General features: G+C 71.6%; 62 protein-coding genes, 1 tRNA gene and 2 rRNA genes (2 of these 65 cut by a window edge). 16 read left to right on the top strand and 49 right to left on the bottom strand.

Annotation, left to right across the window (positions count from 1 at the left end; genetic code table 11):
* The 4 genes from RVR_RS27225 to RVR_RS27240 all read left to right on the top strand — a co-directional run.
* Positions 1–1879: ribosomal RNA gene (locus RVR_RS27225) — 23S ribosomal RNA — on the top strand; it begins 1247 nt to the left of the window's first position.
* 105 nt (positions 1880–1984) lie between these two features.
* A 5S ribosomal RNA gene (rrf, locus tag RVR_RS27230) occupies positions 1985–2101 on the top strand.
* 175 nt (positions 2102–2276) lie between these two features.
* Entirely contained in the window at positions 2277–2963 is a 687-nt protein-coding gene (locus RVR_RS27235) for a DegT/DnrJ/EryC1/StrS family aminotransferase (protein WP_202236525.1), read from the top strand.
* A gap of 51 nt (positions 2964–3014) precedes the next feature.
* Positions 3015–3087 (top strand) — tRNA-Thr (locus RVR_RS27240).
* Positions 3088–3226: 139 nt separating this feature from the next.
* Here the strand turns inward: RVR_RS27240 and RVR_RS27245 are convergent.
* Positions 3227–5854, bottom strand: coding sequence for a SpoIIE family protein phosphatase (locus RVR_RS27245; protein WP_430393187.1), 2628 nt, complete (start codon positions 5852–5854; stop codon positions 3227–3229).
* A gap of 329 nt (positions 5855–6183) precedes the next feature.
* Here RVR_RS27245 and RVR_RS27250 point away from each other — a divergent pair, with 329 nt between their 5' ends.
* From RVR_RS27250 to RVR_RS27290, 9 genes are all read left to right on the top strand, one after another.
* Positions 6184–11682, top strand: coding sequence for a HAMP domain-containing protein (locus tag RVR_RS27250; RefSeq protein ID WP_202236527.1), 5499 nt, complete (start codon positions 6184–6186; stop codon positions 11680–11682).
* A gap of 324 nt (positions 11683–12006) precedes the next feature.
* On the top strand, positions 12007–12720 hold the full coding sequence (locus tag RVR_RS27255; protein ID WP_202236528.1) for a response regulator: 714 nt from the start codon (positions 12007–12009) through the stop codon (positions 12718–12720).
* Positions 12721–12899: 179 nt separating this feature from the next.
* Positions 12900–15680: a DNA translocase FtsK gene (locus tag RVR_RS27260; RefSeq protein ID WP_202236529.1), complete on the top strand. Its 2781-nt coding sequence runs from the start codon at positions 12900–12902 to the stop codon at positions 15678–15680.
* 364 nt (positions 15681–16044) lie between these two features.
* On the top strand, positions 16045–16866 hold the full coding sequence (locus RVR_RS27265) for a helix-turn-helix domain-containing protein (protein WP_202236530.1): 822 nt from the start codon (positions 16045–16047) through the stop codon (positions 16864–16866).
* A gap of 135 nt (positions 16867–17001) precedes the next feature.
* Complete coding sequence (gene rimO, locus RVR_RS27270) at positions 17002–18708, top strand: 30S ribosomal protein S12 methylthiotransferase RimO (RefSeq protein ID WP_202236531.1); 1707 nt, start codon at positions 17002–17004, stop codon at positions 18706–18708.
* Positions 18709–18827: 119 nt separating this feature from the next.
* Positions 18828–19748 carry a CDP-diacylglycerol--glycerol-3-phosphate 3-phosphatidyltransferase gene (gene pgsA, locus RVR_RS27275; protein ID WP_430393248.1) on the top strand — a complete coding sequence of 307 codons (921 nt, stop codon included), beginning with the start codon at positions 18828–18830 and terminating at the stop codon, positions 19746–19748.
* 98 nt (positions 19749–19846) lie between these two features.
* Complete coding sequence (locus RVR_RS27280) at positions 19847–20404, top strand: CinA family protein (RefSeq protein WP_202239259.1); 558 nt, start codon at positions 19847–19849, stop codon at positions 20402–20404.
* Between the two features lie 131 nt (positions 20405–20535).
* Positions 20536–20937: a helix-turn-helix domain-containing protein gene (locus RVR_RS27285; RefSeq protein ID WP_202236532.1), complete on the top strand. Its 402-nt coding sequence runs from the start codon at positions 20536–20538 to the stop codon at positions 20935–20937.
* A 224-nt stretch (positions 20938–21161) separates the two neighbouring features.
* Positions 21162–21632, top strand: coding sequence for a Dps family protein (locus RVR_RS27290; RefSeq protein ID WP_202236533.1), 471 nt, complete (start codon positions 21162–21164; stop codon positions 21630–21632).
* Between the two features lie 313 nt (positions 21633–21945).
* On the opposite strand, the gene RVR_RS27295 is transcribed toward RVR_RS27290, so the two are convergent.
* From RVR_RS27295 to RVR_RS27310, 4 genes are all read right to left on the bottom strand, one after another.
* Positions 21946–23073, bottom strand: coding sequence for a methyltransferase domain-containing protein (locus tag RVR_RS27295; RefSeq protein ID WP_202236534.1), 1128 nt, complete (start codon positions 23071–23073; stop codon positions 21946–21948).
* On the bottom strand, positions 23070–24023 hold the full coding sequence (gene tgmB / locus RVR_RS27300) for an ATP-grasp ribosomal peptide maturase (RefSeq protein ID WP_202236535.1): 954 nt from the start codon (positions 24021–24023) through the stop codon (positions 23070–23072). Before tgmB ends, RVR_RS27295 begins: the two co-directional genes overlap by 4 nt.
* A 30-nt stretch (positions 24024–24053) precedes the next feature.
* Positions 24054–24290: a putative ATP-grasp-modified RiPP gene (tgmA, locus tag RVR_RS27305; protein ID WP_202236536.1), complete on the bottom strand. Its 237-nt coding sequence runs from the start codon at positions 24288–24290 to the stop codon at positions 24054–24056.
* A gap of 87 nt (positions 24291–24377) precedes the next feature.
* Positions 24378–24587 (bottom strand): hypothetical protein, encoded by a 210-nt coding sequence (locus tag RVR_RS27310; protein WP_202236537.1) that lies wholly within the window; start codon positions 24585–24587, stop codon positions 24378–24380.
* Positions 24588–24930: 343 nt separating this feature from the next.
* Here RVR_RS27310 and RVR_RS27315 point away from each other — a divergent pair, with 343 nt between their 5' ends.
* Positions 24931–25383 (top strand): DNA-processing protein DprA, encoded by a 453-nt coding sequence (locus RVR_RS27315; RefSeq protein WP_237404993.1) that lies wholly within the window; start codon positions 24931–24933, stop codon positions 25381–25383.
* A 26-nt stretch (positions 25384–25409) separates the two neighbouring features.
* Positions 25410–26747, top strand: a complete 1338-nt coding sequence (locus RVR_RS27320; RefSeq protein WP_202236538.1) for an NsdA family TPR-like regulatory protein — start codon at positions 25410–25412, stop codon at positions 26745–26747.
* Positions 26748–26856: 109 nt separating this feature from the next.
* Here the strand turns inward: RVR_RS27320 and RVR_RS27325 are convergent, their stop codons facing one another.
* The 44 genes from RVR_RS27325 to RVR_RS27535 form a co-directional block, all read right to left on the bottom strand.
* On the bottom strand, positions 26857–27165 hold the full coding sequence (locus RVR_RS27325; protein ID WP_202236539.1) for a hypothetical protein: 309 nt from the start codon (positions 27163–27165) through the stop codon (positions 26857–26859).
* Complete coding sequence (locus RVR_RS27330; RefSeq protein WP_202236540.1) at positions 27158–27616, bottom strand: hypothetical protein; 459 nt, start codon at positions 27614–27616, stop codon at positions 27158–27160. The genes RVR_RS27325 and RVR_RS27330 overlap by 8 nt, the downstream gene beginning before the upstream one ends.
* 11 nt (positions 27617–27627) lie before the next feature.
* Entirely contained in the window at positions 27628–27915 is a 288-nt protein-coding gene (locus tag RVR_RS27335) for a hypothetical protein (protein ID WP_202236541.1), read from the bottom strand.
* 29 nt (positions 27916–27944) lie between these two features.
* Positions 27945–28766 (bottom strand): GH25 family lysozyme, encoded by an 822-nt coding sequence (locus RVR_RS27340; protein WP_202236542.1) that lies wholly within the window; start codon positions 28764–28766, stop codon positions 27945–27947.
* Between the two features lie 9 nt (positions 28767–28775).
* Positions 28776–29249 (bottom strand): hypothetical protein, encoded by a 474-nt coding sequence (locus RVR_RS27345; RefSeq protein WP_202236543.1) that lies wholly within the window; start codon positions 29247–29249, stop codon positions 28776–28778.
* A gap of 90 nt (positions 29250–29339) precedes the next feature.
* A complete protein-coding gene (locus RVR_RS27350; RefSeq protein ID WP_202236544.1) occupies positions 29340–32162 on the bottom strand; it encodes a hypothetical protein in 2823 nt (940 codons plus the stop codon).
* A 12-nt stretch (positions 32163–32174) separates the two neighbouring features.
* Positions 32175–34766 (bottom strand): phage tail tape measure protein, encoded by a 2592-nt coding sequence (locus tag RVR_RS27355; RefSeq protein ID WP_202236545.1) that lies wholly within the window; start codon positions 34764–34766, stop codon positions 32175–32177.
* Positions 34767–34799: 33 nt separating this feature from the next.
* Positions 34800–35273: a hypothetical protein gene (locus tag RVR_RS27360; RefSeq protein WP_202236546.1), complete on the bottom strand. Its 474-nt coding sequence runs from the start codon at positions 35271–35273 to the stop codon at positions 34800–34802.
* The gene (locus tag RVR_RS38705) at positions 35266–35388 is read right to left on the bottom strand and encodes a hypothetical protein (RefSeq protein WP_272933113.1); all 123 of its coding nucleotides are present in this window, start codon (positions 35386–35388) and stop codon (positions 35266–35268) included. The genes RVR_RS27360 and RVR_RS38705 overlap by 8 nt, the downstream gene beginning before the upstream one ends.
* 83 nt (positions 35389–35471) lie before the next feature.
* Positions 35472–35930 (bottom strand): hypothetical protein, encoded by a 459-nt coding sequence (locus RVR_RS27370; protein ID WP_202236547.1) that lies wholly within the window; start codon positions 35928–35930, stop codon positions 35472–35474.
* Positions 35931–35943: 13 nt separating this feature from the next.
* Positions 35944–36909 carry a phage tail tube protein gene (locus RVR_RS27375; protein WP_202236548.1) on the bottom strand — a complete coding sequence of 322 codons (966 nt, stop codon included), beginning with the start codon at positions 36907–36909 and terminating at the stop codon, positions 35944–35946.
* A gap of 3 nt (positions 36910–36912) precedes the next feature.
* Positions 36913–37212 (bottom strand): hypothetical protein, encoded by a 300-nt coding sequence (locus tag RVR_RS27380; protein ID WP_202236549.1) that lies wholly within the window; start codon positions 37210–37212, stop codon positions 36913–36915.
* Between the two features lie 18 nt (positions 37213–37230).
* Positions 37231–37704 (bottom strand): hypothetical protein, encoded by a 474-nt coding sequence (locus RVR_RS27385; RefSeq protein ID WP_202236550.1) that lies wholly within the window; start codon positions 37702–37704, stop codon positions 37231–37233.
* Positions 37701–38597: a hypothetical protein gene (locus RVR_RS27390; RefSeq protein WP_237404994.1), complete on the bottom strand. Its 897-nt coding sequence runs from the start codon at positions 38595–38597 to the stop codon at positions 37701–37703. The genes RVR_RS27385 and RVR_RS27390 overlap by 4 nt, the downstream gene beginning before the upstream one ends.
* A gap of 10 nt (positions 38598–38607) precedes the next feature.
* Complete coding sequence (locus tag RVR_RS27395; protein ID WP_202236551.1) at positions 38608–39072, bottom strand: hypothetical protein; 465 nt, start codon at positions 39070–39072, stop codon at positions 38608–38610.
* A gap of 71 nt (positions 39073–39143) precedes the next feature.
* Positions 39144–40607, bottom strand: coding sequence for a phage major capsid protein (locus tag RVR_RS27400; RefSeq protein ID WP_237404996.1), 1464 nt, complete (start codon positions 40605–40607; stop codon positions 39144–39146).
* Between the two features lie 129 nt (positions 40608–40736).
* The gene (locus tag RVR_RS27405; protein ID WP_202236552.1) at positions 40737–41447 is read right to left on the bottom strand and encodes an HK97 family phage prohead protease; all 711 of its coding nucleotides are present in this window, start codon (positions 41445–41447) and stop codon (positions 40737–40739) included.
* Positions 41440–42666, bottom strand: coding sequence for a phage portal protein (locus RVR_RS27410; RefSeq protein WP_237404997.1), 1227 nt, complete (start codon positions 42664–42666; stop codon positions 41440–41442). Before RVR_RS27410 ends, RVR_RS27405 begins: the two co-directional genes overlap by 8 nt.
* Complete coding sequence (locus RVR_RS27415; RefSeq protein ID WP_202236553.1) at positions 42663–42851, bottom strand: hypothetical protein; 189 nt, start codon at positions 42849–42851, stop codon at positions 42663–42665. Before RVR_RS27415 ends, RVR_RS27410 begins: the two co-directional genes overlap by 4 nt.
* Before the next feature lie 8 nt (positions 42852–42859).
* Entirely contained in the window at positions 42860–44443 is a 1584-nt protein-coding gene (locus tag RVR_RS27420) for a terminase large subunit domain-containing protein (RefSeq protein WP_202236554.1), read from the bottom strand.
* A 64-nt stretch (positions 44444–44507) separates the two neighbouring features.
* On the bottom strand, positions 44508–45002 hold the full coding sequence (locus RVR_RS27425) for a phage terminase small subunit P27 family (RefSeq protein ID WP_202236555.1): 495 nt from the start codon (positions 45000–45002) through the stop codon (positions 44508–44510).
* 142 nt (positions 45003–45144) lie between these two features.
* A complete protein-coding gene (locus tag RVR_RS27430; RefSeq protein WP_202236556.1) occupies positions 45145–45486 on the bottom strand; it encodes an HNH endonuclease in 342 nt (113 codons plus the stop codon).
* A gap of 170 nt (positions 45487–45656) precedes the next feature.
* Positions 45657–46121, bottom strand: a complete 465-nt coding sequence (locus RVR_RS27435; RefSeq protein WP_237404998.1) for a DUF4429 domain-containing protein — start codon at positions 46119–46121, stop codon at positions 45657–45659.
* A gap of 22 nt (positions 46122–46143) precedes the next feature.
* The gene (locus RVR_RS38955; RefSeq protein ID WP_346731480.1) at positions 46144–46473 is read right to left on the bottom strand and encodes a MerR family transcriptional regulator; all 330 of its coding nucleotides are present in this window, start codon (positions 46471–46473) and stop codon (positions 46144–46146) included.
* 260 nt (positions 46474–46733) lie between these two features.
* Entirely contained in the window at positions 46734–47036 is a 303-nt protein-coding gene (locus RVR_RS27440) for a hypothetical protein (protein WP_202236557.1), read from the bottom strand.
* 69 nt (positions 47037–47105) lie between these two features.
* The gene (locus RVR_RS27445; protein ID WP_202236558.1) at positions 47106–47699 is read right to left on the bottom strand and encodes a hypothetical protein; all 594 of its coding nucleotides are present in this window, start codon (positions 47697–47699) and stop codon (positions 47106–47108) included.
* A gap of 69 nt (positions 47700–47768) precedes the next feature.
* Positions 47769–48035: a hypothetical protein gene (locus RVR_RS27450; RefSeq protein WP_202236559.1), complete on the bottom strand. Its 267-nt coding sequence runs from the start codon at positions 48033–48035 to the stop codon at positions 47769–47771.
* Complete coding sequence (locus RVR_RS27455; RefSeq protein ID WP_202236560.1) at positions 48032–48280, bottom strand: hypothetical protein; 249 nt, start codon at positions 48278–48280, stop codon at positions 48032–48034. Before RVR_RS27455 ends, RVR_RS27450 begins: the two co-directional genes overlap by 4 nt.
* Positions 48281–48291: 11 nt before the next feature.
* Positions 48292–49041: a hypothetical protein gene (locus RVR_RS27460; protein ID WP_202236561.1), complete on the bottom strand. Its 750-nt coding sequence runs from the start codon at positions 49039–49041 to the stop codon at positions 48292–48294.
* 3 nt (positions 49042–49044) lie between these two features.
* Entirely contained in the window at positions 49045–49395 is a 351-nt protein-coding gene (locus RVR_RS27465; protein ID WP_202236562.1) for a phosphoenolpyruvate-utilizing N-terminal domain-containing protein, read from the bottom strand.
* Positions 49392–49592 (bottom strand): hypothetical protein, encoded by a 201-nt coding sequence (locus RVR_RS27470; RefSeq protein WP_202236568.1) that lies wholly within the window; start codon positions 49590–49592, stop codon positions 49392–49394. Before RVR_RS27470 ends, RVR_RS27465 begins: the two co-directional genes overlap by 4 nt.
* Entirely contained in the window at positions 49583–50401 is an 819-nt protein-coding gene (locus RVR_RS27475) for a hypothetical protein (RefSeq protein WP_202236570.1), read from the bottom strand. The genes RVR_RS27470 and RVR_RS27475 overlap by 10 nt, the downstream gene beginning before the upstream one ends.
* Entirely contained in the window at positions 50398–50646 is a 249-nt protein-coding gene (locus RVR_RS27480; protein WP_202236572.1) for a hypothetical protein, read from the bottom strand. Before RVR_RS27480 ends, RVR_RS27475 begins: the two co-directional genes overlap by 4 nt.
* Positions 50647–50658: 12 nt before the next feature.
* Positions 50659–50979 (bottom strand): hypothetical protein, encoded by a 321-nt coding sequence (locus RVR_RS27485; protein ID WP_202236574.1) that lies wholly within the window; start codon positions 50977–50979, stop codon positions 50659–50661.
* The gene (locus RVR_RS27490) at positions 50976–51164 is read right to left on the bottom strand and encodes a hypothetical protein (RefSeq protein WP_202236576.1); all 189 of its coding nucleotides are present in this window, start codon (positions 51162–51164) and stop codon (positions 50976–50978) included. Before RVR_RS27490 ends, RVR_RS27485 begins: the two co-directional genes overlap by 4 nt.
* A complete protein-coding gene (locus RVR_RS27495) occupies positions 51161–51370 on the bottom strand; it encodes a hypothetical protein (protein ID WP_202236578.1) in 210 nt (69 codons plus the stop codon). Before RVR_RS27495 ends, RVR_RS27490 begins: the two co-directional genes overlap by 4 nt.
* The gene (locus RVR_RS27500; RefSeq protein ID WP_202236580.1) at positions 51367–51666 is read right to left on the bottom strand and encodes a hypothetical protein; all 300 of its coding nucleotides are present in this window, start codon (positions 51664–51666) and stop codon (positions 51367–51369) included. The genes RVR_RS27495 and RVR_RS27500 overlap by 4 nt, the downstream gene beginning before the upstream one ends.
* A gap of 11 nt (positions 51667–51677) precedes the next feature.
* Positions 51678–52694: a helix-turn-helix domain-containing protein gene (locus RVR_RS27505; protein WP_202236582.1), complete on the bottom strand. Its 1017-nt coding sequence runs from the start codon at positions 52692–52694 to the stop codon at positions 51678–51680.
* Between the two features lie 78 nt (positions 52695–52772).
* The gene (locus RVR_RS27510) at positions 52773–53177 is read right to left on the bottom strand and encodes a hypothetical protein (RefSeq protein ID WP_202236583.1); all 405 of its coding nucleotides are present in this window, start codon (positions 53175–53177) and stop codon (positions 52773–52775) included.
* Positions 53177–53773, bottom strand: a complete 597-nt coding sequence (locus RVR_RS27515; protein ID WP_202236584.1) for a hypothetical protein — start codon at positions 53771–53773, stop codon at positions 53177–53179. Before RVR_RS27515 ends, RVR_RS27510 begins: the two co-directional genes overlap by 1 nt.
* Positions 53774–53943: 170 nt before the next feature.
* The gene (locus RVR_RS27520) at positions 53944–54090 is read right to left on the bottom strand and encodes a hypothetical protein (RefSeq protein ID WP_202236585.1); all 147 of its coding nucleotides are present in this window, start codon (positions 54088–54090) and stop codon (positions 53944–53946) included.
* Positions 54087–54914: a hypothetical protein gene (locus tag RVR_RS27525; RefSeq protein ID WP_202236586.1), complete on the bottom strand. Its 828-nt coding sequence runs from the start codon at positions 54912–54914 to the stop codon at positions 54087–54089. Before RVR_RS27525 ends, RVR_RS27520 begins: the two co-directional genes overlap by 4 nt.
* A 79-nt stretch (positions 54915–54993) precedes the next feature.
* Complete coding sequence (locus RVR_RS27530) at positions 54994–55212, bottom strand: hypothetical protein (RefSeq protein ID WP_202236587.1); 219 nt, start codon at positions 55210–55212, stop codon at positions 54994–54996.
* Positions 55213–55235: 23 nt separating this feature from the next.
* A complete protein-coding gene (locus tag RVR_RS27535) occupies positions 55236–55451 on the bottom strand; it encodes a helix-turn-helix transcriptional regulator (protein ID WP_202236588.1) in 216 nt (71 codons plus the stop codon).
* Positions 55452–55576: 125 nt separating this feature from the next.
* Here RVR_RS27535 and RVR_RS27540 point away from each other — a divergent pair, with 125 nt between their 5' ends.
* Positions 55577–55668, top strand: partial view of a helix-turn-helix domain-containing protein gene (locus tag RVR_RS27540; protein ID WP_202236589.1) — the 5' end (the start) only. The gene runs 358 nt beyond the window's last position; the window shows 92 of its 450 coding nt (coding positions 1–92); it begins with the start codon at positions 55577–55579; its stop codon lies off the right edge, out of view.

Genomic DNA, 55668 nt, shown 5'->3' on the forward strand with positions numbered 1-55668 from the left:
AAGCGTACCGCCGAAGTCGTGTCATTCGTACATGAGGGCCAACGCCCGTACGGATGGGTAGGGGAGCGTCGTGTGCCGGGTGAAGCCGCCGTGTAAGCGAGTGGTGGATGGTTCACGAGTGAGAATGCAGGCATGAGTAGCGATACAAGAGTGGGAAACTCTTGCGCCGATTGACTAAGGGTTCCTGGGTCAAGTTGATCTGCCCAGGGTAAGTCGGGACCTAAGGCGAGGCCGACAGGCGTAGTCGATGGACAACCGGTTGATATTCCGGTACCCGCTTTGAAGCGCCCAGTACTGAACCGAGCGATGCTAAGGCCGTGAAGCCGCCTCTGATCTCTTCGGAGTGAGGGGGAGTGGTGGAGCCGCTGAACCGGACTTGTAGTAGGTAAGTGATGGGGTGACGCAGGAAGGTAGTCCAGCCCGGGCGGTGGTTGTCCCGGGGTAAGGGTGTAGGACGTTGTCCAGGTAAATCCGGGCAGCTTTGAGTCTGAGACCTGATGCCGAGCCGATTGTGGTGAAGTGGATGATCCTATGCTGTCGAGAAAAGCCTCTAGCGAGTTTCAAGGCGGCCCGTACCCTAAACCGACTCAGGTGGTCTGGTAGAGAATACCGAGGCGTTCGGGTGAACTATGGTTAAGGAACTCGGCAAAATGCCCCCGTAACTTCGGGAGAAGGGGGGCCACTTCTGGTGATCATCTTTACGGTGTGAGCTGGGGGTGGCCGCAGAGACCAGCGAGAAGCGACTGTTTACTAAAAACACAGGTCCGTGCGAAGCCGTAAGGCGATGTATACGGACTGACGCCTGCCCGGTGCTGGAACGTTAAGGGGACCGGTTAGTCACATTTCGGTGTGGCGAAGCTGAGAACTTAAGCGCCAGTAAACGGCGGTGGTAACTATAACCATCCTAAGGTAGCGAAATTCCTTGTCGGGTAAGTTCCGACCTGCACGAATGGCGTAACGACTTCTCGACTGTCTCAACCATAGGCCCGGTGAAATTGCACTACGAGTAAAGATGCTCGTTTCGCGCAGCAGGACGGAAAGACCCCGGGACCTTTACTATAGCTTGATATTGGTGTTCGGTTCGGCTTGTGTAGGATAGGTGGGAGACTTTGATCATCGAGCGCCAGCTTGGTGGGAGTCGTCGTTGAAATACCACTCTGGTCGTGCTGGATGTCTAACCTCGGTCCGTGATCCGGATCAGGGACAGTGTCTGGTGGGTAGTTTAACTGGGGCGGTTGCCTCCTAAAGGGTAACGGAGGCGCCCAAAGGTTCCCTCAGCCTGGTTGGCAATCAGGTGTTGAGTGTAAGTGCACAAGGGAGCTTGACTGTGAGACTGACGGGTCGAGCAGGTACGAAAGTAGGGACTAGTGATCCGGCGGTGGCTTGTGGAAGCGCCGTCGCTCAACGGATAAAAGGTACCCCGGGGATAACAGGCTGATCTTCCCCAAGAGTCCATATCGACGGGATGGTTTGGCACCTCGATGTCGGCTCGTCGCATCCTGGGGCTGGAGTCGGTCCCAAGGGTTGGGCTGTTCGCCCATTAAAGCGGTACGCGAGCTGGGTTTAGAACGTCGTGAGACAGTTCGGTCCCTATCCGCTGCGCGCGTTGGAGTCTTGAGAAGGGCTGTCCCTAGTACGAGAGGACCGGGACGGACGAACCTCTGGTGTGCCAGTTGTTCTGCCAAGGGCATGGCTGGTTGGCTACGTTCGGGAGGGATAACCGCTGAAAGCATCTAAGCGGGAAGCCTGCTTCGAGATGAGGGCTCCCACCCACTTGATGGGGTAAGGCTCCCAGTAGACGACTGGGTTGATAGGCCGGATGTGGAAGCCTCGTGAGGGGTGGAGCTGACCGGTACTAATAGGCCGAGGGCTTGTCCATGTGTGCTCGCGTCCACTGTGTGGTTCTGAAACAACCAGCTACCCACATGCCATTGCCTGGTGAGAACCGGGCGGGGTGTGTGGTGTGTGGAGAGTTTCATAGTGTTTCGGTGGTCATAGCGTTAGGGAAACGCCCGGTCACATTCCGAACCCGGAAGCTAAGCCTTTCAGCGCCGATGGTACTGCAGGGGGGACCCTGTGGGAGAGTAGGACACCGCCGAACAAATTTTGAGAAAAGGCCCCAACCCCCGAGGCTTGTCCCGGGGGTTGGGGCTTTTTTGCTGCTCGTTACCCTCATGTTCACGTCCCCACGGGAACCTGGGCTCCCCGACAGGCGGAGGTGTGGAGACGTGCAGCAGATGACGACTGCCGGACGGCGGCCCGGTATCGCTTGCGAGATGACGGCGACCGTGGTGCGGGACACCCTCAACGCGCTCGGCATCGGCCGCGGTGACGAGGTCATCGTGCCGTCGTACGGTCCCGGTGCGCCCGCCGACGGGACCCGGCTGGCCGGCGCGACCCCCGTGTTCGCCGACATCGACGCCCGGACCTACTGCGTGGACCCTGCCTCGGTGGCCGACCGTGTCACCGCGCGGACCGCTGCCCTGGTTCCGGTGAACCTCTTCGGCCACCCGGCGGCCCTGGACCGGCTGGCGGACCTCGCGCTCCGGCACGGGCTCGCCGTGGTCGAGGAGGCGCCCCATGGCGAGGACCTGGGCGCCGTCGCCCGCCGCCGGGCCCACGCGCGGTTCCTCGACTCGGCGCTCACCGGGGTCGTGGTGCCGTACACCGAGCCGGGCGCGCACCACCTCTACCAGCGGTACACCGTCCGGGTACCGGGCAACGGCCGGCCGGACCGGGACGCGTACCTGCGGGCGCTGGTCGAGCGCGGGGTACCGGCGACCGTGGCCGTCCCGGTGCCCGTGCACCGGATGCCGGCGCACCGTGCGGCCCGGCCGGCCGAGCTGCCGCAGACCGAGCGGGTGGCCGCCGACAGCCTGTCGCTGCCGCTCCACCCGGGCATGACACAGCGCGAGTTGACCCACTTGGCGACGGTCTGCAACCGGCTCGGCGGGGTCGTCTGACCGCCGTTTTCGTACAAGGGCGCTGATGGGCTAGGATCTTCCCATCGACGCGCCCCAATAGCTCAGTCGGTAGAGCGTCTCCATGGTAAGGAGAAGGTCTACGGTTCGATTCCGTATTGGGGCTCCGTGGAAAAGGCCCCCGCCGTGACGGCGGGGGCCTTTTCGCTGTTCTGGAGCTGTGCTGCGACCGTAGCCGCCGCCCCGGCGACCGGCCCCGGCGCTGCGGGACGGGGCGGGACGGCGTGGTGCGGGTACGAAGTGGTTCAGGGCGTCGGCAGTGCCGGCACCCGCATGGCGAGGATCGCCATGTCGTCGGAGGGCGCGTCGGCCGCGAAACGCTCCACGGCGCGCTGGATGCGCGCGGCGACCGCGCCGGCGGTCAGGCCCGTACACGTGGCCAGCACGTCGGCCAGTCCGTCGTCGCCGAGCATCCGACTTCCCTCGCGTCGCTCGGTCACGCCGTCGGTGACGCAGAGCAGGACGTCGCCCGGGTCGAGCGTGACGGACTGCTCGAAGAGGTCGAGGTCCTCCATGACACCGAGCAGCGGCTGCGGTTCTGCGGCCGGCTCCACGGTGCCGTCCGGACGCAGGCGCAGCGGCAGCGGGTGCCCGGCGCAGACCATGCGCAGCTCGGCGCTGCCGTCCTCCCGCGGCCACAACTCGCCGTAGAGGAGGGTGAGGAAGCGGCTGCGGGCGCCCTCGTCGAGGATGGCGGCGTTGAGCAGTTCGAGGACCGAGGGGCCGCCGAAGCCCTCGCGGGCGAGCAGCCGCAGCGCGTGCCGGGCCAGGCCGGTGACGGCGGCCGCCTCCGGGCCGGTGCCGCAGACGTCGCCGATGGCGAAGCCCCAGCAGCCCTCGCGGATCGGGAAGAGGTCGTAGAAGTCGCCGCCGACCTCGTTGCCCTCGCCGGCCGCGCGGTAGACGACCTCGACCTCGACGCCGGGGATGTCCGGCAGCTCGGGCGGCAGCAGGCTGCGCTGGAGGGCCTGGCTGATCGCGGTGCGCTCGCTGTAGAGGCGGGCGTTGTCCAGGGCAAGGGCGGCGCGGCGGGAGAGGTCCTCGGCGAGTTCGAGGATCTCCTGGCGGAAGCGCTCGTCGCTGGGCTTGCCGAGGGTGAGCATGCCGATGACGCGGTTGCGGGCGACCAGCGGCAGCACGACCGTTTCTCCACCGACCGCGGCGGCGGTGGCCAGGGCGACACCGGGGGTGCTGGCGGGGCGTGTGCCGGCCGCGGCGCCGACGCCGAGGCTGCGCAGGGAGGCGCGCAGCGCGCTGGAGTGCGCGGCGTCGGAGGGGGCGGTCCAGATCCGGGCGCCGGGGGTGGGGTCGGGCTCGGGCGGCCTGACCTGCTGGAGCAGGGCCTTGATGCCGTCGATGCGGTCCTCGTCCTCGTGCAGCACGAAGGCGAGTTCGGGTTCCGCCTGCTCGGCGATGGTGTAGACGGCGCACCAGCTCGCGAGGGTGGGCACGGTCATCTGGGCCATGAGGGCCAGGGTCTGGTCGCGTTCGAGGGTACCGGCGAGCAGGTCGGAGGCTTCGACGAGGAAGGAGAGCGAGCCGCGGCGGAGGCGCTCGAGTTCGGTGAGGCGGGCGCTCTCGACGGCCAGGGCGATCCGGTCGGCGGCGAACTGGAGGCGCAGGGCCTCCTGGTTGTTGTAGCGGCCGGGCGCTTCGGCGGCGACGCCGAGGGACCCGGTCAGGCGGCCCTCGACCTTGAGCGGGACGGTGACGACGGAGCGCATGCCGGTGCCGGACAGCAGCGGTACGGCACCGGGCACGGCGGTGAGGTCCTCGTGGACGGCGGGCATGCGGGCGCTGCCGTAGCGGCCGGTGCCGGCCTCGACGGGGACGCGGGCGAAGCGCTGGCGGGCGGAGGGCAGGCCGGTGGAGGCGCGGACCTCCAGCTCGGTCTCGTCGTCGGTGGCGAGCAGCAGGTAGGCGGCGTCGCCGTCGAGCATGTCGCGGGCGCGTTCCACGGTGCGCTGGAGGAGGCCGTCGAGGTCGTCGGGGGCGGGGGAGCCGATGAAGACCTCGAACGCGTCGGTGGCCTTGCCGCGCTGGGAGGCGTGGGGGTCGGTGCCGTTGGTGCCGCGGTGGGGCGACTGGAGGACCGCGCGTTCCTCGGCGCGCACCAGCAGGCAGACGGTGGACGGTTCGCCCGCGGTGTCGCGGACCCGCAGGTGGGAGCCGTAGACGGGCAGGACCCTGCCGCCGGAGTCGCGCAGGCCGTAGGTGCCCTCCCAGCGGGAGTGCTGGAGGGCGTCGGCGAGGCCGATGCCGGTGCCGGGGGTCTGCGGCCAGGCGGCGAGGTCGGCGAGGGACTTGCCGACGACGTCGGCGGCGGTGTGGCCGAAGAGGTCGGTGGCGTCGTCGTTCCACCGGGTGATGACGCCGGCGCTGTCGACCTGGACGACGGCGACGCGCACGCTCTCGTCGGCGACCGGCAGGTCCGCGGTGGGCAGGACCGGGCCGACGGAGCGGGTGCCGGTGGGGCGCTGGGGCAGTTCGAGCTGGAACCAGACGTACTTTCCTGCCGCGGAGTACTCCACGCCCCAGCGGCTGGCCAGGGCGGAGCAGAGCAGCAGGCCGCGGCCGCCCTCGTTGTCGGCCTCGCGGAACTGGCGGCCCCGGGTCTGCATCGGGACTTCGCGCTCGGGGTAGTGGTCGGCGACCTCGACGCGGACCGCGGTGTCGTACCGCAGGCACTGCACGTCGGCGGCGGTGCCGGCGTGCACCACCGCGTTGGTGACCAGCTCGCTGGTCAGGACGACGGCGTCGTCCACCACGTCCGCGAAGCCCCAGCCGTGCAGGGTGTCGCGGACGAAGGCGCGGGCGATCGCGACCGACCGTCCCACCGGTTCGAAGGTGGCCGCTGCCCGCGCCGTGATCACCGATCTCCTCATGGTTCGTGTCCGCGCGGGCGCGCCGCCCGCTGCTGCCGGTGCGTCGCCGTGCTGCTGGAACGTCACTCGGCGGCTCCCCTGCGTGTGCGCCCGTCGGGAGGGGGGACCTCCCGGCTACGGCGGCACCGTTCACGTTACCTACCCACACCGACCGTGTGTGCGCCGGTTACCCGTGTTTCCACCCCGATCGTGGTCGCAGTTCCCCGGATGCTGCCGAACTGTTATGGGTGGGGTGGGCCGTAGTGAAACACTGGGCATGTTCTGAAGGTTGCAAGCTTGCTCATCTGCGGGTCGGTCGACCCTCCGGGAGGAACACGGTGGAGTCTGGCGCATCGGCGCGGGGCACGGTCACGCGTACGAAGAACGGGCGATCCCGTGGCAGCGGGACCGTCGAGGTCGACACGGCCGCGCTCACCAAGCTGCTCGGGGCGTTGTCCGCGATGCGGGACGGGAACTTCCGCAAGCGGTTGCCGGTGTCGGGCGACGGGCCGCTGGCGGAGATCGCGGTCGTCTTCAACGAGGTCGCCGACCGTAACCAGCACCTCACCGGGGAGCTGGCCCGGGTGCGCCGGGTGGTCGGCCGGGACGGCAAGCTGACCGAGCGGTTGGAGTCGGGCCCGTCGGAGGGTTCGTGGGCGGCGGCGATCGAGGCGTCGAACGCGCTGGTGGACGACCTGGTGCGGCCGGTGTCGGAGGTCGGCCGGGTGCTGTCGGCGGTCGCCGAGGGCGATCTCGAACAGCGGATGGACCTGCGGGCTCAGAACGCGGACGGGTCGGCGCACCCGCTGCGCGGCGAGTTCCTGAAGGTGGGACGCACGGTCAACGGGCTGGTGGACCAGTTGTCGGCGTTCACCGACGAGGTGACGCGGGTCGCCAGCGAGGTGGGCACCGAGGGCAAGCTCGGCGGGCAGGCGAAGGTCCGGGGGGTGTCCGGGTCCTGGAAGGACCTGACGGACTCGGTCAACACCATGGCGTACCGGCTGACGGCGCAGGTGCGGGACATCGCGCTGGTGACGACGGCGGTGGCGAAGGGGGACCTGTCCCGCAAGGTGACGGTCCACGTCGCGGGGGAGATGCTGGAGCTGAAGAACACCGTCAACACGATGGTGGACCAGCTCAGCTCGTTCTCCTCCGAGGTGACCCGGGTGGCCCGGGAGGTGGGCACCGAGGGCGAGCTGGGCGGCCAGGCGCAGGTGCCGGGCGTGGCGGGGGTGTGGAAGGACCTCACGGACTCCGTCAACCTGATGGCGGGGAACCTGACGGCGCAGGTGCGGGACATCGCCCAGGTGACGATGGCCGTGGCGAACGGCGACCTGACGCAGAAGATCACCATCGGCGCGCGCGGCGAGGTCGCGCAGCTCGCGGAGACGATCAACGCGATGACGGAGACGCTGCGCACGTTCGCCGACGAGGTGACGCGGGTCGCGGGGGAGATCGGCGCGGAGGGCCAGCTCGGCGGGCAGGCGCAGGTGCCGGGCGTGGCGGGGACCTGGAAGGACCTGACGGACTCGGTCAACACGGCGTTCCGGAACCTGACGGCGCAGGTGCGGGACATCGCGCAGGTGACCACGGCGGTGGCCGGCGGTGACCTGTCGCAGAAGGTGACCGTGGACGTCTCCGGCGAGATGCTGGAGCTGAAGAACACCGTGAACACCATGGTGGACCAGCTTTCGGCGTTCGGCGACGAGGTGACGCGGGTCGCGCGCGAGGTCGGCGTCGAGGGCCAGCTCGGCGGGCAGGCGCAGGTCTCCGGCGCGGCGGGGACCTGGAAGGACCTGACGGACTCCGTCAACAACGCGTTCCGGAACCTGACCGCCCAGGTCCGCAACATCGCCCAGGTGACGACCGCCGTCGCCAACGGTGACCTGTCGCAGAAGGTCACGGTGGACGTCTCCGGCGAGATGCTGGAGCTGAAGAACACCGTGAACACCATGGTGGACCAGCTCAGCTCGTTCTCGCAGCAGGTCACGCGGATGGCGCGGGACGTGGGCACCGAGGGCCGGCTGGGCGGCCAGGCCCGGGTGGACGGGGTGTCGGGCACGTGGAAGGACCTGACGGACTCCGTCAACTTCATGGCCGGCAACCTCACCTCGCAGGTGCGGCAGATCGCCCAGGTGACGACGGCGGTGGCGCGCGGTGACCTGTCGCAGAAGATCGACGTGGACGCGCGGGGCGAGATCCTGGAGTTGAAGAACACCATCAACACGATGGTGGACCAGCTTTCGTCGTTCGCGGAGCAGGTCACCAGGGTGGCCCGCGAGGTGGGCACGGACGGGCGGCTGGGCGGCCAGGCGCAGGTGCCGGGTGTGGCCGGCGTGTGGCGTGACCTGACGGACTCGGTGAACTTCATGGCCGGCAACCTGACCGGCCAGGTCCGCAACATCGCCCAGGTCGCCACGGCGGTGGCGCGCGGCGACCTGTCGCAGAAGATCGACGTGGACGCCAAGGGCGAGATCCTGGAGCTGAAGAGCACCCTGAACACGATGGTGGACCAGCTTTCGTCGTTCGCGGAGCAGGTCACCAGGGTGGCCCGCGAGGTGGGCACGGAGGGCATCCTCGGCGGCCAGGCGGAGGTCAAGGGCGTCAGCGGTACGTGGAAGGACCTCACGCAGTCCGTCAACTTCATGGCGAACAACCTCACCTCCCAGGTGCGCAACATCGCCGACGTGACGTCGGCGGTGGCGGCGGGCGACCTGTCGCGCAAGATCACCGTGGACGCGAAGGGCGAGATCCTCGCGCTGGTGACGACCGTGAACACGATGGTGGACACGCTGTCGGCGTTCGGTGACGAGGTCACCCGGGTGGCGCGGGAGGTGGGCACGGAGGGCCAGCTCGGCGGTCAGGCGCGGGTGCGCGACGCGTCGGGCATCTGGAAGGACCTCACCGACTCGGTGAACGGCATGGCGTCGAACCTCACCTCGCAGGTGCGGTCGATCTCCTCGGTGGCCACCGCCGTCGCCAACGGCGACCTGACGAAGAAGATCGACGTGGACGCCCGGGGCGAGATCCTGGAGCTGAAGAACACCATCAACACGATGGTGGACACGCTGTCGGCGTTCGGTGACGAGGTCACCCGGGTGGCGCGGGAGGTGGGCACCGAGGGCATCCTCGGCGGCCAGGCGCGGGTGCCGGGGGTGGCCGGCACCTGGAAGGACCTGACCGAGTCCGTCAACGGCATGGCGTCCAACCTGACCGGCCAGGTGCGGCAGATCGCGCAGGTGACGACGGCGGTCGCGCGCGGCGACCTGTCCAAGAAGATCGACGTGGACGCGCGCGGCGAGATCCTGGAGCTGAAGACCACGATCAACACCATGGTCGGGCAGCTTTCGGCGTTCGGTGACGAGGTGACGCGGGTCGCCCGCGAGGTGGGTACCGAGGGACGGCTGGGCGGCCAGGCGCGGGTGCCGGGCGTGTCGGGGATCTGGAAGGACCTCACCGAGTCGGTGAACCTGATGGCCAACAACCTGACGTCCCAGGTGCGCAACATCGCGCAGGTCGCCACCGCGGTGACCCGCGGCGACCTGAACCTGCGGATCGACGTGGACGCGGCCGGGGAGATCCTGGAGCTGCAGGACTACATCAACACGATGATCGTCCGGCTGCGCGAGACGACGCTCGCGAACAAGGAGCAGGACTGGCTCAAGGGCAACCTGGCCCGGATCTCCGGTCTGATGCAGGGCCGGCGCGACCTGCGGGACGTGGCCGCGCTCATCATGAGCGAGCTGACCCCGGTGGTGTCCGCGCAGCACGGCGCGTTCTTCCTCGCCCAGGACACCGCGGAGTCCGGCGAGGAGTACGAACTCGCGCTCGTCGGCAGCTACGGCTTCTCGCGGCGCACCATGTCGTCGGTGTTCCTGCCGGGGGAGGGGCTGATCGGGCAGGCGGCGGTGGAGAAGCGCTCGATCCTGATCGAGCAGGCGCCGCCGGGCTACCTGAAGATCGTGTCGGGGCTGGGCGAGGCCCCGCCGGCCCACGTGATCGTGCTGCCGGTGCTCTTCGAGGGCCGGGTGCTCGGCGTGATCGAGCTGGCGGCGTTCCAGCCGTTCACGCAGATCCAGAAGGACTTCCTGGACCAGATCACCGACATCATCGCGATCAGCGTCAACACCATCTCGGTGAACACCAAGACCGAGGGGCTGCTCAAGCAGTCCCAGGAGCTGACCGAGCAACTCCAGGAGCGCTCGGACGAGTTGGAGAACCGGCAGCGCGCCCTCCAGATGTCCAACGCGGAGCTGGAGGAGAAGGCCGAGCTGCTGGCGCGGCAGAACCGCGACATCGAGGTGAAGAACACCGAGATCGAGGAGGCGCGGCAGGTCCTGGAGGAGAGGGCCGAGCAGCTCGCGGTGTCGATGCGCTACAAGTCCGAGTTCCTGGCGAACATGTCGCACGAGCTGCGCACGCCGCTGAACTCGCTGCTGATCCTCGCCAAGCTGCTGGCCGACAACGCCGACTCCAACCTGTCGCCGAAGCAGGTCGAGTTCGCCGAGACCATCCACGGCGCCGGTTCCGACCTGCTGGAGCTCATCAACGACATCCTGGACCTGACGAAGGTCGAGGCCGGCAAGATGGACGTCTCGCCGACCCGGATCGCGCTGGTGCAACTGGTGGACTACGTGGAGGCGACGTTCCGGCCGCTGACGGCGGAGAAGGGCCTGGACTTCTCGGTGCGGGTCTCCCCGGAGCTGCCGGCCACCCTGCACACCGACGAGCAGCGGCTGCTCCAGGTGCTGCGCAACCTGCTGTCGAACGCGGTGAAGTTCACCGACTCCGGGTCGGTGGAGCTGATGATCCGGCCGGCCGGCCCGGACGCGCCGCAGTCGATCCGGGAGCAGTTGCTGGAGGCGGGGACGCTGCGCGACCCCGACCAGCCGCTGATCGCGTTCTCGGTGTCCGACACCGGGATCGGGATCGCGGCGAGCAAGATGCTGGTGATCTTCGAGGCGTTCAAGCAGGCCGACGGCACCACCAGCCGCAAGTACGGCGGCACCGGCCTCGGGTTGTCGATCAGCCGGGAGATCGCCCGGCTGCTGGGCGGTGAGATCCACGCCGACAGCCAGCCCGGCCGCGGTTCGACCTTCACCCTGTACCTGCCGCTCAGCCTCGGTGACACGCTGCCGGTGCAGCCGCAGGTGGCGATCGAGGGGGGCGAGGACGCGGAGGCCGAGCAGCGGTCCCAGGGGCGTACCCGCGGCCCGGGCAGCAGCCTGGCGAGGCTGCGCCGCCGCTCGGCGCAGACCGCGCCCGGCCCGTCCCGGCCGGAGGCGGGCGGGAACGGGGCGGGCGGCGGCGCGGGCGCCTTCTCCGCCGCGGCGGACGACCGGGGCGGCCGAGGGGGCCAGGGTGCCCCTGCAAGGGGCTCTGAGGGCCCTGGGAGCGACTCCGGGACGGCGGGGCGGGAAACGGCGCACGGGGAGGCGTACCCGGCCTTCACCGGCGGTTTCAGCGGCGAGAAGGTCCTGATCGTCGACGACGACATCCGCAACGTCTTCGCGCTCACCAGCGTGCTGGAGCAGTACGGCCTGACCGTGCTGTACGCGGAGAACGGGCGCGAGGGCATCGACGTCCTGGAGCAGTACGACGACATCGCCGTGGTGCTGATGGACATCATGATGCCGGAGATGGACGGCTACGCCACGACCGCGGCGATCCGCAAGATGCCGCAGTTCGCGGGGCTGCCGATCATCGCGCTCACCGCGAAGGCGATGAAGGGCGACCGGGAGAAGGCGATCGACTCCGGCGCGTCGGACTACGTGACCAAGCCGGTGGACACCGATCACCTGCTGGCGCTCATGGCCGACTGGATGCACGCGCGGTGAGCGCCGCGAGGACCGCCCCGACGGCCGCCGCGATGATCGGTTCGACGGCCGAACCTGCCCGAAGATGGCCGATTATTTTGCCGACTTGAGTGTCGGGTGAGGTGTGAGCCGCTCCGGATCTGGGAACCTTACGGTCTCCGCCTGCGTTTCCGGTATGTGGTGGGTGACGTGACGGTGACAGGGTGTGGCGACCGGCAGGGTGCGGCTACCATGACCGGCACAAGGACGGGCGGCGGGACATTGCTGCCCCCGGGGGCGGCGACCGGCGCTTCCGTCGGCATTGCGAGTCGGGGAGGCCCCAAGCCGGGGCGAGGAGGGCGTGGCGTGGTGCAAAAGGCCAAGATCCTCCTGGTCGATGACCGGCCGGAGAATCTGCTGGCGCTGGAGGCGATCCTCTCGGCGCTGGACCAGACCCTGGTCCGTGCATCGTCAGGGGAGGAAGCGCTCAAGGCGCTGCTGACCGACGACTTCGCGGTGATCCTGCTCGATGTCCAGATGCCGGGCATGGACGGGTTCGAGACCGCGGCACACATCAAGCGGCGGGAGCGCACCCGGGACATCCCGATCATCTTCCTCACCGCGATCAACCACGGCCCGCACCACACCTTCCGGGGCTACGCGGCGGGCGCGGTGGACTACATCTCCAAGCCCTTCGACCCATGGGTGCTGCGCGCCAAGGTCTCGGTGTTCGTGGACCTGTACATGAAGAACTGCCAGTTGCGCGAGCAGGCGGCGCTGCTGCGGCTCCAGTTGGAGCAGGGCGCGCCGTCGGGCGCCTCGGTCGACGGCGCGGGAGCCGTCGGCGCCAAGGAGTCCGTCGGCCTGCTCGCCGAACTGTCCGCGCGCCTGGCCGCAGTGGAGGAGCAGGCCGAGGCGCTCGGCAAGCAGCTCGACGGCAGCGCGGACGCCGCGGCGGTGGCCACCGCCGCGCACCTGGAGCGCAAACTCACCGGGTTGCGGCGGGCGTTGGACGCGCTCGAACCCGGCGACGCGGGCGGCGGCGGCGAGCTGGGCAGGCAGCAGAGCGGTTCCGAGTGACCGCGGGCGGCACGCCGGGACGTCCGGCCCGCCGCCCGCGACCCGAGCGGCACGCTCCCCACCGGGGGTGCCCCCGGCCCATGACGCGGCGTCAACCCGGCGCCCCGTGCGGTCCGACACGAACGGGCGTATCCCCGAGCAGGCGTGTCCCTCGATCACAAGGGCGGTAACCTCGGCCCATGGCCCCCCGTACGTCCGGCACCGCCAAGAAAGCCGCGGCGCGGCCTCCGGCCAAGAAGGCCGCGGCGAAGAAGCCCGCGGCCAAGAGCGCTGCCGCCCGACCGCCCGCCAGGAAGGCCGCGGCGGCCCGACCCGCACCCGCGCCGTCCCCGACCGGCGGCCTGTACCGGATGGTGCGCGCGACCTGGCTGGGCATCGCCCACGGCGTCGGCGCCGTCTTCCGCGGCATAGGGCGCGGTGCGCGCGGCCTCGACCCCGCCCACCGCAAGGACGGCCTGGCGCTGCTGCTGCTCGGCGTGACCCTGGTGGTCGCCGCCGGCACCTGGTCCAACCTCGACGGTCCGGTCGGCGACCTGGTCGCGCTGCTGGTCACCGGTGCCTTCGGCCGGTTGGACCTGCTGGTGCCGTTCCTGGTCGGCGCGGTCGCGGTGCGGCTGATGCGGCACCCCGAGCAGCCCGAGGCCAACGGCCGGATCGTGATCGGCCTGTCCGCGCTCGTGCTCGGGGTGCTCGGCCTGATCGACATCGGCTGCGGCGCGCCGACCCGCGCCGACGGCGCCCAGGCGCTGCGCAACGCCGGCGGCCTGATCGGCTGGGCCGCCGGTGCGCCCCTGCACTACACGGTCGGGTCCGTGCTCGCCGCGGCGCTGCTCCTGCTGATCACCGTCTTCGGGCTGCTGGTGGTGACCGCCACCCCGGTCAACGCCATCCCGCAGCGGCTGCGGGCGGCCGGCGCCAGGGTCGGCCTGTACGCGCCCCCGCCCGACCCCGAGGCCGTCCCGCTGGAGGACTTCTTCGACGAGGACACGGACCCCGCGTCCTCGCGCTCGGCGGCGGACGGGGACGACTCCCCGGTCCGCCGGGTGTCCGCCCGCCCGGCCACGCCCCGCGTCGGCCGGGGAGCCGACCTCGACCCGTACGACATGGAGCGTGACGGCGAAGGCTCCTCGGCCATGGGCGGCACCGGTCAGGGCGAGCAGGACAAGCCGCGCCGCAGGTCCCGCAAGCGCGCCGAGCCGGCGACCGCGGCCCGGGGCGACGACCTCGGCCTCGACCCGGTGGACGTGGCGGCCGCGGCGGCCGCCGCCCTCGACGGCGCGGTCCTGCACGGCGTGCAGCCGTCCCCGCTGGTCGCGGACCTCACCAGCAAGCTGAAGAAGCCCGTGCCCGCCGCCCGGGCCGACGACACCGGGGCCCAGGACACCGCCGGCACCGGCTCCGTACCCGACCTGACGAAGCCCGCGGCCGCTTCCGGGGCCGAACCGCCGCTGCCGCCGCGCGCCGAGCAGTTGCAGCTCTCCGGCGACATCACCTACGCCCTGCCCTCCCTCGACCTGCTGGAGCGCGGCGGCCCCGGCCGCACCCGCAGCGCCGCCAACGACGCGGTCGTCGCCTCGCTGACGCAGGTGTTCAAGGAGTTCAAGGTCGACGCCGTCGTCACCGGCTTCACCCGCGGCCCGACGGTCACCCGGTACGAAGTGGAGCTGGGCGCCGCGGTGAAGGTGGAGCGGATCACCGCGCTCGCCAAGAACATCGCGTACTCCGTGGCCAGCCCCGACGTGCGGATCATCAGCCCGATCCCCGGCAAGTCCGCGGTCGGCATCGAGATCCCCAACAGCGACCGCGAGATGGTCAACGTCGGCGACCTGCTGCGCTCGGCGGACGCGGCGGGCGAGGACCACCCGATGACCGTCGCGCTCGGCAAGGACGTCGAGGGCGGCTACGTGGTGGCCAACCTCACCAAGATGCCGCACATCCTGGTCGCCGGGGCCACCGGCTCCGGCAAGTCGTCGTGCATCAACTGCCTGATCACCTCGGTGATGTGCCGCGCCACCCCGGACGAGGTGCGGATGGTGCTGGTCGACCCCAAGCGGGTCGAGCTGACCGCCTACGAGGGCATCCCGCACCTGATCACGCCGATCATCACCAACCCCAAGCGCGCCGCCGAGGCGTTGCAGTGGGTGGTCCGCGAGATGGACCTGCGCTACGACGACCTCGCCGCGTACGGTTTCCGGCACATCGACGACTTCAACGCCGCGGTGCGCTCGGGCAAGGCGAAGACCCCCGAGGGCAGCGAGCGCGAGCTGACCCCGTACCCCTACCTGCTGGTGATCGTGGACGAGCTGGCCGACCTGATGATGGTCGCGCCGCGCGACGTGGAGGACTCCATCGTCCGGATCACCCAGCTCGCCCGCGCTGCCGGCATCCACCTGGTGCTGGCCACGCAGCGCCCGAGCGTGGACGTCGTCACCGGCCTGATCAAGGCCAACGTGCCCTCCCGGCTCGCCTTCGCCACATCTTCCCTCGCCGACAGTCGGGTCATCCTCGACCAGCCCGGCGCCGAGAAGCTCATCGGCAAGGGCGACGGGCTGTTCCTGCCGATGGGCGCGAACAAGCCGATCCGCATGCAGGGCGCCTTCGTCACCGAGGACGAGATCGCCAAGGTGGTGGAGCACTGCAAGGCGCAGCTCACCCCGACCTACCGCAGCGACGTCACCGTCGGCAGCGGCCCGAAGAAGGAGATCGACGAGGAGATCGGCGACGATCTGGACCTGCTGTGCCAGGCGGCCGAGCTGGTCGTCTCCACGCAGTTCGGCTCGACCTCGATGCTCCAGCGCAAACTGCGGGTGGGCTTCGCGAAGGCCGGACGGCTGATGGACCTGATGGAGTCCCGCGGGATCGTCGGCCCGAGCGAGGGCTCCAAGGCCCGCGACGTGCTGGTCAAGGGCGACGAGCTGGACGGGGTGCTGGCGGTGATCCGCGGCGACGCGCCGTCCTGAGCGGCGGCGGCGCGCCTGCCGGTGCTCGGCTTCCCCGGCGCTGCGCGGTGTGTCGGCCCGCCGGCGGGGGAACCCGCCCCGGCTACCGGCGGATGCACCCGCACGTGCGTACCATTCGTCACACAAGTGGAGTCGTGCCACGTGTGATCCCCGTCGAGTCGGGGCACGTTCAAGGGCAACCGTTTCTCCGGCAACCGTTTCCCCGGTCCACGCGTCAGGTTGTACAGGCCGGACGACCGTCGCCCCACGGCCATCACCACGTGCCGTGGGGTCGGCCGAAACCCCCGGTCCGCTGCCCCCGGTGTTTCGTACCGCCCCTAGACTGACCTTCCAGCAGGCCGCTGCACGCTCGAAAGGCGCCCTCGTGTCCATCGGCAACCCGCCCCCCGCCGACCGTCCTTCGGTCGGCCGCGCCCTGGCCCAGGCCCGTACCGAGGCGGGGCTGACCGTTGACGAGGTCAGCACCACCACCCGGGTGCGGGTACCGATCCTCCAGGCGATCGAGCAGGACGACTTCTCCCGCTGTGGCGGCGACGTCTACGCGCGCGGCCACATCCGGGCCATCGCCCGCGCCGTGGGCCTGGACCCCGACCCGCTGGTCGAGCAGTACGCCGCCGACCACGACGCCGACGCCGCGGCCGCGCCGGTCGCGCCGCTGTACGAGGCGGAGCGGATCAAGTCCGAGCCGCGCCGGCCGAACTGGACCGCCGCCATGGTCGCCGCGATCGTGGCCGTGATCGGCTTCGTCGGCTACACCGCGGTCAGCGGCAGCGGTGGCGACGGCGGCAAGCCCACCGCCCGGTCCGGCTCCAGCGCCACGCCCTCGCCCAGCGCGTCCACGACCACGGCCTCGCCGCAGGGCAACGGCGCTCCCACCGCGCCGCAGCCGACCGACACCAGCAGTGCCATCGCCGCGGCCCCGCCCGGGAAGGTCACGGTCAAGGTCACCGCCGACGGGGGCGCGAGCTGGATCCAGGCCACCGACGGCAACGGCAAGCAGCTCTTCCAGGCGTCCTTGGAGGAGGGCCAGTCCAAGACCTGGACCGACGACAAGAAGATCAAGCTGATCGTGGGCAACGCGGGCGCGGTCCAGCTCTTCGTCAACGGCAAGGACCTCGGGCCGGCGGGCGACAAGGGCCAGGTCGTACGCCTGACGTACACGCCGGGCGACCCGACGCAGGGCTAGGGCCCGGCCGGCGGATCGTGCCGGCCCCGGCCCCCCGGCCGGGGGCCGGGGCCGCCCTGCGGGAGCCTCGGTGGACGCCCGTTCGCCCGACCGCGCGGCGAAGCCCGCGACAGGCCACCGGGTAGGCTGGTGCGCATGCCCGAACCCCGTACCGTCGCTCTTGTCACGCTCGGATGCGCCCGCAATGAGGTGGACTCGGAAGAGCTCGCCGGCCGGCTGGCGGCGGACGGCTGGCGGCTCGTCGAGGACGCCTCCGACGCCGATGTGGCCGTGGTGAACACGTGCGGCTTCGTCGACGCCGCCAAGAAGGACTCGGTCGACGCCCTGCTGGAGGCGAACGACCTCAAGGCCCAGGGCCGCACCCAGGCCGTCGTGGCGGTGGGCTGCATGGCCGAGCGGTACGGCAAGGACCTGGCCGAGGCGCTGCCGGAGGCCGACGGCGTCCTCGGCTTCGACGACTACGCCGACATCTCCGACCGGCTGCGCACCATCCTGTCCGGCGGCATCCACGCCTCGCACACCCCGCGTGACCGGCGCAAGCTGCTCCCGGTGAGCCCGGCGGAGCGGCAGGGCGCGGTGTCCGGGACGGCCGGCGGGGGCGCGCGGGCGGGGGTGGCGCTGCCCGGGCACGGGCAGGGCGCGGCCGTCGCGCCGGGTGAGTCCGCGGCCGGCAGAGGCAGCGCCGGCGCGCAGGCGACCGCCGGCGCGACCGCCGGCGCGGAAGCCGTTTCGGGGGCCGTTGCGGAGCCGGACCCGGCCTGGCAGGTACCCGACCTGCCGGAGGGCGTCGCGCCCGCGTCGGGGCCGCGCGCGCCGCTGCGCCGGCGGCTGGACTCGGGCCCGGTCGCGTCGGTGAAGCTCGCCTCCGGCTGCGACCGCCGCTGCACCTTCTGCGCGATCCCGTCCTTCCGCGGCTCGTTCATCTCCCGGCGCCCGTCCGACGTGCTCGGGGAGACCCGCTGGCTGGCCGGGCAGGGCGTCAAGGAGGTCATGCTCGTCAGCGAGAACAACACCTCCTACGGCAAGGACCTGGGCGACATCCGCCTGCTGGAGACGCTGCTGCCGGAGCTGGCCGCCGTCGACGGCGTGGAGCGGGTGCGGATCAGCTACCTCCAACCCGCCGAGATGCGGCCCGGGCTCATCGACGTGATGACCGGCACCCCGGGCGTGGTGCCGTACTTCGACCTGTCCTTCCAGCACTCCGCGCCGGGTGTGCTGCGCGCCATGCGCCGCTTCGGCGACACCGAGCGGTTCCTCGAACTGCTGCACACGATCCGGTCGAAGGCGCCCGAGGCCGGCGTCCGCTCCAACTTCATCGTCGGCTTCCCGGGCGAGAGCGAGGAGGACCTCGCGGAGCTGGAGCGCTTCCTCGGTGCGGCCCGCCTCGACGCCATCGGCGTGTTCGGCTACTCCGACGAGGAGGGCACGGAGGCCGCCACCTTCGAGGACAAGCTCGACGAGGACGTGGTCGCCGCCCGCCTCGCGCGGGTCTCCCGGCTGGCCGAGGAGCTGACCGCGCAGCGCGCGGAGGAGCGGCTCGGCGCGACGGTCCGGGTGCTGGTCGAGTCCTTCGACGAGGAGACCGGCGAGACCACCGGGCGCGCCGACCACCAGGCGCCTGAGACCGACGGCCAGGTCGTCCTGCTGCCCCCCGGCGGGAACGCCCCCGGCGCGGCGGCCGTTGGGGATTCCGGCGGGGCGTGGCGGCCCGCGCCCGGGACGTTCGTGACCGCGAAGGTGACGGGCACCGAGGGCGTGGACCTGATCGCCGAAGTGCTGCCCGAACTGGCGGGCGCGCCCGGAGGCCAGGGCGCGGAGTGTTCCGAGGGAGTGGGCAGATGAGCGGAGGCGCCGAGCCCACACCGCCGCCGCTCGGGGCGGCCGCCGCGGCGCATCCCGCCGCAGCGGCTGGCGCCGGTGGCCGCGGCGGCGGGCGGAGCGGGGTCTCCACCGGATCGCGGATCGCCGAGGTGCCGACCGGTCCGGCGGGCGGTGAGGCGGCCGGTGAGGTGGGCGCCGAGGCGGGGCGCGTCGGCGGCCAGGCCGGTCTGTGGAACATCGCCAACCTGTTGACGATGACCCGTCTCGTGCTGGTTCCCGGGTTCCTGCTGCTGCTCGTCCACGACGGCGGCGGCGACCCCGCCTGGCGCTCCTTCGCCTGGGCCGCCTTCGCGATCGCGATGATCACCGACCTCTTCGACGGCGAACTGGCCCGGCGCTACGGCCTCGTGACGGACTTCGGCAAGATCGCGGACCCGATCGCGGACAAGGCGATCATGGGCGCGGCCCTGGTCGGGCTGTCAGCCCTGGGTGACCTGCCGTGGTGGGTCACCGGCGTCATCCTTTTCCGTGAACTCGGGATCACCCTCCTGCGCTTCTGGGTGATCCGGCACGGGGTCATCCCGGCGAGCCGCGGCGGCAAGCTCAAGACGCTCACGCAGGGCGTCGCGGTCGGGATGTACGTCCTGGTGCTGACCGGGCCGCTGGCCAGCATCCGGGCCTGGATCATGGCGGTCGCCGTGGTGCTGACGGTGGCGACCGGCGTGGACTACGTGCGCCAGGCCGTCGTCCTGCGCAGGGCCGGGCTGGCGGCGGAAGCGGAAGCGGCGGCCGCGGCCCGGGAGGAGTCCGCGTCCGGCGAGGGTTCCGAAGGCGCGCCGGGCGTGGCCGCGCGGGGCGGGGCGCAGAGGGTCGTTCCCGGGACGGGTGCGGGTGCGGGTGCCGCGACCGCCGACGGCGCGGAGGCCGGGGCGGGGGAGGAGGCCGGGGCCGCGGCGGGCACGGGGTCGGTGGCCGAGGCCGGGTCCGTGGCGGAGGCCGACACGGCGCCCGCGCCCGCTCCGGCGCCGACCGCCGAGCGCGAGCGTCGGCAGGGCGTGTGAGCGCCGAGCACCCGGGCGGATCGGCGGGCGTCGGCGGCGGAACGCCGCCCGCGGGGTCGCCCGGGGCCCAGGAAGCGGCTGAGGCGGCGCGTGAGGCGCTGCGGCTGCTCGTGGGGCGCGCGGCGACGGTCGCGGTGGCGGAGTCGCTCACAGGCGGGCTGGTGGCCGCCGAGCTGGCCGCCGTACCGGGGGCCTCGCAGGCGTTCCGCGGCTCGGTCACGGCGTACGCGACCGATCTGAAGCACCGGCTCCTCGGGGTCGACGCCGCCCTGCTCGCCGAGCGCGGCGCCGTGGACGCCGACGTGGCACGGGAGATGGCCGAGGGCGTACGCGACCGGCTCCGCGCGGACTGGGGGGTCTCGACCACCGGCGTCGCGGGCCCGACCCCGCAGGACGGCCGACCGGTCGGCACCGTCTTCGTCGCCGTTGCGGGGCCGTCGGGCACCGTGGTGGCCCCGCTCCTGCTCGCCGGCGACCGTAGCGCGATCCGGCGGGCCTCGGTGGCGGCTGTCCTGGAACTGCTCACCGCCGAACTCCGGAGGAGTACGGTTGCGGGTCCGGAGTCCACCGCGGCCCCGGCCGAAGGACAGCAGGACGGTAAGGGCCGAACGGCCACACGTAACGGTCCCGGTACGACTACCGGCGGCCAAGGGTAGGGAAGAAGACGGGGGGAAGGGATGTTTGCAGCCCTGAGTGAACACGTCTTCGCTCCCCGCACGGGCGGTGCCCGAGGCGGTACGGTGGGGCGAGAAGGATGCGGATTCGCGGTCCGAGGAGGGAGCCACCGATGATCCTGCTCCGTCGCCTGCTCGGTGACGTGCTGCGTCGGCAGCGCCAGCGCCAGGGCCGCACTCTGCGTGAGGTCTCGTCATCGGCCCGGGTGTCCTTGGGCTATCTCTCCGAGGTCGAGCGGGGGCAGAAAGAGGCGTCCTCCGAGCTGCTCTCGGCGATCTGCGACGCCCTGGACGTGCCGATGTCCGAGGTGATGCGCGAGGTCAGCGACGACCTGTCGCTGGCGGAGCTGGCGCAGTCCTCGGCCGCCGAGGCCCCGGCCGCGCCGATGAGGCCCCTGCTGGGTGCTGTCACGTCGGTCACCTCCGTCACGGCCGTGCCGTCCGCACCGGACGAACGGATCACCATCAAGGCGCCCAAGAAGTCCGCGGAGGCCGTGGACGTGGTCGCCGCGTGATCTCGTGCGTCGGCGTGGCACCGCCGCGCCGCCGCAGCCTTGCCGGCCCTGCCCGGGACGACCCGTCCCGTGGCGGGGCCGTCGCGTTCTCTCGCCCCGCGCCCGCCGGCGGCTGCTGGCGTCGTCCGCTTTGCCATGTGTACGGCGTGGAGGCAGGGTAGGCGGAGGGGGTCAGTACGGGATCAACCGGACCCGAACGCGTCGATCCGCGAGGAGACCAGCGCATGACTGTCGTGAAGAGCCCCCTGGCCGAGCAGGACCGCAAGACCGTCGGTGACGCCCTCCAGGGCGCGCTGGTGGACCTGATCGACCTCTCGCTGCTGGCGAAACAGGTGCACTGGAACGTCATCGGTCCCCGCTTCCGCTCCATCCACCTCCAGCTCGACGAGGTCGTGGACGCCGCCCGCTCCGCCTCGGACACCGTCGCCGAGCGCGCTTCGGCGATCGGCGTGACGCCCGACGGGCGCGCCGGCACGGTCTCCAAGACCAGCGGCATCGACACCGTCACCGACGGGTGGGTCAAGGACGGTGAGGTCGTCGGGATCATGGTCGCCGCGCTCGACGCCTGCATCACCCGGATGCGGGAACGCATCGAGAGCACCGACGAGCCGGACCCGGTGAGCCAGGACCTTCTCATCGGCATCACCGCCGACCTGGAGAAGTTCCACTGGATGTTCCAGGCGGAGAACGTGTAACCAGGTCAGAGAGATGCACGCCTCTGACCTGCGGTGCAGTCCTTCTTCAGGAGATCATCAGGCTTACAGAGTGTTACGGGAGCTGACGTAAGACAGGCGTAATCCGTAAGCCAGGCGTAAAGCGAAGGCCCCCTCGGGTACGCCCGAGGGGGCTCATCACCGGGACTGGACCCCCGCCATCTGGACGGAGGACGCCTCCTTGCACGAAAGGCTGTCCAGCCCAGCCTGATGGCGGCCCCCAGGGGAACGGGGTGCCGTGGGGCCCGCTGGCCGCGCCGTGGAGAGTGACTGGGCGGCTCCAGAGGGGCGCGGACTACATGAGGGGCCAGGCGTGCCCGGCCGGGTCGTCGAGCCACAGGGTGTGCCCGCCCTCGGCGGTCACGGTGAGTCCGTAGCGGTGGATGCCGGGGCGCCCGGCCGTGACCCATGCGCGGAGGTAAGGCGCGCGCTCCGCCCAGAGATCGCGCGGCCCCCCGTGGATGAGTTCGGCCTCGCGGGGGTCTCGCATGGTGATGCGCGCCCACGACGTCATGTCGGGGGTGTACAGGCAGCGCACCGCCTTCCCTTCCTCGTTGGTGAGGCTGATCTGTGCGACGTCCGGGTGGACGAGGGAGGCGAGGAACTGCGGCGCCTCGGCGTCGAGGCCGACCGGTACGACGATCGCCTGGCGGTCTCCCTGCGCGGTCGCCAGGGTGCCCGCGACGTGGCGGCCCGCGGCCGTGGTGGCGTCGGGCGTGGAGCGGGCCGCCATGAACGCGGTGAGGTGCGGTAGGAACCGTCCGCACGCGCTGTGATCCTCGCCGATCGCCAGTCGGGCGATGCCGTACCCGACGGCGACGACCATCACGCCGTGCGGCCGGACCTGGGTCCGCCATGCGTCTGGCACGCGGCCGACGCCGCACGTCGCCACCAGACGGTCGTACGGCGCGTGGTCGGGGTAGCCGGCCATGCCGTTGCCGGCCGCGAGGGTCGGGGCGTAGCCCGCGATGCGGAGCCGGTCCCGTGCGGCGTCCACCAGGGCCGGGTCGACGTCTACGGACGTCACGCGGTTCCCGCCGAGCCGGTGGGAGAGGAGCGCGGCGTTGTATCCGGTGCCGGTGCCCACCTCCAGGACGCGGTTGCCGTCCTCGACGTCCAGGGCCTCCAGCATGCGGGCCATGACCGTGGGCGCGGTGCTGGAGCTGGTGGCGGTGCCGGCGTCGTTGGCCTGGGTGACGAGGGAGGCGTCCTGGTAGACCGCGGCGATCCAGGACGGGTCTGCCGGCGTGTAGCGGACCTTCCCGCCGCGGGCCCGGAGAGTGAACTCGGGCACGAACACCTCGCGCGGCACCGACGCGAACGCGTCGCGCCATGCCGGGTCGTGCAGGGTGCCGTCTGCGGCGAGGCGTTCGGTCATGAGGCGGCGCAGCTCGTCGGCGGCGGACGTGGTGGGGGTCGTCATGCGGGGTCCTCCAGGAGGTCGGCCAGGGCGTGGGTGATGGGGGTGCGCAGCGCGGGGATGTACGCCCACTGGCCGTTCGGGTTGAGGTCGACGAGCGTCCAGGTCCCGTCTGGACTAACGAGAAAGTCCATTGCGGCGTAACTGAGTTCGAACGCGTCGATCAGGCGGCGCACGCCGGCGGCGATCGGGGCCGGTGCGTCGCAGGGCGTGTAGGTGTGGGCGGCGTAGTCGGTGCGGACGTCCGCGAGTTGCGTTGGGGTGTGGATCTCGGCGGCGAACATCTTCGGGCCGACCACGGTCAGACGCACCTCGTAGGCGGTCGTGATCCACTCCTGGAACTGGTGGGCGGTCAGGGCCACGCTGTTGTCGATGTCGTCGGCGCGAACCTGGGTGGTCCACACGGCGACGGCCTCTCCACCGGTGCCGGCCGGGCCGGTGGTCCCGATGGTCTTGTACGCGGCGACTCCGCCGGGTAGGCCGGCGACGAACTCGCGGGCCGCCGCGGGGTCGTTGGTGATCAGCGTGTCGGGCACTGCCAGGCCGCACCGGGCGGCGATGGCGAGGGCGTGGGGTTTGACCCCGGCCGGCGTGTTCAGGTGCGGGTGATTCACCCACCGGGCGGTCAGGGCGGTGAGCAGCCCTCCGAGGCCCGCGCGGGCCTCGGAGGCTGTCCACTTCGCGTCCCGGTCGCTCAGGCCGGGGTGCAGGCGGTGCGGTGACGGCCGGCGGTAGTAGACCGAGCTGACCTCATCCAGGGAGACGTCCCGGTGCTGGCCACGTAACTCGCCCATCCAGCCGCTGTGCCGCGCGCCGATACGGGCCGTGACCTGTACGGACTCCGGGAAGTCCCCGGGGTCCAGTCGGACGACGGGCACCGCCCGCCGGTTGAGTTCCGCGATCACCAGGTCAGCGGTCGCGTCGGAGGGCTGGGTCAGCACCAGGACGGTCATCGGTCAGTTCCTCCCATCACCTCGTCCAGGTCAGTCCGTGTCGTTCGACTTCTCCTCGTCCAGCTGGTGGTCCTCCTGCGTCTGGGCGACCGTCTCGAACGCCGACGACATGCGCGGCTCGAACACGAACGGGACGCCGTCCTCGGTGATGCTGATCTGCCGCTCGGGGCAGAGCGTGAGTGCCGGCAGCGGGTCGGACACCGGGCGCACCGGGACGGCCTGGGTCAGACCGAAGGGGCGGACACGTTCCAGCAGTTCGGTGGGCATGCGTGATCCTCATTCCTGATGTGGATGGTGTGGGTCACCGGGCGGCACCCGTGGATGGCCCGGAGTTCATGGGGTAGGCCGCTGGACCTACTTCGGCGGCGTGCCTCGGCGCCCGCTGGCGATCCGGGGCACGAGCCCCTGCTCGCGGACGTGGGGCGGGCAGCCGTAGATCGGGATCGCACCGCCGTCGGGCATGTCCTCCCATGTCAGCAGGGTCATGTCCCGGTCCGACATGTCGTGCTGGCCCGGCGTGCACCAGGCGGTCACTGCTCCGGCTCCGCGGCGCACGTCCGGCACGCCCGGATGCAAATCCGGCGGACGGTCTGAGGAGGCGGCGCCGTGCCCGGCTCGTAGGCCACGTGCATGATGCTTTTCGTCTCGCTCCCGTCGGCGTGTGTGACGGTCACGCAGCGCGTCACGGCCGGCCACACCGGGCTCCGGAGCGGCCACGGGGTGGGCGTCGGTCGTGCCTCGGTCGGCTGATTTCTCTCGGGCGGGTGCAGTAGGGTCCCCATGTCGCGCCCCTTCCGGCGTTGGCCACACCCCGGACCGTGGCGCGGTCGCGGGGCATCTCCTGGACACGACGGTCTCGTGTGAGGAGGAGCAGCGGGATCTGACACCCTATGACGCGGAGTGGATCTTGATCAGTGCTGTGACAATCACCGGCACCCGCAGCACCAACCACCGCCCTACGGAGGACTACCACCAGCTCTTCGCTGACCACCTCCGCCCCTACGCCGGCGCCCACTTCTACATCGGCGGCGCCCGCGGCATCGACACCCTCGCCCTGCTCTGGCTCGCCGAGAACACAGCAGCGCCTCTCACTGTCGTTGTCCCCGGTCGCGTCGAGCAGCAGCCGGCGGAGGCTCGGGAGGCCGTCGCGCGCACCCGGAACCGGATTACCGAGGTCGTCGAGCTGGGCGCTGCGGAACTGCGGACCCCGGCGTTTCACGCCCGAAACCGATGGATGGTGGACCACAGCCAGTTCACCATCGGCTTCCCACTCACGGGCCCCCCGGGCACTTCCGGCACCTGGCAGACTCTCAACTACACCCACGAACAGGGGAGACCGCACCTGATCGTGCCCGTGTGACCTTGCTGCGGGTGCACCATGGGCCCATGCAGGACAGTGCCGCGGGGGCGGCGACCATGAAGGCGTTGCGGCGACGGCGCGGACTGTCCCTTGCTGGCACGGCCCGCGCTCTCACCAACGTTGCCGCCGAGCTGCGGCTGCCCGCGCTGCCCGCCGTCGCCAGCGTCCAACGATCCGTCGCCCGCTGGGAAGCCGCGCGGCCGACCCGCCCTGACGACCGGTACCAGCTGCTCCTCGGCCACCTCTACGCCCGCACCCCGGCTGGCTCCATCGCCATTGGGCCGGGCAGCGACTTCGCCGAACTCCTCACCGCGCTGCACCTGCTCGGCGAGGGCGAGCGACGCACCGCCGAACTGCGTACCGCAGTCCTACGGGCGGCAACCGACCAGGGCGCGGGCATGCTCTCCCTCCTCTCACCCGCCCTCCAGGCTCAGCTCGCCGCCGCGCTCGCCGACCCGGCCCGCACCACCGACGAAACGGTGGCCGGGCTTGCCGCGGCCGTCGCGGACGTCAACGGTCAGGTAGGCACCTTGCCCATGGTGCGCCTTCAGCTTCTCCTCGCGCCCGCCGTGGACGCCGCGCGGCGGCTCCTCGCGGCACCCGTGCCGTCGGCTCCGCTTCAGGAGTCGCTCAGGGAGGCCGCGGTTGCCGCCTACACCGTCGCAGCTCGGCTTGCCTTCGAGACTCGTGACGACGAGGCGTCTCGGGCCGCCTACACGGCGGCCACCCGGGAAGCTGCGCAGCTAGGCAGGCCGTGGCGGCAGGCCGGCGTCCACATGAGCCACGCCCTCACCACCATGTACGCCACCCACGATCTTGCCGCCGCGCGGGTGCTTGCCGACCGCGCGGTGCGGGCGGCCCAACGCGGGGAGAGCATCCTCGTTCGGGCCCGTGCGCACGCCCTCCAGGCGGAGATGCTGGCGCGGGCCGGGCAGGCACGGCAGGTGGATACAGCGCTCCGGCTGGCCTGGTACGACATGGAGGCGAACCACGCCGGTGACCCTGCCGTCACCAGCTTCTCAGCGGGCCATCTGCGCGGCTTCGAGGGCGTGTGCGAACTGCATGTCGGCGATCCAGCGACGGCACACGATCGGTTCGCCCACTCGGCCGCCGCGCTCGCCGCCCCGCGCGAGCTAGTACAGCGGGCCATCGTCACAGTTGACCAGGCGCTCGCCCGCATCCGTATGGGCGCGCCGCAGGACGCCGTCGAACTGCTGCACCAGTCCGTCGATGCCGCGGCCGCGACCGGTGGTCGCGTGCCAGCGCTCCGGCTCCGAGACGCACGTCAGGCGCTGCGACCGTGGCGGCAAGAGACCTGGGTGATGGACCTTGATGACCACCTGCTCGACGGGCTCGGAGCCTGATCCCGAGCTGACTCCAATTCGTGTCGATCTGACGACAACGCTCGAGTTCTGGACGCACGAATGCCCCCGCCGCGGCCACAGGGGGCCGGGCGGGGGCTTGGTGGTTCTGTCAGCCGGTGATGAGCTGTGCGTCGGCCGCGGCCGGGTCGGGTACCGGCAGGCCGGCGCCGCGGAGGGCGTCTTGCAGGACGGTGATGTAGCGGCCGTGCGCGGCCAGCCGGTTGCCGGCGTGCTGCTGGGCGGCCTCGATGTCGGCCAGGCGCTGGCGGACCCGGACCAGCTCGCGCGCGAGTCCTTCCACGGTGGACAGGTCCGGCTCGTCGTCGCGGGTGCGGCTGATCCTCGCGACCACGACCGCGACGACCGCGCCCAGGAGGAGGCTCACGTAGCCGTAGAGGCCGCCGTCCGTATCAGCCATGCGCTCCCTCCTGCCGTTGGGCTGCGGCGAGCCGTAGCCGGGCGACCTCCCGCGACAGATACACCACCCGTCGTGTCGCTACCGCGAGGATCGCCAGCAGGCCGGGGAAGACCGCCCAGGTCACGCCGCTGTACCAGCCCTGGGCGAGCGTGCCGAGGGCGCGGGCGGTGGTGTAGGCGACCGCCCAGACCGCGGGCATCGCGCTGGCCATGGCCCACCCCCACCAGTCCCGGCGGGACGGCAGCGGCGCCGCGGCCGCGCACAGGACCCCCGAGGCGACCCAGACCCAGCCCCACACGCACATCGGCGCGATGTGCGTCAGGGCGGTCACCCCGCGGGTGATCCCGAAGCGGGGGTCCGCGAGCAGGCCGGCGCCGTAGGTGGTCCAGCCGGCCCCGCAGATCAGCAGGGCGGCGCCGCGGTACCCCAGCCGCCGGCCTGTCCGGGACACCGCGGCCCGCATCAGGCTGCTGCCGTCGGCGGGTCGGCCGGGGCGGCCGGGGCGGCCTCGGCGGCGGTGGCCGGCTCGGCGGGCGCGGGCAGCAGGGCGCCGGTGCCGGTGGTGCCCACGCTGCCGGCGAGCGCTGCCTTGAGGACGGCGAACGCAGCCGGCAACCCCGCGGCGGCCGCGGCCTTCACCGCGCCGAGGTCGATCAGGCCGGTGGAGTTGGCCAGGAGCAGGCCGGCGACGGCCTCGACGTAGGTCGCGGCGGTGCGCTCGGCCAAGTCCAGGATGAAGCGCTTGTTCATGACGATGGTCCGTTCTGCTGGGGTGGAGTTCAGGAGGTGGGGACGTGGAGCTTGTCCCAGGTGGTCTTGCCGGGCGGCCAGGTCGCGGCCGCGCCGCTGTACCCGCACTTGCGCTGCCACGCCTGGTAGGAGGCGATGTCGCCGGAGCCGATCACGTCCTTGTTGCTGCTGGTCTGGTAGTGGTTGCAGCTGACCGCGACCAGGCGGGCGTGCATCGCGGCGACGACAGGGGACTTGCGGCCGACGGTGAACCAGGAGGCGCCGGGGAACGGCTCGTACTTCGGCACGGCGCCGGAACTCCCCTTCGCCGCCCATGCGGTGAGCGCGTCGCTGCTGGCGAAGTTGGCGACGTTGCGGTCCACGCCGCCGGAGACGCTGTACTGGTGGAGCGTCCAGGCGTGCTCCACCCGCGGGTGGCCGGCGTCCGACTCGGGGTCGGCGATCCACAGCCCGTCCCCGCAGAAGGAGGTGGTGTCGCGGTGCAGCCAGAAGTCGACGTTGCAGTAGAGCAGCACCCGGTGGGCGGGTGACTCCTTCTGGAGCGCCTTGATGAAGGCGTCCTTGTCCGCCCCCGACACCCCGGTGTCCTCCCAGTCCAGGGCGAGGACGTCGCCGGGCGCGGCCGCGGCGTGCTGGAGGAAGTACGCGACCTGGGCGGACATGCTGCCGGGCCGGGCGAAGTGGTAGTGGCCGACGGTGACGCCCGCGGCCCGGGCGTGCGCGACCTGCGCGGTGTGCTTGGGGTTGATGTAGCTGGTGCCTTCGGTGGCCTTGACCATCACGAATCCGAGGCCGGAGGTGGAGAAGGTGCTCGTCTGGTAGGACGCGACGTCAATTCCGTTGACGGTCATGTGAATTCCTTACGGTGATACCCAGAGGGCGAAAAGCGATGGGCCGCCGGTTGCGCCGGTGGAAAGGGCGAGGGCTGTTCCGGAGTTCTGCCACATCTGTACGGACAGGTAGTCGCCGGCGTTGAGCGCGACGAGCGCGGAGACGTTGCCGTACCAGGTGTTGCCGGACATGCCTGCGGTGGCGATCTGGCCGGAGGGGATCGCCGCGCCGCCGTTCACGCCGATGCGCACGGAGCGGTTTCCGGTGGCGTTGGCGGAGAAGCCTCCGGAGGCGGTGACGTGGTAGGTGCCGGGCACCATGACCACGTACCGGTCGGGGTTGGTGGTGTTGTTGTGGCCGCCGGCCGAGTCGAACAGTTCGCTATCCAGGGGGATCGAGGTGTAGCTCGTGGACGAGGCCAGGGTGCCGGCGGGGCTGCCGCCGGTGTAGGCGTTGCAGTAGCCGGAGAATCGAGGGGGCCCGGTGGTGAATGCCCACTCCATGGCCGCTGTGACGGTGGAATTCCACAGTGCCGCCGTCAGAAAATCTCCAGGCTCCGCGATTACTGGAGTTGGGGTTGTCATGCGTCCTCTTCAGTACGTGAATGCGGTGGAATCGAATGTGCTGGAGCCGTCCCATTGCTCCGGGGTGGCGGTGTCGTCCGGGAGGGCTTCGGTGACGGATTCCCCGGCTGCGTAGCTGTGCTGGAGCGGGGAGTTCAGGGTGATGACGTCGCCGACCTGGTGGAGCACGCTGACGGCCTCGCGCCCCGGGGTGCCCAGGCCCAGTTCGGGCGCGAGCCACAGCGTGTAGTGCGGGGGCAGCAGGGACGCGCAGGTCTGGCCGGGCGTGATGGTGAGGGACGTCGCGCCGGCGGCGGCCGGGAGCGCCAGGGTGGTGTGCCAGGCCGAGATGACGCCGTAGGGCGTGGTGTCGGCGGGGCTGGTCTGCAGGACGAGGACGGCCTCGCCGCGGTCGTCCATGGTCCAGTTCAGGTTCTCGACGAACTGCTCCAGGGTGATGGCCGGGGCGCCGAGCGGGCGGCGCATGACGCGGACCCGGGTGCCCTGTTCCAGGGTCAGGCAGACCGGCCACAGAGCGGGGTGGGCGGAGGGGTGGAGCCTGAGGGTGCCGATCCGCATGGCGGGGTCCTTGTAGCGGGACCGGATGTAGCTGGCGGCGTCCTGGCACTCGTTCGGGTCGGCGGCGTTGACGTCGCGGGTGATGGTGCGGGGGAAGTAGGCGGCGATCGAGGCCGGGTCGGTGGCGGTGAAGACCTGGCCGGTGCCGGTCTGGGTGACCTGCACGACGTTCCCGAGGTGGGTGGAGTCGTAGTCGGGCTGGCAGTCCTCGTAGGGGTACTCGTCGGCCTCCAGGCGCTCGCCGAACACGAACGCCGGCGTGGTGGCGTTGTATCGGGCGGAGCGGGCCCGGAAGGCGACGGTTCCGGCGCCGTCGACGTAGTGCGCGCCGCCCTCGGTGTCGACGACGCCCTGCGCGGCGGTGACGGCGTCCTGGCCGCCGAAGTCGGCCGGGCCCATCGCGGTGGTCTGGCCGGTCTGCAGGTCGCTGGGGCCGGTGTAGCCGGCGTAGCGCAGGATGCGCGCGTACCGCTCATCGGTGGACTCGCCGGTGAGGGAGTTCTTCCAGGACCGGTAGAGGTCTTCCTGCGCGGTGACGGACAGGGAGACGGGGAACTCGCACGCGAACGCGAGGTCGCCGGCGAAGTGGGCGTAGGTGTACCGGGCCTTCTCGTCGACGAACGCCCCGATGGAGTCCATGGTGAGCGACCCCGGGGTGGGAACCTGATCTGCGGTGACGTTCCACTCCCAGCTGGCGGAGTCGACGCCGACCCACATCGTGGCGGTGTCCGGGTCGTGCCCGACGAACCCCAGGTGCCAGTTGCCGTCGGCGACGTTGCCCAGCGGGGGGAACATCTGCAGGTTCTGGCCGCCGGTGCCGCCGGTGGCCGCGCCGAACTCGCCGCTGTCGTTGATGGCGAGGATGAGCAGGGCGCCGGCGAGGATGTTGTTGGCGCGGCGGTTGTCGGCCGCCATCCAGATCTCGGCGGCGCCGGCGGGCGTGCCGTAGGGGTACCGGAAGGCGACCATGCGGGTCCACGCGGCGGTGGGGTCGGCTGGTCCGGTGATGCCGGCCTGGGTGAGGGACAGGTAGGTGCAGGCGCTCCCGAAGATGGACTGGCCGGGGTTGGGGTTGGTGAAGGTGGCCACGGGGCCCGGCGCGCCGGTGAAGATGCCGTTCACGGTGTCGGCGGCGGTGATCTCGGTGCCGAACGTGATCGGGGACGGGCCGTACTTGCTGTTGGCGACGGGCACAGGCTGGCAGTTCCCGGCGGAATCGGCGACCGCGGCGGAGCCGGAGGGGTCGTCGAGCTTGTACACGAACCGCGGGGCGTGGGACTTGATCTCGGCGCTGAGCGGGTCGTCGAGGGTGACCTGCGAGAGCAGCGCCAGGGCGTCCACGCCGGTCGGGGTGACCGTGCCGTAGGTGCCGCCGTTGGTCCACTGCGCGGGCCAGTCCTCGGTGAACTGGGCCATGATCGGGTACCAGACGCCCGGCTGCACCCAGTCGGTGGCGGCGCCGGCCTCCAGTTGCCAGCCGTCGACCTGCACGGTGCACGCCGCGGCGGCGGCCGCGGCCAGCTGCACGCCGACCTGCAGGCCGGAGCTGGCCGGGTCCGCGGTCGCGGTCACCTCGATGTACGTCCAGGCCGCGGTCGCCGATCCGGTGAGCGTCGCGGTGGTGCCGGCGGCGGTGGTCGCCGCGGCGTCCTCGACGGTCAGGGTCCGGAAGCCGGCCGCGACCTGCACGGAGGTGCCCGGGCTGACGTTGCGGACGCGCAGCTGCACCGTGTACGTCTGGCCCGGGCGGACGGCGGGCTGGGCGGTGTAGCAGACCCACGCGCCGGCCGCGGCCCCGGCGGGCACGGCCATGGCGATGACGGTGCCGCCCTGCCAGGCCGTGCCGGATGCGACGAGCTGCCCGCCGACCGGGTCGGTGCCGGTGAGGATGCGCGGCCCGTCGTCGGCGGTACTGAGCGCGCCGAGCGGCTGCCCGCCGACGTCGCCGCCGGTGGCCTGCGCCTGGTTGAGGAGGTTGGGCGTGGGCGGCCACTGGGCGCGGCGCCGGACCGGCTGGAACGGCAGCACGTGGCCGGCGTAGGGCCCGGCGGCGTTGGTGGGGTCCAGGGCGCCGTCGGTGTTGGACAGGGGCAGGGTGGAGGTGCCGGCCTGGACCTGGTCCAGCTCGTACTGCCGGCCGCGCTGGGCGGTGAACTGCCCCAGGGTGCGGCCGCCGACGTCGACGTACCGGTCTGGGGGGATCTCACCGCCGGAGCACGTCCAGTACGGGCCCCAGGCGGTCTCCACCACGGGGTAGGCGGGGTTCAGGGCCACGCGGGGTGCCTCCTATCGGGCGAACGCGGGGTAGGTCTGCGGGTTGCGCGCGCCCATCTGCAGGAACCCGGCCTGGACGACGTCGACGAGCTGCTGCCCGGAGGTCAGCACGGAGCCCTGCACGGTGACGTGCACGGTCTGGGAGATGATCCGGGCCCCGCCGTAGGCGGCCGTGCCGAGCGACAGCGCGCTCACCCCGACGCCGGCGGCGCCGGCCGCGCCGGGCAGGGCCGCGGCGAGGCTGCCGACCGCGCGGTGGGCGACGGCCGCGTTGTCGGTGACGCCCTGGGCGATGCCCGCGGGAATCCACCGGCCGACCTGGTCGGCGAACTCCCTCGACGGCGAGCCGATGCCGAGGAAGCCCTTGGCGCTGGACAGCGCGCTGTTGGCGAGGTGTCCGAGCTCGCTCTTGAGGGCGCCGCCGCTGTTGACGACGCCCTTGACGATCCCGTCGACGATCGCCTTGCCGATCTGCAGGAACTTGGTCCCGATGCCGCTGACGGCGTTGTACGCGCTGGTCAGACCGCTACTGATCGCGCTCTTGATCCGGGCGACGGTGGTGGTGATGGTGTGCCAGGCGGACGTGAGCGGCCCGGTCATGCGGTCCCGGATACTCGCCCAGATGGACGACGCGGTGCCGGCGATGGCGTGCCAGGCGGCCGCCAGCCACGCCGAGACGGTGTGCCACAGCGACTGCAGGCCCTTCCAGACCGCGGTCATCGGCGCGATGATCACCGCTCGGATCACGGACCAGACCGCTCGGGCACTGGCCACGATGCCGTTCCAGACCGCGGCGAAGAACCCCGTGATGCCGTTCCACACGGTGTGCACGGTGCCGAGGATCTGGGCGTGCCAGCGGTTCCAGATCGCCAGCAGCGCGGCGACCGGAGGCAGGAAGATCACCAGCAGCAGCGGCCACCAGCGGCGGAAGAACGCCGTGATGCCGTTCCACACGGTCGAGGTGGCCGAGGACACCCACCGCCAGCCGGCCACGATCGGATCGGCGACCGCGTGCCAGGCCGAGGCGAAGAACGCGGCGATGGCGTGCCAGGCGGACATGACCGCGCCGGAGATGGCCGACCAGACCGCGACGGTGGCGCCGGCGACGGCATCCCAGGCGAGCAGGATCATCCCGACGGCAGCAGCGGTGATGATCCTGATGCCGTCCCAGACCTGCCGCCAGTGCATCGCCAGCAGCACCACCGCGGCGACCAGCGCCATCACGCCGAGCACGATCCACGTGACGGGGTTGACGGCGGCCGCGGCCGCCATCGAGTACAGCGCGGCGGTGGCCGCGGCCAGGGCGAAGACGAGGACGCCACCGATGACGACGGCAGCGGCGACCGCGGCGGAGTGGTGGCGGGTCAGCCACGCGGTGGCGGTGGCCAGGACCCCGATGATGCCCTGCACGTAGGGCATGAGGACTTGGCCGATCTGGATGCCGAGGGCTTCCAGGGACGCCTTGGCCTGGGCGACCTTCTGGTTGAAGTTCTTCTGGACGTCGGCCCAGCCCTCGATCTCCTTGCCGCCGGCCTTGACGTGCTCGGCGATGCCCGCGGTGTTCTTCTGGAAGTCGGCCATGTGCGGGCCGGTCAGCTGCAGCGCGCCCATCATCGACTTGGTGCCGCCGACCATCGTGGCCAGCGCGCCGATGTACGTCTGCTGGCTGGCGGGCAGGTCGGCCAGCACCTTCTGGAAGGCGGTCGCGCTGCCGGCGGCGCCCTGCAGCTTCTGGATGACGACGGTGCCGGCCGGGCCCATGTGCGACTGGATGGCGTCGGTCAGGGTCGTCAGGGTCGCCGCAAGGCCCTTGGTGCCGAGTTCCTGGCCGACCTGGACCGCGTTCAGGCCGAGGTTCTTCATCTCGTCCGCGGCTTTCGCGGACGGGTTGGACAGCATCCCGATGGTCTGCCGAAGGTAGGTCGCGGCCACCCGGGCCGGGGTGCCCTGGGCGGTCATGGTGGCCATCGCGCCCAACACCTCGTTGAGGCCGACCTTGGCGGCCGCCGAGGTCGGCAGGATGCTCGCCATGGACCCGGCGAGGTCTTCCAGGTTGGTCTTGCCCTCGGCCTCGGTGCCGATCAGGGCGTTCATGACCTGCGTGGCCGACCCGGCGCCGGTCTTGTAGGCGTTCATCGCCGTGGTCACGGCGTCGGTGGTGGTCTGCAGGTCGGCGTTGCCGACCTTCGCGCCCTCCGCCGCGACCCGCAGCACGTTCAGCGCGTCCGTGCCGTGGTAGGACGCGGACTCGATCGTGTACAGGCCCTGGGTCAGTTCGGCGGTGCCCTGGCCGACCTGGCCGGCCATCGCCAGCACGCCGTTGCTGACGGTCTTCATGTTGGCGGCGGCCTCGCCCGCGCCGGTCCGCACGCGGGTCATCTGCTGCTGGAAGTCGCCCGCCATCTCGACGGTCTTCTTCGCGGTCTCCGCCGCGGCGACGCCTAGGCCGAGGATTGCGGCCTTGCCGAGCATCCCGGTCTTGGCGAAGGCGCCGGCGCCCTGGGCGTCGACGGTCGCGAGCTCGGTCTCGACGCCGGCGATTGCGGTCTTGACGCCGGTGGTCTTGCCCAGGAACTCGATGAAGACGGGGGGCAGGGCACCCACGACGGCCACCCCCTGTCTGTGCTGGTCAGGTGGTCATCTGGTGGCCTTCGCCCAGGCCGTGTTCCATACGGCGGCCATCTTCGGTTCGGCCTTGCGCAGCCCCGGCTTGAAGTACGGGTACTGGCCCTCCAGGCGCTTCTTGTAGAGGTTGCGCACCCCCGCGCCGACGCCGACACCGCCCTGGAAGCCGCCGCCGGGGAGCGGTTTGGGGCGCCGCACCCCGCCGACCCCGCGCGACAGGGTGCCGGTCAGCCGGCCCGGGCCGCCGGACTTGCTCACGTGGTGCGGCGACAGGTTCAGCGACACCGTGTCGCCGGTGCGGCCGGACGCGCCGCGGTGGTCCCACCGCGGCCGGCCCCGCAGCCCCGCCTTGATGCTCGACTTCGCCAGGGCCTGGGTGGCCTTCAACGCCTTGAGGGTGGCGAGGTCGATCTCCTTGGTTATCGCCGCGAGGCTGCCGCGGACTTCCTTCACGCCGGTGACGCGCACTCCGATCGACTCAGCCACGGGCGGCCCTCTTCTCCAGGTTGGCGCGGGCTCGGGCCACGGTGTCGTCGACCGCCAGCAGCCAGTCCAGGCGCACCGCGGGCTGCTCGTCGAGTTCGGCCGGCGTGCAGTGCATGAGGCTGATCAGCCGCCATTCCCGGAACTCCTCGGACGGCAGCTCGGCCGGGTCGTACTCGAACAGCCCCTCCAGCTGGCCCCTCAGTCGCTGGAGGGCCCGGTAGGGGACCCGGGCGCCGGCGTCGGGTCGAAGTTCGGGTTCAGCGCGTTCTGGTACGGCGCGACGGCCTGCCGCAGCGCGTCCAGGGCGGGCCCGGGCAGGTCCAGGACCCCGTCGACGGTGACGGCGAAGTCCCAGGACCAGCCGCGGGTGACAGCGACGACCAGGGCGTCCTGCAGCTCCTCCAGGACGTCGAACGCGTCCCCCATCGAGGCCGCCAGGGCCAGCTGCTGGGCCTGCGTCATCTCGCTGCCGTCGGCGGTCGCGGCGTTGCCGGCCTGCACGGCGTTCATGAACTCCGGGAAGCTGGTGAGCTTCGCGGACAGGCGCTTGATGGGGCGCCGCATCCGCTCGGTGATGTCCGAGACGGGGCGCAGGTCCGCCCAGCCGCCGGGCAGCTCCACGCGGTGCGCCTGGGTCGGGTCGAGGGTGGTGGCCATGAGGGCGTTGTCCTTACGTGTAGGTGGAGGCGGCGACCGCGTTGGTCAGCGTCGCCTTGATCGGGGAGTAGCCGCCGGAGGTGCCGGCGTCCGTGGTGTTCGCCAGGGCCTCGTAGTCGACGGACAGCTCGATGTAGTCCTTGCCGCGGCCGATCTCGGCGGCCGTGTACGCCGCCTTGCTCATGTGCAGGCCGACCGCGACCGCGGCCGCGCCGGCGCCCTGGCTGTAGGTGATGTCCAGGGGCGGCTTGGAGTTGTTGAGGTAGTTCAGGTAGTGGGTGTCGTCCTCCATCACCAGCGTGAGCTTCCCGGAGACCGACAGCGGGCCAGCCCACAGCGCGTAGGGGGCCTGGGTGCCGTCGGAGGTGTGGACGACGGTGATGTCCCGCTTGAGGGTGCACTCCCCGTCGGTGACGAACGCCGCGCTGCTGCCGCCGATGGAGATCTGCCCGACCCAGCCGGCCAGCGGCGGCACCCCGGTGTAGGAGGGGACCGGCGCGTCGGCGGTGGTGGAAGCGAGCGCGGTTGCCTTCGCGGAGTAGGTCAGCATCCCGTCGCCGGAGAACTTGATGCCGACCTCGGAGAACATCAGGCCGGCGAACTGCCGGGTGGCGATCGTGTAGAAGTCGGAGAGGGTGTACGACGGGGGCTGACCGTTGCCGGAGTTGAGCAGCGACATGGTGTGCGTGTACGGGGCGGCGGCGCCGGTGGTGGCGATGTCGCCGAGGATGCCGGCGAGCATCCAGCCGGCGGTGTCGGGGAACACGTCGCCGTCGAATCCGTACTCCGACCAGATCGGACCGGCGATCTTGTCATACGTCTGGACCATGGAGCCGCGCATGCCCTGGTCGTCCAGGAGCGTCAGCTTGTCGCTGGGGCTCATGGTCTTGACCGGGATGAACGCGGTCGCGTCGACGGCCTCGCCGGCGGTGGTCTCCAGGCCGATGCCGAGGAACGACCGGAATGTGGGCTGGGGCATCGCTCACGCCTCCTTCGGGGTGTCGGCCGGGGCGGCCTCGTCGGGCGCCGGCGGCGTGGGCGCGGCCGGCGCGGCGGTCTTCTTCGCGGCGGCCGGCGGCGTGGCCGGCTCCCAGCGGCCATCGGTCGGGGCGTAGCGGGTACCGGCGGGCACGGGAGCGGGCGGGGTGCCGTCGGCGGGCGGCGCGGGCCGCTCGTCGAACTGGGCGACCGTGGGGCCGCCGTCGGCGCCGGCCGGGACCGCGGTCAGGCCGAGCGTGGGGTAGGTCCGGGCGTCCAGGCCCGTGTAGCGGTACTCGGGCACGGCGGCCCTCCTTGCGGGTCAGATGCGGGCGTAGCACTCGACGGCGAACGTCACGACGGTGTGTCGGCCGAGGTTGTCGGAGTCCCATTCACCCTCGGTCTGCGAGGTGGTGGGGCGCGCGACCAGCACCGCGCCGCCCAGCGTCGGGTCGGTGCGGACGATCGCGCAGGTCTGGTCGAGCAGGGTGCTCGCGCGGTCGAACACCGCGGCCGGGTCGTCACCGCCGCGGAAGCAGTCGATCGTGACCGCGATCGAGTACCGCTCATCGAGCCAGCCCTTGCCGCCGCCGCCCACCACGCTGTTGACGTCGAGGGTCCGGGTGACCAGCCCCACGGCGATGATGTCCTCGGGCTCGTTGGGGCCGGGCACGTCGTAGCAGATCAGCAGCGAGGCCCGCGCGTTGTCGGGGTCGGGCGCGATCTGGGCGGTGAACTGCTCGAACAGCCAGCGGCGGGCGGCCGGCGCCGTCGAGACCGGGATGGGCGTGCTCATGCGACCCCCGGCGGCCGCTTGAAGGGCTTCCACAGCTCCAGCACCCGGTTGGGCAGCGCGAACCCGGCGGGGGCCGGCCCGGACCCCTCGTCGAGGGCGCCGGACCCGGCGAACCGGGACCGGCCGCCTTGCTGCGTGAGCTGCCACAGGTGCCGGATCAACTCCAGCGCGCCCAGCCGCACGGAGAACGGGACCGCGCCGGCCCGGCCCGCGGTGTACACGACCTTCACGTTGTTCCGGCCCGGCGCGAACGCGATGGCGTCGCCGACCGCGCGGCGGGTGATCGTGCCGCGGTCGAGGTCGAGCGTGTAGCCGTAGGAGTCCATCGCGGCCTGGCCCAGCGGCTGTTCGGTGAGCACGTAGGTCGAGGCGGCGATGTACTCGGTGACCGACGCCACCGCGCTGATCGGCTGCCAGTCCAGCGAGATGGTGCGGCGGCCGCCGTTGTGCCACTCGGTGTGCACTTCCGGCAGGACCGGCCCGACCACGTCCCGGGCCAGGTCCGCGGCGGCCAGGATGAACCCCTGCAGCTCGTCGTCCTGGCGGTTGTCGCCCGGGGAGAGGTTCAGGTGCGCCTTGACCGACGCGAGGTCGACCAGCTGCTCCACGCCGGCCGGACGGACCTGGAACTGGCTCTCGTCCGCCCAGGAGATCCCGGTACCGGTGGCGCTCCACCGCACCAGCCACACCCCGGGCACGTTCACCGCGGGCACGACCGCGGTGAACACGCCGCCGCCGGCGGCTGCCGGGGCGGGACTGGTGGGGGCGCCGGCCGGGTCGGTGACCGTGACGGTCACCGCCAGGTCGTCGACCACCGCGGGGTCGCCGTCGGCGTCGACCACCGCGGCGCGCAGCCCGACGTCCTGGCCGGGCACGTACACCAGCGCCACCACGTCGGTCCCCCTACTTCTTGGCGGTCTGCTCGGGCGCCTTCGCCGCGGCCGCCGTGCGCTTGCGGCCCGCGGCCGTCGACGGCTCGGACTCGTCCCCGACTCCGAGGTGTTCGCGCAGCCGGCGCTGCTGCAGCTGGTTCGCGGCGGCCATCGCCCGGCCGCGGGCCTCAGCGAGCGCGGCGCGGGCGGCCGGGTCGGTCGGGTCGGCCTCGCCGGCGGCGTCGGCGTCCAGCGCGGTCCGCAGCACGCGGGCGGCCACTGCGGCGTCGCCCGCCCGCCCGTCGGCGCCCTGCTCTGCCAGGTCCGCGGACTCCGCCTCCAGGCCGTCGGCGGCCTCGCCGAGGTCGGTACGGATGCGCTCGATCGCGGCCTCGATGGCCGAGGCGTCGTCCTTGCGCTGCTCGCGGCGCGGCCCGGTCGTGACGGTGCTCAGCTCGGCGCGCAGCCCGCGCAGTTCTGCGATGCGGTCATGCATGGGTGGTCCTTCCGGGACGGTGGTGCCCGGCCCGCCGCACCCTCGAACGGCGGCCCGGGAGCGGGGGCCGGTCAGAAACCGGTCGGGGCGACCAGGCCGGTACCGGAGATGACGGAGATCGTCTCCGGGCGCCGGTCGGGCATGAACGCCGCGTAGTTGTAGACCTGGAAGCGGACCTGCAGCGTGCCGGACAGGATCTCGGTCAGGACGCGGGTGCGCATCGAGCCCTCCCACAGGAACAGGTCGGAGGTGCGCATCGTGGCGATGCGGTCCTCGTTGGTGCCCGTGCCGAGGGTGGAGGGGATGTTCCCGTCGGCCAGCAGCGGGAACTGCAGCACGCGGCCAACCGGGCCCTCGACGTCGCCGCCGGTCTGCAGCGCCAGCGGGTTGAAGGGGGCCTGGGTCTCCGGGAGGATGAACGGCCGGTTCTGGTCGTCGAGCTGGGCGGCCATCCAGAACCAGCGGCTCGGGGTGAGGAACACCGCGGACGGCATCACCTTCCGCTTGGTCGCGGACTGGCTGAGCGCCTGCATCATCGGGGTGTACAGCTCCGGCAGCGTCGGCGTCTCGGAGGTGTAGGTGATCGCGTTGATGCCCGTCACGTTCAGGGCGCCCTTGAGCTGCCCGTTGTTGCCGGTGCCGGTCCAGCACTGGGTGTCCAGCTGCATGTTGTAGTCGGCGATCAGGTCCGCGAAGGTGATCTCGTCGAACCCGGCCGGGGACTGGTCGAGCAGCTGCATCGCGACGTCCTGCTGGCCGGCCAGCGTCCGCACCGGCGCGGTGACGTAGGTGTCCGTCAGGTCCTGGCTGGTGACCGCGGCGGCGTCGGCGGTCTGCACACCGACCTTGGTGCCGGTGGCGACCTTGGGCACGTTGATGCTGTCGGTGCCGGGCGGCAGCTCCATGTTCCGCACGGTGTTCGCGAAGGTCCGGCCGAACCGGGGCAGGTCGATGTAGTCGTCGACCAGCCACAGCGGCGGCACGAAGTACCCGCCCTGGCCGTCGGTCCGGTTGGGGTTGACGCGCTTCTCGAAGATCGTGCCCCGCCCGCGGCTGCGCACGACCTTGTCCAGGTCGTCGCGGTCGCGCTCGGCGGCCTTCTGCCGGGCGCGCTCCCGCTTGGGGAACTCCACGTTCATCTCCTGGCCGTGCCGCTGCAGGCGCGCGGCCGCGGCGGCCACGCCGCCGTCGGCGTCGCCCCGGTTGAGCTGCATCCGGGCCAGGTCCAGGAAGTAGGAGTGCCCGGAGCCGCGCTCGTAGGTCAGCGGCTCGGAGCGCACCTCGACCTCCGGCTTGAGGTCGTAGCGGCGGCGGGTCTCCTCGGCGGCCTGGTCGCCGCGCAGCTGCTCGTCCAGCTCCGCGATGCGCAGGTCGATTTCGGCGATCTCACCCTTGCCGGCCTCGAAGTCGCGCCGCTCGTCGTCGGTGAGCTTGTTGCGCTTGTCGTTCTGGACCTTCTCCAGGAGAGCGTCGAGCGTCTTGCGCTTCGCGGCACGCGTCTCCTGGAGGCTCTTGATCATCTCCGCGATGTCCACGCGGGGCCTCCTCGCAGGTGTGGGTGTGGGCGTGCCTGACGTGCTCGGGTGGTGGCCCGGGTGGTGCCCCGTGGGGGTCCGGCGCGGGCTCCGGCGCAAGGGTGGCCAGGCGAGGGGTGGTTCAGGCGGTCACAGGCCGATGACGGCGGCCTGGGCCAGGTAGAAGTCAAGGTCCCCGCCGGCCTGCGCCGGCGTCTCCTCGGCCGCGGGGGCGAAGCGCGCGGCCAGGCGCTCGTACAGGGCGCGCTGCTCGTCCTCCGGCAGCCGGGCGGCCCGCTCGGCCAGGTCCCGGGCGTTCATCTGCGCGCCGGCGGTGTTCGGGTTCGCGCCGTAGTTGACCACCGACACGTCGCCCTTGTTGAGGTTGATCTCCAGGATGTCCCGCTGGTCGTAGTCCGGGCTCCACTGCTGGCGGGTGATCCAGAACGCCAGGCTCATCTCGTCAACGTCGCCGCGCTCCATCGCCGACTGCAGGTCCTGGACGGCGTTGTTGCGCGGGTCGAGTCCGGCCTCGGTGTGCAGGCCGGTGGTGTCGTCGGCGAGCCGAAGCGTCCCGGACTTCGTGCGCGCCAGCGTCAGCCCGCCGTGGTTGATCAGGAACGGCACGTCCGCGCCCTCGTTGAGGGTCTTCGTGGCCGCGCCGGCCCGCATCACCTCGGTGAAACCGCCGAGCCAGTCCGACATCTCGTAGCCGATGTCGTAGACCGTGGCGTAGCCGGTGAACGTCAGGGTGCTGCCGCCGGTGCCGTCCGGCACGGCGCGCAGCTCGACGTCCCGGAACGCCACGCTGCGGCGCTGGATGGTGGTGGGCCGCTCAGCCCGGGCGGTGAGGTCAGACATGCGCGGGGCCCTCCGGTTCCGTGTCGCCCGGCGCGGCGCCGGTGTTGGTGTGCGCGCTGTTCAGCGGGGCGTGGATGTCGTCCCCGCCCTCGACCGGCGGCAGGTTCTCCTCGCCGCGGAGCTCGTTGATCGTCTCGATGTTCGCCGTGCGGGCGGCGACGGCGGCCGCCATGCGTCCGGCCCGGTCGGTGCGCTGCAGCTTGCGGGTGTCGAAGCACGCGGACTGTCCGCGCGGCAGCATCCCGGTCCATGCGTCCTCGAACATGCCCAGCCAGTCGCCCATCGTGTAGGCGAGGAACCCCAGGGCCTGCTGCTCGATGCCGGTGCCCCAGGACGTGGTGCGGTCGACCTGGCCGAGCATGTGCGGCGGGATGCCGTACAGCATCGCCATGTCGAGGTTCGAGGCCGCCTTCGTGCCGAGGAACTGCGCGTCTTCCGGCGGCACCGTGATGGACTTCCAGGAGGCGCCGCCGGACAGGATTCCGGACGCGTGGGAGTTCTTCAGGCCCGCGTGGGAGGCGTCCCACGCCTCCTTCATCTGCCGGGCCTGCGCGACGGTCATGTCCTCCTTGACCTCGATCACCCCGGACAGGTGCGCGCCGTCGCCGAAGAAGCGTGCGGCGAACTCCTCCGCGGCCAGGCCGAGGCCGATCGCGGTGCGCGCGTAGGCGATGGGCGACATGCCGGTGATCGCGCCGGGCATCGACATGCCCATCACGTGCACCATGTCGACGGTGTCGACGGGGACGCGGTTCACCTCGTAGATGCGGCCGCCGCTGTCGTCGGTGTCCACCTTCACGCTGTCCGGGTGGCACACCGACAACCGGGCCGGCCGGAACAGGTAGTCCCGGGCGGTGATGACGGCGTAGCCGTTGCCGCGCAGCGCGGCGGAGACGACCAGTTGCTTGGCGCCGTCTCGGCGGGTGGGCCACGCGGTGTTCGAGCCGCCGCCGAACGGGTCGACCACGATGGTCGGCTGCCGGTCGACCGGCACCTGGATCGACCCCGCGGCCTGCATCGCACGGATCGGCAGGCCGGCCACCGTGTTCGCGAGGATGCGCACGCACGCGAACAGCGAGATGAGCTTCATCGCGGTCTGGTCGTTGACCGGCACACCCGACGCGGTCAGGTGCGCCAGGCTGCCGTTGGTGGGGATCGAGGAGTCGCCGAACTCCTGCACCGGGCCGGCCGCCCGGGTGGCGCGTCGCAGCAGGCTCACCGGTCCATCACCCACCCCACGAACAGCAGCATGAGGCCGAGCAGCGCCAGGCCGGCGATCGGCTGCAGCCACCAGGCGGCGCCGTCCAGGCAGCCCAGGCCGGCCACGTCCACCAGGTCGGTGACCAGCCGCCGCGGCGCGGCCGGCCGCCGCAACAGGCGCTTGAACACCGCGGGTACGCGCATGGCACCTCCTACAGGTCCGCCCAGTTGAAGAACCGGGGCGTGGGCTTCTTGGAAGGCGGCGCGCAGGCGCGGTGCAGGCCCATGATCGCGGCCACCGCGAGGTCGATCTTCCGCGGTGAGCCCTTGGACTCCTTGTAGATCATGAAGCCGCCCGTCGACGGCTTCACGACGGCGTTGGCCAGGTGGCGGGCCAGCCGCGGGTCACCGGAGTGCGTGACCCAGCCGTTCATCACCGCCTCGAAGAACCGGTTCGTCGCCGGCACCATCCGCGCCGGCGACTGGGGGAAGTCGACGACGGGCAGGCCCTCGGCCTCCAGGATCTGGTACGTCCTGGCCCACCGTGCGGGGTCCACCGCGATCTCCCGGACCTGCCACCGCCGGCACGCCGCCCGCAGCGCGTCCTCGACCTCCAGGATCGGCACCACCCAGTCCGGCGGCGCCTTCTCCGGCCGCTCCCACAACTGCACCACGTCCTGGTGTGGCCGGCGCAGCCCCGCGTTCAGCTCGGCGGCCTTCACCGCCCGCTCGTCCTCGTCCAGGTCGGCGTTCTCCGGCGCCTCCGGGTCGAACACCAGCGGCTCGCCCGGCCGGGTCACGATGATCCCCGTCGCGTCGTTGTTGTACGACCCGTCAAAGGACAGCACGACCTCTTCGCCGTCCGGGATCTCCTGCTCGGAGTCCTCGCAGCGCTCCCAGGCTCCTTCGGGAAGCCACACCTTCGCGGCCGTCACCCACACGTTCAGGCGCTTGGTCTTGAAGTCCGGCTCCGACAGCTTCCGGGAGACCGCGGCCATCTTCTCGCCGTCCAGGAAGTCCCCGTACGCCGGGTTGGCCTGCTGCCACACCCGTTGATCGAGGTACCGGAACCCGCGGGCGCGGTCGTTGGTCTCGTAGATCCGCGCCCCGTACCGCGGATCGTCGACCTCGCCCTTGATGATCTTCTTCGCGTACTGGTACTGCTGGTAGCAGATGGTGTCCTGGCCGTCGGCCTGGGTCTTCTTCCCGAACGTCGAGATACCGACGATGAGCGGCTGGGCGCGGGTGTCCGAGCCCTGGTTCATCACATCCCACAGCTCGCTGTTGGGCTGGGCGTGCAGCTCGTCGAACAGCACCCGCGAGGGGTTCAGCCCCTCCTTGGTGAACGCCTCGCTGGACAAGGCCCGGTACACCGACCCGGTCGCCGGATACTCGATCGCGTCCCGGTAGCACTTGAGCAGGCCGCCCTGCTTGGCGTCCAGCTCCGGCGACATCTCGACGGCGGACTTGACCTCGCCGAAGATCAGCTTCGCCTGGTCCTTGTCCGCCGCGCAGGAGTACACCTCGGCGCCCGGCTCGTCCAGGATGCCGTCGATCGCCAACCCGGCGCCGAGCAAAGACTTGGAGTTCTTCCGCGGCACCAGCAGCAGGTACGTCCAGTATTGCCGCAGCCGGCTACCCGGCACGAGCCGCAGGATGTCGCAGATCACGTCGGCCTGCCACGCCCGCAGCCGCACCAGCTGGCCGCGCTGGACGCCCTTGGTCAGCCGCAGGTACGACTCGATCAGCTCGCAGGCGAAGATCCCATCGGTGTTGCCCTCGTTCCACCGGGACATCGAGGGGTCCCACAGGTCCGGTCCGCGCGGCAGCTGGCGAGGGAAGCGCGGTGGCGCGGCCGCCCTACGCGCCACCGTTGCCCGTCCGCTTCGCGCGCCGCTCCAACATCTCCTCCAGTTTCGACTTGGCCTTGATCTCGCTCATGCCGAGTCGCGCCCGGTCGGTGGGAGTGAAGCCGCACAGGCTCTCCCACTTGGTCATCTGCGACTCCAGCGCGCGCAGATGGGACAGCAGCGGGTTGGCGCGCTGCTGCCCCATCGAGCCGGGAACCATGTAGCCGGCGTCCGCGATGGCCTCCCGGATCGCGTCGCGTTCGTCGTGCGCCTCGCACAGCCGGGTCAGGATGTCCAGGTCGGTGGTGGGGGACAGCCACTTCTGACCGGCTGTCCACAGCCGATCCCAGACCGCCCTGCCTACATCGCCGAGGGTGCCGGGCGCCGGCGGGAGGTCGGCCACGGAAACCAGCTCGACGACCACCGGCTCGGGAAGCGCACGCTTGCCGGGGTTGCCCGTCAGCCGCTTACGCTCCGTGGGCGTCCTGGGTCGGCCTGCGGTCATGATCGCCACCCCCAAGAACCAACCGGCCCAAAAAACGGTCCAATTTCGCGGCTGTGTGTGGGGGGTGGGGGGCCGGGTCCCTAGATGATCATCGTGTTCAAGATCGACCCACCCCCCGGCGCGCGACACATCGTCATCGCCGTCACTGTGCGTGCTTGCGGGAGTTGCAGGCGCGGCACAGCACCTGCAGGTTGTCCGGCTCGTTGCCGCCGCCGCGGGCCTTGGGTGTGACGTGATCTGCAGTCAGGTCGGTGGCGTGATGGGGCAGCACGCCCCAGCCGGGGCACCAGTCGCCGTACTCCGCGCGGTGCGCGGTCACTCCTGCTGCTGCGGTGCGTCGGTAGCTGCTGTCGTAGCCGCGCTGGCTGGCGCTGCCGCGCTGGACGTCGTATCGGTGCTGCCATGCGGCCTGGTGAGCGTCGCACCGCGAGGCGTTGCGGGTGAGCTCCTGGCAGTCCAGGCACGGGCGTAGGCGGCGCTGCATGGGCTCACCTCCTCGCGCACAGGATGTGCGGGTCGGGCCGGATCGGGCAGGACGACCAGATCGGGACGGGGCCCTTTGCGGCCGGTGCGGTGAAACGAGGAGGGCGGGGCGCCTGTATACGGCGAACGGCCCGCTGGTGGGCGCGGGCCGTTCGTGAGAGGTTCGGAGTCTCAGCCGCCCAGCAGCCGGGCTTTCGCCTGCTCGAAGTCAGCGTCCGTGATGACGCGTTGGTCGCGGAGCGCAGCGAGCTTGGCGATCTCGTCGGCGATGCTCGGAGCTGCGGTGCTGGTCTGGGGGGCATGGTGCCGGGCTATGGCTTCATCAAGGGCGGCGCGGAGCCTCTCGAAGTGGGGCTGCTGCTTCTTGGTGAAGACGATCGAGTTCTCGTCTTGCGCTGCGGTTCTGGTCTGGGTGCCGAAGCTGCTCCGCTTCTCTACGCCGCCGGGGATGGTGAACTGGATAAATCCACCGAAGAGGGCTCCGGCTGGCTTCCACTGCACCGCGCTGATCTGGCTGATGTGTAGGCGCTTCTCGCCTTTGCCGATGGTCCGGCGTGCCACGCCGCCGTTGCGCCGGATGGTCAGATACTGGCCGTCGAACTCGGCCTGGCCGTTGACGCCTTTGATCTCTTCCACGATGACCCCCTCTTGGTGGGGTTCACGGTGGCGGATCGGCCGGGCCCTGGTGGAGTGCTCCGGTTGGTCGTGACTGACCTGTGACGTGCGGCAAGCCCCGCCGGGGTGCGGCGCCCGGCGTTGACGCCAGGCGCAGAGCACGTGCGCGGGTTGCCAGTTCGGCCCGGGCGACGTCGGCGAGGGTGAAGAGCTGGCGGCCGCCGTCGTCGAGACCGGCCACTGGGAGGTGGCCGCGGGCGACCCAGGACCGGAGGGTGCGTTCCGTGCAGCCAGCGTTGCCTGCGGAGCACAGTGCGCGTATCCGGTTCGCGTGGTCGACGGCTTGCCCGGCGGTGAGCCATGTGGTGGTCATGATCACCCCCCAGCAAGCAAAAACCCCGCTCAGGCGGGGTGAGTGACATACGTGTGGCGCTGGCAGCGAGTATGCGCTAGCAGATGATCTATGTCCAGCAGGATGCCCTGAGCCGCGATCTGTCGTGCGGGCCGTTGCGTTCTCGGCGTCGCGTCCGAGTCGCTGGGCGGCCTCGCCGGAAGGGGGCGGACCACAGCGGCACGACGAGGACCCCGCCGCCGCGACGGGGTCCTCGGCGACCGGTCAGGAGCGCACGACGGCTACGGGGTCCACAGGACGGGCGCAGTGCGGGCACCGGGCGGCATGGGCAGCGTCGGGACCTGCTCGCCGCGGTAGTGGATGCGCAGGTCGGGCGCGGTGTCGTGCGGGACGTCGCCCAGGTCGTGCGCGCGGCGGTATGCCTCGGCGGTGTCGTGCAGGATACAGCGCACGATGCTGGACAGTTCGGCGCCGGGGGTGAGGAGGGTGACGAGGTCGTCGTGCAGCTGCTCGTTGATGCGCACGGTGAGGCTGCGGCCGACGGGCGGCGGCGTCGTGCGGGTGGGTACGGTGGCGGGTGCCATGTCGGGTGTGCTCCCGGGTGGTAGTCGGGCCCGCCGTGCGGTGCAGTCGCATAGGTGGGCCCGCGTTCGTCAGGCGGTGGGCGGCTCGGTGGTCTTGTCGGGGAGGGCCGCGCGGAACGCGGCGAGGAAGTCTTCGGCGCCGTCCGCGTTGGCGAGGGCCTTCTCGTACTTCTTGTAGGAGGCGTGCGGGTCGGGATCGTTGGCGACGCCAGCCGCGATGATCTCCTGCACTTCTTCCGCCTTCCGCTGTTCGCGGAGGATGCTGTAGACGCGGGACGGGGTGAGTGCGATCTTCTCGGCGATCTGCGGCGGCTCCATGCCGGCGGCAGCGTGCTTCGTGACGATGGCGGGCACAGCTGCGGCGAGGGCGTCAGCGACCATTCGCAGGACGCGTACATCAAGGAGCGAGAACTCGGCTGTGATCTTCTGCGTGATCTTCTGTGCCTGCTCTGCTTTGCTGCCCCTCTGGCTGATGACGTCGTAGCGCTTGGCCAGATGTTCGAGGTAGCTGCGGCTGAGGGGGTCGTCGTGGGTGTCGCTGTCGGTGCGTTCCGCGTCGTACTGCTCGACGGCGTCGAGGATGCGGTCGCGGAGCCGGTTGGCTGCGCCGGTGGGGTCGGTCGGCATGTGGTCTCCAGTCGGTGAGGTGCTGGCGACTCTCAATGTAGCGACTTCACAAGCCTATACACAAGCGACTTGTGAAGCCACTTCAAGACATCTTGTCGCCACGGGCTAGGCGAACCCGACCGGGTTCTTGGCGTGCTGCTGCTCTGCGTCGTCGAGGAGCTTCCCGGCGTGGCGCAGCAGCGCCCGGCACAGCACGCGGTCGCGTGGTCCATCGACGGCGGTCTCGTCGATTGTCGTCGGGGTGCCGTCGGGGGCGACGTACACCAAGGCCGGCCCGGCAGGCAGGACTGGCGGTGATGCGTCGTCTGCCTCGGCGTGCAGTCGCTCCAGGGCGGTGTGCCGGTGGGCAGGCGCTGGGCTGTGCCCCGTCACCGCTCGTCCCGGCCGTGGTCCGGCTGTGCCTCGGCGGGTGCTGGCGGGAGGCTGAAAGCGGCGGCGAGCCGGGCGTAGACCAGCGGCATCTTGTGGCCGGCCGCGGCGATGCTGGCAGTGATCTGGCGTGCCTGGCTTGGGTCCGGCACGTGGTGGGCGGTATCCCGGGCGAGGCTGGCGCGGGCCCGGTCGGTGGCGTCCGGGGGGAGCGCGGCCAGTGCGGCCAGGATCTCGTCGGTGGTCATGCGCGGGTGGGTCACGTCTGGGCGTCCGTTCTGGTGGGGTGGTGTTCGGCGTCGGCGGCCAGCTTGGCCATGACCAGGCTCAGGCTGGGCAGGACGGCGGCCGCGTGTGCGGCGTAGGCGTCCGGGTCGAGTCGGCACCCGCATGCCTCGCACGTGATCTCCCACTGGCCGTCGGCCCGGCTCATCGCGACGGCGCTGCACTGTGGGCAGGGCGCCAGCCGGGGATGTGATCGGGGCCGTGTGCCGGTGATCGCGCGCACGCGGCGTAGCGCGTCGTCCAGGCCCTCGTGCATCTGCCAGATCCAGGGGCAGGTGACGGCGAACGGGATGTAGAGCTGGAGCCAGTTCGCCCAGCCGGGGATGCCGCCGCCGGCCCGCGGTACCGGGGTGGTGCCGCGGGTGATGTACCAGGTGCCGGCCGGGTGGCGGGTGACGGCCGGGTAGTCGTCGGCCAGCAGCGAGGCCCAGCCGACCAGGAGCGGGCCGATCGGGATGCCGCCGGAGTCCTGGCCGTCCGGGTCGGGGACCCAGCGGGTGGCGAGCAGGTCGAGCACTCGCACGTCCACGGGCAGCGGCGGGTGGGCGCGGCCGGCTGGTCGGCCGCCGGCGCCCGGGCCGCGGTGCGGCGTGAGCTCGGCGCGCAGCAGCGGGAGTTCGGCCACCAGCTGCTGCAGGACGTACGCGAGGTGGTGTTCGCAGCCCGGGCAGGCGTACCGGTCGGTGCCTGCCGGCAGCGGGCGGTGGCAGATGGTGCACTCCACGGGTCAGCCCTCGTCGCCGCGGCGGGCGACCAGGTCCGGGATGCTGGTGCGGCCGCGCCGCCGCGAGGTGTGGTCGCGGCCCAGCAGGGTGTCAGCCAGCCGGTCGAACCGGGCGATCACCCGGTCGCTCGCGTCCTCCATCGCCTGGGCGGTGGCCGCGCCGAGCTCGTCGACCTGCTTCTTCACCTCGGCGGTGAACAGCTCGTCGGTCAGCAGCGGCACCAGCTCGCGGGCGTCGCGGATCTCGCGGCGCAGGTCGGTCAGCGTCTCGCGGGCCTCGCGGATCTCCGCGCGCAGCTGGTCGCGTACCTGCTCCAGGTCGTCCAGGTGCGGGGTCTGTCGGGGCCGGGTCATGAGGTCGTGACTCCCATCGGGGCGTAGGGGCGCAGGTGGACGGTGAGCGGGGGGACGTCGGCGTCCTCGACGAGGACGGGCCCGCTGTCGGGCGGCCGTTCGACCGCCAGGTGCAGGAGGCCGCGCAGCCGGGTGAGGGTCGCGGGCTCGGCGGCGACCTCCTGCACGGGCAGGGTGGAGACGATGATCAGCCGCACGGCGGGCCGTCCACGGGGTAGGCGCGGATGTCGAGGCCCGGGCGGCCCTCGGCACGCGCGGGCCGGGAGTCGACCCACAGGAAGTACGGGCTGCGCAGGCCGTCGTGGCCGGCGGCCATGTGCTCGATCTCGACGCCCAGCGCCACCGCCCACGGGGTGAGCCGGGCCACCGCCTGGGTGGTGGTCAGGCCGCGCAGGTTGGCTTGGGCGCCGTGGTCCCAGCGCCAGGGCAGGACGTCGCCCAACTCGGCCTCCACGCGCTCGATGTCACGCAGCCCGGTCTGCTGGTGGGTCTGGTCGGCGATGGCCTCGGCACGGTGACGCAGAACGGCCTCGTTCGCGCTGTACTTGCTCCTCGCCGGCTCCGCCGCGCTCCAGCCGCAGGAGCAGGCGACGTCGTAGCCGTCGATCAGGGTGTAGCACCCGGAGCGGATGGGGTTGCGGCTGGTGACCTTCTTGGTGTGGCCGGGCAGCCGTGCCCATGCGGCGGCCGGTCGGCGCACGCGGATGCGGGGCTGGGCGCGCACGTCACGGGTGAGTAGGGGTCGGTCGACGGGGTTCGGGAATCCGTGGACGGGGTGCGGTACGCGGGCGGGCAGCGCGGGGTTGTAGCCGCCGAGGGTCCAGGTGGCGCGCCGCCGGGTGATCTCGGTGACCACCACCAGGCCGTCGGTGTGGTCGACGACGTCGCCGAGCTCGACCTCATGCGGCTGCACGGCGATGGTGGCGTAGGCGTGGGCGGGCGAGTAGCAGCTGACGGTCTCGCTGAGCGGGGCGGTCGCAGTCGCGGTCGGGTCGGTGGGGGTCATGATCCGTCCTCGGGGTGGGTGGGACGCCCGGCCGCGGGGCGGGCGGACTGCCCCAGCAGGGCGGCGTGGATCTTCGCGGCCAGGCCGGCCACGCTGCCCTCCCAGGAGTGGATGACACCTCCGCCGGCGCCGCGGTCGGTCACCTTGATCAGGAGAGCGTTCGGGGGCGCCCCGGGGACGAGGGCGGCGAGGGCGGCCGCGATGACGCGGACCTGGGGTTCGTGGCGGGCAGGGGACGAGGGCATGGGCAGCTCCGATCAGGGTCGGGTGGTGACGAGGCGGTGGCGGGTGCCGTGCGGTCGGTCGGCCACGACGTGGTCGATGTCCTGGCAGGTGTCACGACCGGGCGCCGTCGTGCGGGGCCGCCGTACGCGGTCCGCGAGTGTGATCACAGCGACAAGTGCGCCGGTGCCGGCCAGCGGGCCGCCGACAGCGAAGCACGCGACGAGCAGGGCGACACGGAAACCGGCGGTCACTGCGAGCACAGCGACGACGACGGCCAGGATCGCGCCGGCGGTGACGAGTACCCCGACGGGCGTAGCCGCGTAGCGGTCCGGGCGGCCGCGGTGCGCGCTCACCAGCTTTCCCCGTCCTCGTCGTCGGGGTTGCCGTATGAGCGGGGGCAGTCGCAGCCGCACGGGCCGTGCTCGGGCAGATGGTGGCAGTGGCACATGCTCTCGCCGCAGGGCTCGACGTCGTCCATGGCGGGGTCGTCGCGGTAGTCGAGGCCGGGGTCGGTGTCGTCGGGGCTGGGGGTGCTCATCGAGGAGCCTCCGGGTGGTGGGTGATGGGTAGGGCGGTGATGTGCCAGCCGTCGCGGCGCAGGTCGCGGACTGCCTGGCGGGCCTCGGTGTCGGCAGTCTCGGCGGTCTCGGTGGTCGGCAGGCCGTACCGCAGCAGCGCGGCCGCGATGCGGGCAGCGATGACGGCGGCGACGGCGTCCGCGATCACGCGGTCGGCCGGGGTCACCACGACCGCCGGGGCGCCGGGCGGCGCGCGGGCCGCGGGGCCCGCGGCGGCAGCAGCGGCGGGCGGGTGCAGGTGGCCACGTGCGGCATCGCCAGCCACTCCGCGCCCTCCAGGGTCGGCCGGTCGGCGGTGATGGCGCGGGAGCGCACACGGCCGACCCCGTCGGCGTGCACGGCCTGGTTGCCGTTCGAGTCCGGCTCGGCGTTGACGGCCAGCCGTTTGCCGGCGGCGGTGACCGTCCACCGGATCGGAGCGTGGCACCCGTCGCAGGTGACCACGTCGGCAGCACTGGGCATCTCGTCTCGTCTCAGGAGTCGCCGGCCGCGCGCGGGGCGCGGGTGTCGGCGTCGGGCAGGGGTGGCCGGTAGCGGGCAGGGTCGGCGTCCAGCGCGGCCAGGACGTAGCCGGTGGGGTCCGGCAGGTCGAGGTCGCCGAGGACGTCCAGGGCGACGGGCGCGGCGAACCGCCGAGGGATGGCCACCCCGTAAAGGGAGGTCATCCGGTCCGCGATCCGGGCCAGATCCGCCGGCACGGGCGCAGCGGTCGGCACGGGCAGCAGTAACGGGCCCTGCCCGGTCGCAGTCCCGCGGCCGCCGCCGTCGATCGCCTGCAGGCCAGGGGGAGAAATGTCGTTCGCGGCCTCGCGCGCGCGGACCTGTGGCTGAGGTGAAAGGCCAGCCACGTTCTGGTCTCTGTCAGGGTCTCTACCGTAGGTAGAGGTTGGTATAGGTCCCCCCCCGACGCGACGGGTGTTCTCGTACCCGTCGCGACGGGCGTTCTCGGGGCGTCGCGACGGGTGTTCTGATTCCTGATTCCCCCGACGCGACGGGTGTTCAGGAACCCCCGACGCGACGGGTTTTCCGGTCTGGGAGTTCCCGTCGCGACGGGTGTTCTGATTTCCCCGACGCGACGGGGCTTCTGCGGTCGCGTCGGTCCGCTCGGCGGACCGGGCCCGGCGCCGGGCGGCTGCCTGGCGGGCAGCCTCGAACGGCGCCAGGTCCCAACGGACGGTGCCGACCGGCCCCACCGGCACGAGCAGCCGAAGGACCGAGGTAGTGCCCTGGCGGCGGCGGCGCAGCAGCATCCCGGCGGTGATGAGTGCCGCGATGCAACGCCGGACCATGTCGACGGAGTAGCCGCAGATGGTCGCCAGCGTCTCCGGGCTGGGGAACGCGCGGTCCCCGTCGGCGTCGGCGTAGGTAGCGATGAGCAGGCCCACATAGGCGATGCGGGACACATCGTCATCCGCAGCGCGCAGTGCTTCCTCGCGCAGGCGCAGCGTCCATGCGGACTGCACCGACTGGCGGGGCTCCTCACTGGTCACGTGGTCGTCTCTTCCGGTGATGCAGAACGGGGCGGCGGTGGGCGGCGGCCGGTGCGGTCCTCCCGCGCCGGCCGCCGCTCAGGGCGTGTCCTGGTACCAGGCCGGCAGGGTGAGGGTGATCTGCACGCGCGTGCCGCGGCCTATCTCGGTCCGCTGCATCCAGCCGTCCGCGCACAGGGCGTGCAGGTGGACCCTGGTGGCCATCGCGGTCAGGCCGCAGGCGCGCGACAGGGCGTCGACGCCGACCGACGCGGAGGCCGGGATCGCGCCGGTCTGGTAGTCGGCGTGGGCGGCCACGGTGAGCGCGACCAGGCGGGCCCGCGGCTCCAGCCGGGACAGGCGCACGGCGTGCTCGTAGCGGCGCCGGAACGGCTGGTTGGCGGCCAGCGGCGTCCTGCGCGGGCCCGGCGTACCGTCCTGCTGGACCGGTCGGGCGGTCAGGGTGGTACGCGCCCGGCGGGCGAGGTCTCCAGGATTGGGCATCACTGGTGTCCGTTCTGTGAGGCAGGCAGACGCAGTTGGTAGCGGGTGCCGGCGCCGTCGTTGTGGCGGCCGATCCACCCGGCGGTGGCCAGGTCCTCGACCGCGCGCAGGACGTCGGCGGACGGCAGGCCGGTGCCCAGGCACAGGTCGTCGAGCGTCGGTTGGTCGCTGTCGGCGATGTAGCCGTGGTCGTCGCAGACCTCGGACAACGTCAGCGCGACCAGGCGCGCCAGCGGGTGCGCGGTCGAGCCGCGGATGCAGGTGCGCCACAGCGACACGTTCAGGGCGAACTCGCCCAGGTCGCTGGTCGACGGGGCATCCGTCGGGGCGGCCAGCACGACGTACGGGACCTGGTCGGCGTGCTGCTCGGTCGCGGTGTCGGCCTCGATGGCGGCGAGGCCGGCGCACACCCAGTGCGCGGCGGCCTCCAACGCGCGGACGGCCTCGTCCAGGTGGTGGCCACGGGGCAACACATCGAGTGCGCGCTCAGCGAGGGCATACGCGCCGTCGGTGAACGTCAACAGGCGGGAGTAGAGCGGCCCGTTGGTGGGTGGCGGCGCGAACCGGGCCGCGAGGTCGTCAGGAGTGATCGTCACGGGTTCCCCTTTCGTGCGGAGCAGTTGGTCGTGGGTGAGGGACACGGTCCGTGGGTGGTGCTCCCGGGCCCGGTGAGCGCGTGCGGCGCTGCCGGGCCCGGAAACTGGCCGTCACGACGTCCGGGACAGCGGCACGGAGACCGGTCCGGTGCGGGGCGTCGTGCAGGCGCTCATCGGCTGTTCCTGCTGCGCTGCGCGCGGGGCCGGGTGTGGGCGCCGTGGCGGCGCTGCTCGGCCCGGTCCCGGCGCGCGTCGTCCGCGCCGGCCGCGACGAACAGGAGCAGGACGACGGCGCCGACGATCAGCAGCCACATCACGGGCGCTCACCGCCCGCGGTGCAGCCGACCTGGCACACGAGCTTCTGCGCGCCGGAGGGCCAGCGGTCGCCGGAGGGGTCCGGCGCCCACGGGCCGCGCGCGTTGCCGCAGCGGTGGCACTCGGGCATCTCGGGCTCGGAGTTGTTCCAGGCGGAGAGCAAAGCGGACTCCAGCGGGTCCGGGCGCTCGGCCAGCGGCATGACCGCGGTCGGGGCGGGCTCGGTGCGCGCGTCCACGTGCGACAGGGCGATCCACGCGCTGTGGTCCTCGACCATCACGACCGGGGTGTGGCGGTCAGCCACCCACGCGGCGGTGCGGGTGCGGGTCAGCAGCGGCTCGTCCTCGCGCGTCTCCGGGTACGCGGCCACCGGCGTGCCGACCGGGTGCGACGCGTCCACCACGGCCTGGCTCTCGTCGTCCTCGCTCGGCTGCTGCGCGGCCAACTGCTGCTCCAGGTCGGAGACCTGCTTCCGCAGGGCCCCGAGCGAGTCCTCCCGCGGGATACGGACCGACACGATCAGCGGCACACCCAGCCAGTCGGTGTACAGCTCGTGGTCCTCGGTGTCGGAGTGGAACGAGCTGGTGATCTTCACCGTGCCGCCGAAGAACTCCTCCGCCGCGGCCAGCAACTCCGCGGGCGCGTCCATCCGCAGGCTGTACCGCATCCGCAGCTCGCCGACGGCGTCGAGGGAGAAGTAGGGCTGGAACAGCCGGTTCGCCGGGATCAGGATGCGGCTGACCGGGTCGCTGGGGTCCTGGTAGAGGACTGCCACCAGCTCGGCGAGTGCCGCGGCCGCCTGAGGCAGCGGGATAGGGTCAGACATGGCTCTCTCTTTCGGGTTCGATCGCTGGATGAGGGCTGTTGGGGCCGTCCGGGTCACGTCCGGGCGGCCCGCTTGCGCTCTACTGCTCGTAGGCGGCGCTGCGCAGCGCCTGCCAGTCGGTCAGCGGCATGTGCACGTCGACGTGGCCTCCGTCCTCGACGGCCCGGCTGTTCGAAACCGCCTGGCGGACCACCGCCCGTAGGTGGCGGCCGTGTTCGCGCTCGGCGCTGACCACCCGCTGGGCCTCCTCGAACATCGCGATCAGGTCCCTGCGGGCCTGACCACTTTTAGTGGTCACAGTCGACATGCGAAAACCTCTGTTCAGTCGGTGCTGTTCAGTTCCTGCTCGGCCAGCCAGGCCAGGACGATGGACCGCCGGTAGCGGATGCCGCCGGACTCGTACTTGATGCTCCGGGGGCCGGTGCCGCGGTGCCGCCACTGGCCGAGGGTGCCGACCGGTACGCGGAGAACGTCCGAGACCTCCTTGGGGGTCAGAAGGATGTCCTCCTGACCACTTTCGGTGGTCAGTACGGTCATGATCACTCCTTGTGCCTTCAACTGCTTGGCCGGTTTGGCCCTTGCGGGGCCCAGCTAAGCACAGCCACAGTGACGTGGCAACTAATAGTTGTCATCTCGTTCATGCCGTTACATGACCGATGGGAATGCCGACCATGTTGCTGCGCGCGTTGCGCGTTACGATCAGCCACCTGTATGCGCCTAGTGAGGGTGGCTTGTTGATGGGGCATCTGACCGG

The sequence above is a fragment of the Streptomyces sp. SN-593 genome (assembly GCF_016756395.1).
GTDB classification, from domain to species: domain Bacteria; phylum Actinomycetota; class Actinomycetes; order Streptomycetales; family Streptomycetaceae; genus Actinacidiphila; species Actinacidiphila reveromycinica.

Excerpts from the sequence above, each read along its gene's own strand:
- RVR_RS27325 (WP_202236539.1), bottom strand. The coding sequence starts at position 27,165 with ATGGCTGATACGGACGGCGGCCTCTACGGCTACGTGAGCCTCCTCCTG.
- RVR_RS27260 (WP_202236529.1), top strand. The coding sequence starts at position 12,900 with ATGGCCCCCCGTACGTCCGGCACCGCCAAGAAAGCCGCGGCGCGGCCT.
- RVR_RS27405 (WP_202236552.1), bottom strand. The coding sequence starts at position 41,447 with ATGTCTGACCTCACCGCCCGGGCTGAGCGGCCCACCACCATCCAGCGC.
- RVR_RS27335 (WP_202236541.1), bottom strand. The coding sequence starts at position 27,915 with ATGAACAAGCGCTTCATCCTGGACTTGGCCGAGCGCACCGCCGCGACC.
- RVR_RS27375 (WP_202236548.1), bottom strand. The coding sequence starts at position 36,909 with ATGCCCCAGCCCACATTCCGGTCGTTCCTCGGCATCGGCCTGGAGACC.
- RVR_RS27490 (WP_202236576.1), bottom strand. The coding sequence starts at position 51,164 with ATGAGCACCCCCAGCCCCGACGACACCGACCCCGGCCTCGACTACCGC.
- rimO (WP_202236531.1), top strand. The coding sequence starts at position 17,002 with ATGCCCGAACCCCGTACCGTCGCTCTTGTCACGCTCGGATGCGCCCGC.
- RVR_RS27430 (WP_202236556.1), bottom strand. The coding sequence starts at position 45,486 with ATGCAGCGCCGCCTACGCCCGTGCCTGGACTGCCAGGAGCTCACCCGC.
- RVR_RS27500 (WP_202236580.1), bottom strand. The coding sequence starts at position 51,666 with ATGCCCAGTGCTGCCGACGTGGTCACCTGCGACGGGTGCCACGCTCCG.
- RVR_RS27525 (WP_202236586.1), bottom strand. The coding sequence starts at position 54,914 with ATGTCTGACCCTATCCCGCTGCCTCAGGCGGCCGCGGCACTCGCCGAG.
- RVR_RS27535 (WP_202236588.1), bottom strand. The coding sequence starts at position 55,451 with ATGACCGTACTGACCACCGAAAGTGGTCAGGAGGACATCCTTCTGACC.
- RVR_RS27480 (WP_202236572.1), bottom strand. The coding sequence starts at position 50,646 with ATGCCCTCGTCCCCTGCCCGCCACGAACCCCAGGTCCGCGTCATCGCG.
- RVR_RS27475 (WP_202236570.1), bottom strand. The coding sequence starts at position 50,401 with ATGACCCCCACCGACCCGACCGCGACTGCGACCGCCCCGCTCAGCGAG.
- RVR_RS27465 (WP_202236562.1), bottom strand. The coding sequence starts at position 49,395 with ATGACCCGGCCCCGACAGACCCCGCACCTGGACGACCTGGAGCAGGTA.
- RVR_RS27285 (WP_202236532.1), top strand. The coding sequence starts at position 20,536 with ATGATCCTGCTCCGTCGCCTGCTCGGTGACGTGCTGCGTCGGCAGCGC.
- RVR_RS27295 (WP_202236534.1), bottom strand. The coding sequence starts at position 23,073 with ATGACGACCCCCACCACGTCCGCCGCCGACGAGCTGCGCCGCCTCATG.
- RVR_RS27510 (WP_202236583.1), bottom strand. The coding sequence starts at position 53,177 with ATGCCCAATCCTGGAGACCTCGCCCGCCGGGCGCGTACCACCCTGACC.
- RVR_RS27340 (WP_202236542.1), bottom strand. The coding sequence starts at position 28,766 with ATGACCGTCAACGGAATTGACGTCGCGTCCTACCAGACGAGCACCTTC.
- RVR_RS27455 (WP_202236560.1), bottom strand. The coding sequence starts at position 48,280 with ATGACCACCGACGAGATCCTGGCCGCACTGGCCGCGCTCCCCCCGGAC.
- tgmA (WP_202236536.1), bottom strand. The coding sequence starts at position 24,290 with ATGCCCACCGAACTGCTGGAACGTGTCCGCCCCTTCGGTCTGACCCAG.
- RVR_RS27370 (WP_202236547.1), bottom strand. The coding sequence starts at position 35,930 with ATGGCCACCACCCTCGACCCGACCCAGGCGCACCGCGTGGAGCTGCCC.
- RVR_RS27420 (WP_202236554.1), bottom strand. The coding sequence starts at position 44,443 with ATGTCCCGGTGGAACGAGGGCAACACCGATGGGATCTTCGCCTGCGAG.
- RVR_RS38955 (WP_346731480.1), bottom strand. The coding sequence starts at position 46,473 with ATGACCACCACATGGCTCACCGCCGGGCAAGCCGTCGACCACGCGAAC.
- RVR_RS27425 (WP_202236555.1), bottom strand. The coding sequence starts at position 45,002 with ATGACCGCAGGCCGACCCAGGACGCCCACGGAGCGTAAGCGGCTGACG.
- RVR_RS27440 (WP_202236557.1), bottom strand. The coding sequence starts at position 47,036 with ATGGCACCCGCCACCGTACCCACCCGCACGACGCCGCCGCCCGTCGGC.
- tgmB (WP_202236535.1), bottom strand. The coding sequence starts at position 24,023 with ATGACCGTCCTGGTGCTGACCCAGCCCTCCGACGCGACCGCTGACCTG.
- RVR_RS27415 (WP_202236553.1), bottom strand. The coding sequence starts at position 42,851 with ATGCGCGTACCCGCGGTGTTCAAGCGCCTGTTGCGGCGGCCGGCCGCG.
- RVR_RS38705 (WP_272933113.1), bottom strand. The coding sequence starts at position 35,388 with ATGCACTGCACGCCGGCCGAACTCGACGAGCAGCCCGCGGTGCGCCTG.
- RVR_RS27235 (WP_202236525.1), top strand. The coding sequence starts at position 2,277 with ATGACGGCGACCGTGGTGCGGGACACCCTCAACGCGCTCGGCATCGGC.
- RVR_RS27320 (WP_202236538.1), top strand. The coding sequence starts at position 25,410 with ATGCAGGACAGTGCCGCGGGGGCGGCGACCATGAAGGCGTTGCGGCGA.
- RVR_RS27395 (WP_202236551.1), bottom strand. The coding sequence starts at position 39,072 with ATGCATGACCGCATCGCAGAACTGCGCGGGCTGCGCGCCGAGCTGAGC.
- RVR_RS27290 (WP_202236533.1), top strand. The coding sequence starts at position 21,162 with ATGACTGTCGTGAAGAGCCCCCTGGCCGAGCAGGACCGCAAGACCGTC.
- RVR_RS27345 (WP_202236543.1), bottom strand. The coding sequence starts at position 29,249 with ATGGAGTGGGCATTCACCACCGGGCCCCCTCGATTCTCCGGCTACTGC.
- RVR_RS27385 (WP_202236550.1), bottom strand. The coding sequence starts at position 37,704 with ATGAGCACGCCCATCCCGGTCTCGACGGCGCCGGCCGCCCGCCGCTGG.